The sequence below is a fragment of the Pseudomonas sp. NBRC 111123 genome, from assembly GCF_001320205.1.
Classification (GTDB): domain Bacteria; phylum Pseudomonadota; class Gammaproteobacteria; order Pseudomonadales; family Pseudomonadaceae; genus Aquipseudomonas; species Aquipseudomonas putida_J.
The window spans coordinates 1-56,958 of the sequence record NZ_BCAZ01000030.1 but is presented as its reverse complement, the minus strand read 5'-3'; the positions used below and the strand labels follow the sequence as shown (position 1 = coordinate 56,958).

Here is a 56,958-nt window from a genome sequence, read left to right as displayed (position 1 = left end):
GCAATCCGCGCTTAGCGCTTCATGTGCTCTGGCAGGTGCGGCTGGATAGCGGTCAATACGGCCTTGAAGCACTTGATGTTGCCTGCAACGATGTGGCCCTTGTCGAGGAAGTCATGGCCACCGTTGAAGTCGCTCACCAGGCCACCAGCTTCCTGGATCAGCAGTACGCCCGCAGCCATGTCCCACTCCGACAGGCCCGACTCCCAGAAAGCGTCGAAACGGCCGGCGGCCACGTAGGCCAGGTCCAGGCTGGCGGAGCCGGCGCGGCGGATGCCGGCGGTTTGGCCAGTCAGGGCGCGGAACATGCCCAGGTAGTTGTCCATGTCAGCCATCTGGTTGTCACGGAACGGGAAGCCGGTACCCAGCAGGGCGCCGTCCAGGCTGGTGCGCGAGCTGACGCGCAGGCGGCGGCCATTGAGCTGGGCGCCACGGCCACGGCTGGCGGTGAATTCTTCCTGGCGAACCGGGTCGACGATCACGGCGTGCTCGAGGCGGCCACGGTATTTGCAGGCGATGCTGACAGCGAAGTGCGGGATGCCACGCAGGAAGTTGGTGGTGCCGTCCAGCGGATCGATGATCCACAGGTAGTCCTTGCCTTCTTCGCCGGTGCCGGCGTGCAGGCCGGTTTCTTCACCTTGAATGGAGTGGTTCGGGTAGGCCTTGCGCAGGGCGTTGACGATGCTCTGCTCGGCGGCGCGATCCACTTCGGAGACGTAGTCCTTGGCCTCTTTCTCGTCGACCTTGATGCTATCCAGGCGTTCGATGGAGCGGAAAATCAGTTCACTGGCGCTGCGAGCGGCGCGCAGGGCGATATTCAGCATAGGCTGCATGGGCGGGTCACCTGGAGATGTTAAAGAAGAAAGCCGGACATTCTAGCAGAAAAGTTTGGCGGCAGAAGTGTCACATTTGCTTTCGTGGCGTTACGCTGGTCGGTTCTGTAAGATCGATTTCCCCCAAACCTGCATCTGTGAGCACAACACCTTGCTGCAAAATATTCGTGTTGTTCTGGTCAATACCAGCCACCCCGGCAACATCGGCGGCGCTGCGCGTGCCATGAAAAACATGGGCTTGTCGCGTCTGGTGCTGGTGCAGCCAAAAGAGTTCCCTTCCGGCGACGCCACCGCCCGCGCCTCGGGTGCCGACGACATCCTGGCCAGTGCCCAGGTGGTCGACAGCCTTGAAGAGGCGCTGGTCGGCTGCAACCTGGTCATGGGCACCAGTGCCCGTGAGCGCAGCATCCCTTGGCCGTTGATCGACCCGCGCGAGTGCGGGGCCAAGGCCGTGGAGCATGCCGGTGGCGGTGAAGAGATCGCCCTGGTGTTCGGGCGCGAACACGCCGGCCTGACCAACGAAGAACTGCAGCGATGTCACTTCCACGTGCACATTCCCTCGAACCCCGACTTCAGCTCGCTGAACCTTGCTGCTGCAGTCCAAGTGCTCTCCTATGAGGTGCGCATGGCCTGGCTGGCAGCCGAAGGTACGCCTTCGAAAGTCGAGAAGTTCGACGCCAACTCGCTGCGCAGCAACGAGCTGGCGACCATGGACGAAATGGAGCTGTTCTATGAACACCTGGAGAAAACCCTCGTGGACATCGGCTTCCTCGACCCTGAAAAGCCCAAGCACCTGATGCCGCGCCTGCGCCGGCTGTATGGGCGCAGCTCGGTCAATCGTTCGGAAATGAGCATTTTGCGCGGCATCCTCACCGAGACCCAGAAGGTCGTCCGGGGCGAGCCGCATAAAAGGAAGGACTGACAGATGTTCGAACGTCTGCGTGAAGATATCCAGAGCGTGTTCCATCGAGACCCGGCGGCGCGCAACGCCTTCGAGGTGCTGACCTGCTACCCCGGCATGCACGCCATCTGGTTGCACCGCCTGGGCAATGCCCTGTGGAGGCGCGATTTCAAGTGGCTGGCACGGTTGGTGTCGAACTTCGGTCGCTGGCTGACCGGTATCGAGATCCACCCCGGTGCGACCATTGGGCGGCGCTTCTTCATCGACCACGGCATGGGTATCGTCATCGGCGAGACCGCCGAGATCGGCGACGATGTCACCCTTTATCAGGGCGTGACCCTGGGTGGCACCAGCTGGAACAAAGGCAAGCGTCACCCGACTTTGGAAAACGGTGTAGTGGTAGGGGCGGGCGCCAAAGTGCTCGGCCCGTTCACTGTCGGTGCCGGGGCCAAGATTGGCTCCAATGCGGTGGTGACCAAGGCGGTACCGGCGGGTGCCACTGCAGTGGGTATCCCGGGGCGGATCATCGTCAAGAGCGAAGACAGCGAAGTCGAGGCCAAGCGCAAGGCCATGGCCGAAAAGATCGGCTTCGATGCCTACGGCGTCAGCGGCGACATGCCGGATCCGGTGGCTCGTGCCATCGGCCAGATGCTCGACCACCTGCAGGCTGTCGACGAGCGCCTGGAGGGCATGTGCGGAGCGCTGACCAAGATGGGCAGTGACTACTGTGCCAAGGAGCTGCCGAAGCTGCCGGAGGATGACTTCGCGGTCGAAACCCAGGCTGCCCAGCGCGACACTCAGTCGCATTGATTGCGCCGTGCTGAAGCCCTGCTGACATATGGGGCGTGTGCTCACGCCCCTTTGCTGCTACAATCGCGCCCGCCTCCCTGATGCAAACCCGACTAAAGCAGTAGGTCTAATAGTTGACTTAAATGCTCGGGAATCGCATACTCGCACACATCCCGTAACTCCCGTGGTACCCATTAGCCATGCGACTGACTACCAAAGGCCGATACGCCGTCACTGCCATGCTCGACCTGGCACTGCACGCGCAGCATGGGCCGGTGTCTTTGGCCGACATTTCCGAGCGCCAGGGCATTTCCCTCTCTTATCTGGAACAGCTGTTCGCCAAGCTGCGCCGCAGCAGTCTGGTCTCCAGCGTGCGCGGTCCGGGCGGTGGCTACCAGCTGTCGCGCGGCATGGAAACCATCCAGGTGGCCCAGGTCATCGACGCGGTCAACGAATCGGTCGATGCCACCCGTTGCCAGGGCCTCGGGGATTGCCATGCCGGTGACACCTGCCTGACTCACCACTTGTGGTGCGACCTCAGCCAGCAGATCCACGAATTCCTCAGCGGCATCAGCCTGGCTGACCTCGTCATGCGCCGTGAGGTGCAGGAAGTCGCCCAGCGCCAGGACCTGCGGCGTGTCGCAGGCCGTACCGCCCAGCTGGACAAGATTGAGACGTCCGCCGTCGACTGACCTTTTGCAGTGACGAGCGACGCCACCGCCTGATAGGAGATACCCATGAAGTTGCCGATCTACCTCGATTACTCCGCTACCACGCCGGTCGACCCTCGTGTCGCCCAGAAGATGGCCGACTGCCTGCTGGTCGACGGCAACTTCGGTAACCCGGCCTCGCGTTCCCACGTGTTCGGCTGGAAGGCCGAAGAAGCGGTCGAGAACGGCCGCCGCCAGGTTGCCGAGCTGATCAACGCCGACCCGCGCGAAATCGTCTGGACCAGCGGTGCCACCGAGTCCGACAACCTCGCCCTCAAAGGCGTGGCGCACTTCTATCAGACCAAGGGCAAGCACATCATCACCTCCAAGATCGAGCACAAGGCGGTCCTGGATACCGCTCGCCAGCTCGAGCGTGAAGGTTTCGAAGTCACCTACCTGGAACCGGGCGAGGACGGCATCGTCACCCCGGCCATGGTCGAAGCCGCCCTGCGTGACGACACCATCCTGGTCTCGCTGATGCACGTGAACAACGAAGTCGGCTCGATCAACGACATCGCCGCCATCGGTGAACTGACCCGTTCGCGCGGCGTACTGTTCCACGTCGACGCCGCCCAGTCGGCCGGCAAGGTCGAAATCGACCTGCAGAAGCTGAAAGTCGACCTGATGTCGTTCTCTGCGCACAAGGTCTACGGCCCTAAAGGTATCGGCGCGCTGTACGTCAGCCGCAAGCCGCGTGTGCGCCTGGAAGCCATCATTCACGGCGGTGGCCATGAGCGCGGCATGCGTTCGGGCACCCTGCCGACCCACCAGATCGTCGGCATGGGCGAAGCCTTCGCCATCGCCAAGCAGGAAATGGCCGCCGAGAACGTGCGCATCAAGGCACTGAGCGACCGCTTCTTCAAGCAGGTTTCGGACCTCGAAGAGCTGTACGTCAACGGCAGCAAGACTGCCCGCGTGCCACACAACCTGAACCTGAGCTTCAACTATGTCGAAGGCGAGTCGCTGCTGATGTCCCTGAAAGACATCGCCGTATCGTCCGGTTCGGCCTGTACCTCCGCTTCGCTCGAGCCGTCGTATGTACTGCGCGCTCTGGGCCGCAACGACGAGCTGGCGCACAGCTCGATCCGCTTCTCCTTCGGCCGCTTCACCACTGAAGAAGAAGTCGACTATGCCGCGCAGCAAGTCTGCATGGCCGTTAACAAACTGCGTGAGCTGTCGCCGCTGTGGGACATGTACAAAGACGGCGTTGACATCTCCAAGATCGAGTGGGCCGCCCACTAAGCAGTCGCCGGCAAGAGCGGCTCCCTGATGAGGAAGGAATTGCACCATGGCATACAGTGAAAAGGTCATCGACCACTACGAAAACCCACGCAACGTCGGCAAGATGAACGCCGAAGACCCGGATGTCGGTACCGGCATGGTCGGCGCCCCTGCGTGCGGTGACGTGATGCGTCTGCAGATCAAGGTCAACGAGCAAGGCATCATCGAAGACGCCAAGTTCAAGACCTACGGCTGCGGTTCGGCCATCGCCTCCAGCTCCCTCGCCACCGAGTGGATGAAGGGCAAGACCCTGGACGAAGCCGAAACCATCAAGAACACCCAGCTGGCGGAAGAACTGGCGTTGCCGCCAGTGAAAATCCACTGCTCGGTACTCGCCGAAGATGCCATCAAGGCAGCCGTTCGCGACTACAAGCAGAAGAAAGGCTTGATCTAAGCCGCCCGTTGCAAGGTAAGAGTCAAGGAGTTCCGATGGCTATCAGCATGACAGAAGCCGCCGCCAACCACATTCGCCGCTCCCTCGACGGGCGCGGCAAGGGTGAGGGCATTCGCCTGGGCGTGCGCACCACCGGCTGCTCGGGCCTGGCCTACGTGCTGGAGTTCGTCGACGAGCTGGCCGAAGAAGACGAGGTATTCGAGAACCATGGCGTCAAGGTGATCATCGATCCCAAGAGCCTGGTCTACCTCGATGGCACCGAGCTGGACTTCGTCAAGGAAGGGTTGAACGAAGGCTTCAAGTTCAACAACCCCAACGTGCGCGGTGAGTGTGGCTGCGGCGAAAGCTTCAACGTCTGAGGCTGGCCGTGGGTACTCCTTGTCATTTCGCTCTGTTTGACCTCCAGCCCTGTTTCCGCCTGGATCTCGATAAACTGGCCACTCGCTATCGCGAGCTGGCCCGTGAGGTCCATCCGGACCGCTTCGCTGACGCTTCCGAGCGCGAGCAGCGGGTAGCGCTGGAAAAGTCCGCGGCCCTCAACGACGCCTACCAGACCCTGCGCAGTGCGCCGCGCCGTGCCCGCTACCTGCTGGCAATCGGTGGCCACGAAGTGCCCCAGGAGGTCACGGTGCATGACCCTGACTTCCTGTTGCAGCAGATGCAGTGGCGCGAAGAGCTGGAAGAGCTGCAGGACGAAGCCGACCTCGATGGCGTGGCCGTGTTCAAGAGGCGCCTGAAGGCCGCTCAGGACACGCTGAACGAGGATTTCGCCGCCTGCTGGGATGTGCCTGCCGAGCGCGACAAGGCCGAGCGCCTGATGCGCCGCATGCAGTTCCTCGACAAGCTCGCCCAAGAAGTGCGCCAACTCGAAGAGCGCCTCGACGATTAACCCGGTGTCGCCCGTGATGACGCCTAAGGTATTCAGATAAGCATGGCCCTACTGCAGATCGCCGAACCCGGTCAAAGCCCTCAGCCGCACCAGCGTCGTCTGGCGGTGGGGATCGACCTGGGTACCACCAATTCTCTGGTCGCTGCCGTGCGCAGCGGTCGCAGCGAACCCCTGCCCGATGCGCAGGGCAACGTCATTCTGCCGTCGGCGGTGCGTTACCTGGCTGGCCACAACGAAGTCGGCCTGGCCGCGCGTGAAGCGGCCTCCAGCGACCCGCTGAACACCGTTCTTTCGGTCAAGCGCCTGATGGGGCGTGGCCTGGCAGACGTCAAGCAGCTCGGTGAGCAACTGCCGTACCGCTTCATCGGCGGCGAGTCGCACATGCCATTCATCGACACCATCCAAGGGCCGAAAAGCCCGGTGGAAGTGTCCGCCGACATCCTCAAGGTGCTGCGCGAGCGCGCCGAAGCCACCCTCGGTGGTGAATTGGTAGGCGCGGTAATCACCGTGCCGGCCTATTTCGACGACGCACAGCGTCAGGCCACCAAAGACGCCGCGCGCCTGGCCGGCCTGAGCGTGCTGCGCCTGCTCAACGAACCGACCGCCGCTGCCGTGGCTTATGGCCTGGATCAGAACGCTGAAGGCCTGGTGGCCATCTATGACCTGGGTGGCGGTACCTTCGACATTTCCATCCTGCGCCTGACCGCCGGTGTATTCGAAGTGTTGGCTACCGGTGGCGATACTGCCTTGGGCGGCGATGATTTCGACCACGCCATCGCGGGCTGGATCATCGAGCAGGCCGGCCTGTCCGCTGATCTCGACCCGGCCACCCAGCGCCAGTTGCTGCAGGCCGCCTGCGCCGCCAAAGAGGCCCTGACCGATGCTGATAGCGTCAGTGTCGGCCATGGCGCCTGGCAGGGCGAGCTGAGCCGCGCCGCTTTTGAGGCCATGATCGAGCCCTTGGTTGCCCGCAGCTTGAAAGCTTGCCGTCGCGCCGTGCGCGATAGCGGTGTCGAGCTGGAAGAGGTGGGGGCAGTCGTGATGGTCGGTGGTTCGACCCGCGTGCCTCGTGTGCGTGAAGCCGTAGGTGCGCTGTTTGGCCGCACCCCGCTGACCTCGATCGACCCGGACCAGGTCGTGGCCATTGGCGCTGCGATCCAGGCCGATACCTTGGCCGGCAACCGTCGCGAAGGTGGCGAATTGTTGCTGCTCGACGTCATCCCGCTGTCCTTGGGCCTTGAAACCATGGGCGGGCTGATGGAGAAGGTGATTCCGCGCAACACCACCATTCCGGTGGCTCGCGCCCAGGAGTTCACCACTTACAAAGATGGCCAGTCGGCCATGATGATCCACGTCCTGCAGGGTGAGCGCGAGCTGATCAGCGACTGCCGCTCCTTGGCGCGCTTTGAACTGCGCGGCATTCCTGCCATGGTTGCCGGCGCCGCCAAGATTCGCGTGACCTTCCAGGTCGATGCCGATGGCTTGCTCAGTGTTGCCGCCCGCGAGCTGGGTTCGGGCGTTGAAGCCAGCATCCAGGTCAAGCCATCCTACGGTCTGACCGATGGCGAGATCGCTCGCATGCTCAAGGATTCCTTCGAGCACGCAGGCTCCGACAAGCAGGCGCGCCAGCTACGTGAGCACCAGGTTGACGGTGAACGCCTGCTCGAAGCGGTGCAGGGTGCCCTTGACGCCGACGGTGAGCGCCTGCTCAGCGACGATGAGCGGGTGGCCATCGAGTACCAGATGCAAGAATTGCGTGATTTGCTTAGCGGCACCGATGGCGCGGCCATCGAGCAACAGACCAAGCGTCTGTCGCAGGTGACCGATGCTTTTGCCGCCCGTCGCCTTGATTCGACGGTCAAAGCCGCACTGGCCGGGCGCAACCTGAATGAGATCGAGGAGTAACCGATGCCCCAGGTGATTTTCCTGCCGCACGAGAAGTTCTGCCCGGACGGGCTGGTGGTAGAGGTGGAGCCAGGGACCAATATCCTGGAGCTGGCCCACGAGCACCACATCGAGATGGAAAGCGCGTGCGGTGGTGTGTGTGCCTGCACCACCTGCCACTGCATCGTGCGCGAAGGCTTCGACTCGCTCGAGGAAGCCGATGAGCTGGAAGAGGACATGCTGGACAAGGCCTGGGGCCTGGAGGCGCAATCGCGCCTGGCTTGCCAGGTGATCGTCGGTGAAGACGATCTCACCATCGAGCTGCCCAAATATACGCTCAACCACGCTGCCGAAGCGCCGCACTGAGGTTTGCCCGATGAGCCTGAAATGGATTGATGTACTTGAGATCGCCATCCAGCTTGCAGAAAGCAAGCCGGACGTCGATCCTAAATATGTGAATTTCGTCGATCTGCACCGTTGGGTGCTGGCCTTGCCAGAGTTCAGCGACGATCCGTCACGTGGCGGTGAGAAAGTGCTCGAGGCCATCCAGGCGGCCTGGATCGAAGAAGCCGACTAAGCGTGACGCTGCAGGTTAGGCAATCCCCTGGAACCCGCGTATAATTCGCGGGTTTAATTTTTCGTAACACTCAATATTCTGGAGTTTTCCATGGCTGTTCAACGTACTTTCTCGATCATCAAGCCTGACGCCGTTGCCAAGAACGTAATCGGCAAGATCACCACCCGCTTCGAAGAAGCTGGCCTGAAAATCGTTGCCTCGAAAATCAAGCAACTGTCCAAAGCCGAAGCTGAAGGCTTCTACGCCGAGCACAGCGCTCGTGGCTTCTTCGGTGACCTGGTTGCCTTCATGACTTCCGGCCCGGTCGTTGTTCAGGTTCTGGAAGGCGAAAACGCCATCGCTCTGAACCGTGAGCTGATGGGCGCTACCAACCCTAAAGAAGCTGCTCCAGGCACCATCCGCGCTGACTTCGCCGAGTCGATCGACGCCAACGCCGTTCACGGTTCGGACTCCGAAGCTGCTGCTGCTCGCGAAATCGCTTACTTCTTCGCTGCTACCGAGGTAACCACTCGCTAAGCGAAAGCTTAAGGGTGAAGGTGAATCCATGACGACATCTACCGGCAAAATCAACCTGTTGGGGCTGACCCTGCAGGAAATGGAACAGTTCTTCGACTCGATCGGGGAGAAGCGCTTTCGTGCTGGCCAGGTGATGAAGTGGATTCACCATTTTGGCGTCGACGATTTCGCTGCCATGACCAACGTCGGCAAAGTCTTGCGCGAGAAGCTCGAGGCCGTCGCCGAAATTCGGGGCCCGGAAGTGGTCAGTGAAGACATTTCCGCCGACGGTACCCGCAAGTGGGTGGTCCGCGTTGCCTCCGGCAGCTGCGTCGAGACCGTCTACATCCCCACCGACGACCGCGGCACGCTCTGCGTCTCGTCGCAAGCCGGCTGCGCCCTGGATTGCAGTTTCTGCTCCACCGGCAAGCAAGGCTTCAACAGCAACCTCACCGCCGCCGAAGTGATCGGCCAGGTGTGGCTTGCGAACAAATCCTTCGGGACTGTCCCTGCCAAGATCGACCGCGCGATTACCAACGTGGTGATGATGGGCATGGGCGAACCCCTGCTGAATTTCGACAATGTCATCGCCGCGATGAAGATCATGATGGAAGATCTTGGCTATGGCATTTCCAAGCGCCGCGTCACCCTGTCCACCTCGGGCGTGGTGCCGATGATCGACGAACTGGCCAAGCACATCGACGTGTCCCTGGCGCTGTCGCTGCATGCGCCGAACGACGAACTGCGCAACCAGCTGGTACCGATCAACAAGAAGTACCCGCTGAAGATGCTGCTCGAGTCGTGCATGGGTTACATGTCGACCCTCGGTGGCAAGCGTGTGCTGACCATCGAATACACCCTGCTCAAGGACGTCAACGACCAGCCTGAGCACGCGGCACAGATGATCGAACTGCTGCGCGACGTACCGTGCAAGATCAACCTGATCCCGTTCAACCCGTTCCCGCATTCGGGCTACGAGCGGCCGAGCAACAACGCGATCCGCCGCTTCCAGGACCTGCTGCACCACGGTGGTTTCAACGTCACCACCCGTACCACCCGTGGCGACGACATCGACGCCGCCTGTGGTCAGCTGGTCGGTCAGGTCAACGACCGTACCCGCCGCAGCGAGCGCTACATCGCCGTCCGCCAGCTGTCCGCTGACGCCGAGCTGCAAGACAGCGCCGTGCGCCACTGAGTCCGGCCTTGCCATGAGCCTGCGCGCCGCGCTGTCGATCCTTGCGCTTTCGCTGCTGGCCGGCTGCGTGTCGGGCGGCGCGAGCGACCCCCTGGCCAACCGCCAGGGGCGAACGGAGGCAGGGCGTGCCTACACGCAGCTTGGCCTGGGTTATTTGCAACAAGGTTTGACCCAACACGCCAAGGTCCCGTTGGGCAAGGCCCTGGCGCTGGATGCCGGGGATGCCGACGCCCACACGGCTCTGGCCCTGGTGTTCCAGGCCGAAGGTGAGCCTGCCCTTGCCGAGGCGCACTTCAAGAAAGCGCTGGCTTCCCGCCCGGGCGACACGCGAATTCGCAACAATTACGGCAGTTTCCTATATGCTCAGCAACGTTTTGCCGAAGCCGAGCAGATGTTTCGCCTTGCCAGTGCCGATACCCTGTATCCTGAACGTTCGCGGGTATACGAGAACCTTGGCCTGACCGCCCTGAGGCTCGACGACCGCGACCAGGCACAGGCGTACCTCACCAAGGCCTTGCAACTTGACCGGCGCCAGCCCAGAGCGTTGCTTGAAATGGCTGAGTTGTCCTACGAAAACAGGCATTATGTGCCGGCCCGTGACTACTACGATCGTTTCAGCCAGTTGAGCGATCACAACGCCCGTAGCCTTCTGTTGGGCAGCCGCCTTGCCCGGGTATTCGACGAGCAGGGCACCCTGGCCGATCTGGGCCAGCAATTACAACGACTTTATCCCGGTACGCCGGAATATCAGCAATACCTGTCGGAGCAACGATGAAAGCCGCGCATCCCGAAGTAGCAGCAGCGACTGGCCAGAACCCCGGTGAGCTGTTGCGCCAGGCCCGCGAGAAACGCGAGTGGTCGCAAGCCGAGGTGGCCCGCAAGCTCAACCTCACCGTAAGTTCGCTGAACCACGTGGAAACCGGCGCCTTCGACAAGCTGCCCGGGCACACTTTCGCTCGCGGGTATATCCGCGCCTACGCCAAATTGATGGACATGGACCAGGCACCGCTGGTCGAAGCCTTCGACCAGTACACCGGCACCCACGCCAAAGGTAGCGAAGTGCATTCGCTGGGGCGTATCGAAGAGCCGGTGCGGCTGTCGCACAACATCATGCGTGGTGTCACCCTGCTGCTGCTGGTCGCCGTCGTCGGTGGCAGCTTCATCTGGTGGCAGGACCAGGGCAGCATGAAAGGCAAGGACCTGGCCAAGATCGCCCTCGAGCATGTGGAAGTCGAAAGCGCCGATGGCACCACCCAGATCCACCCGCTGGACGAGCCTGAAGACCAGGCCGTAACGGCAGGCGAGCAGCCGGAAAGCGCGCCGCTGCCGCTGGAGCGGGCCCCCGCCGAGGCGGCTGCCGAAACCACCAGCGAAGCCGCTCCGGCCGCCACTGATCCTGCTCCTGCTCCGGTTCAGCAGGCACCGGCTCATGCTGCCGCGCCAGCCCCGGCCCCTGCCGCACCGGTAGCACCGGCTGCACCCGTTGCCAGCGTGCCGGCCGTTGCCGCCACCGAGCCTGCCGCCCCTGCGGCCGTGCCGGCTGGCAGCGCCAAGGTTGCAATCCAGTTCACCGCCGATTGCTGGACCCAGGTGTCCGATGGCAACGGCAAGGTGCTGTTCAGCGCCATCAAGCGCAAGGGGGACAACCTCGAGTTGACCGGCAAGCCGCCATTCGCGGTCCGTCTGGGCTTTGCCCGTGGCGCCCAGGTCAGCTACAACGGCCAGGCCGTCGATGTTGCCCCGTTCACCAGTGGCGAGACCGCTCGCCTGAAGTTGGGACAGTAAGTCATGCACGGCGAATCTCCGATCAAACGTCGCGAATCCCGCAAAATCTGGGTCGGCAATGTGCCGGTGGGGGGGGATGCCCCCATCGCTGTGCAGAGCATGACCAACACCGACACCAACGATGTGATGGCCACCGTGGCGCAGATCCAGCGCCTGGTCGATGCCGGCGTCGACATCGTGCGTGTCTCGGTACCAGACATGGACGCCGCCGAGGCGTTCGGCAAGATCAAGCAACTGGTCAGCGTGCCGCTGGTTGCCGATATCCATTTCGACTACAAGATCGCCCTGCGTGTGGCTGAGCTTGGCGTCGATTGCCTGCGCATCAACCCGGGCAACATCGGCCGTGAAGACCGTGTGCGCGCGGTGGTCGATGCGGCTCGCGACCGTGGTATCCCGATCCGCATCGGCGTCAACGCCGGCTCGCTGGAAAAGGACCTGCAGAAGAAGTACGGCGAGCCGACACCGGCCGCGCTGGTCGAATCGGCCCTGCGTCACGTCGAGCACCTCGACCGCCTGGACTTCCAGGACTTCAAGGTCAGCGTCAAGGCCTCCGACGTGTTCATGGCCGTCGAAGCCTACCGCCTGCTGGCCAAGCAGATCATCCAGCCGTTGCACCTGGGCATCACCGAAGCCGGTGGCCTGCGCTCGGGGACGGTGAAATCCGCGGTCGGCCTCGGTATGCTGCTGGCCGAAGGCATTGGCGATACCATCCGTATCTCGCTGGCGGCCGACCCGGTCGAGGAAGTGAAGGTCGGCTACGACATCCTCAAGTCACTGCACCTGCGTTCGCGTGGCATCAACTTCATCGCCTGCCCGAGCTGCTCGCGGCAGAACTTCGATGTGGTCAAGACCATGAACGAGCTGGAAGGGCGCCTGGAAGACCTGCTGGTGCCGCTGGACGTGGCGGTGATCGGTTGCGTGGTCAACGGCCCTGGTGAAGCCAAGGAGTCCCACGTGGGGCTTACCGGCGGCACGCCGAACCTGGTCTACATCGACGGCAAGCCGGCGCAGAAACTGACCAATGACAACCTGGTCGATGAGCTGGAAAAGCTCATCCGCCAGAAAGCGGCCGAAAAGGTCGAGGCTGACGCGGCGCTGATCGCCCGCAGCTGACACACAGATTCGTAAGGACTTTTCGTGAGCAAATCGCTGCAAGCCATCCGTGGCATGAACGACATCCTGCCAGAGCAGTCGCCGCTCTGGCGCTACTTCGAAGGCACCGTCGCCGGCCTGCTGGACACCTACGGGTACAGCCAGATCCGCACGCCGATCGTCGAGTTCACCGAGCTGTTCAAGCGCTCGATTGGTGAAGTCACCGACATCGTCGAAAAAGAGATGTACACCTTCGAGGACCGCAACGGCGATTCGCTCACCTTGCGCCCTGAAGGCACTGCTGCCTGCGTGCGCGCCGTGCTGGAACATGGCATCACTGGCAACGGCCAGGTGCAGAAACTCTGGTATATCGGCCAGATGTTCCGCCACGAACGCCCGCAGAAGGGCCGCTATCGCCAGTTCCACCAGATTGGCGTGGAAGTGTTCAACCTGGACGGTCCGGACATCGACGCCGAGCTGATCATGCTGACCTGGCGCCTGTGGGGCCTGCTGGGCATCCAGGACGCGGTCAAACTCGAGCTCAACAGCCTGGGCACCAGCGAAGCCCGTGCCCGCTACCGTGACGCGCTGGTCGAGTTCCTCTCGGCGCGCCTGGAGCAGCTCGACGAAGACAGTCAGCGCCGCCTCAAGAGCAACCCGCTGCGTATCCTCGACAGCAAGGACCAGGGCACCCAGGCGGTGCTGGTCGGCGCGCCGAAGCTGGAAGACTACCTGGACGAAGATTCCCGCGTGCACTTCGAGGGCCTCAAGGCTCGCCTCGACGCCGCCGGCATCCCGTTCGTGATCAACACCAAGCTGGTCCGTGGCCTGGATTACTACAGCAAGACCGTGTTCGAGTGGGTCACCGACAAGCTCGGCGCCCAGGGCACCGTCTGTGCCGGTGGCCGTTATGACGGCCTGGTCGAGCAGATGGGCGGCAAGCCGACCACTGGCGTCGGTTTCGCCATGGGTATCGAGCGCCTGATCCTGCTGCTGGAAACCCTCGGCAAGGTCCCCGAGTCGATCAACCGCACCATCGACGTCTACCTGTGCGCCTTTGGCGAGCAGGCAGAACTGGCCGGCCTGCGCCTGTCCGAAGGCCTGCGTGATCGCCTGCCGGGCCTGCGCCTGGCGGTCAACGCCGGTGGCGGCAGCTTCAAGAGCCAGTTCAAGAAAGCCGACAAGAGCGGCGCGCTGTTCGCCCTGATTCTTGGCGACGACGAACTGGCCAAGCAAGAGATCGGCGTGAAGCCCCTGCGTGGTCAGGGCGAACAACAGAACATTGCCTGGGATGCTCTGGCTGAGCACCTGGAAACCGTGATCGCTCAGGCGTAACGCGGTTCAACAAGCGAATAGGCGAAAAGGAGTATTGGGGTGTCGAGTACCGATGATGATGACCTGGCAGGGGTCAAGGACTGGTGGAACCGCAACGGCAAGCCGCTGCTGACTGGCGCGCTGCTGGCGGGCGTGGTGGTGCTGGGTTGGAACACCTGGCACAAGTACCAGAGCAACCAGTCGCAAGGTGCCTCGCAGCTGTATCAGGCTTTGCTTGAGACCAGCCTGACGCCGAGCGGCCAGCCAGACGCGACCAAGGTCGCGGAATTGGCCGGCAAGCTCAAGAGCGAGTTCGGCGGCACTGCGTACGCCCAGTACGGCAGCCTGTTCGTGGCCAAGGTCGCGGTCGAGAGCGGCAAGCTCGACGACGCCGCTGCCGAGCTGAAAAGCGTGCTGGACAAGCCGGCCGACGTCACCCTGGGCGAAATCTCGCGCCAGCGCCTGGCCCGCGTGCTCGCCGCCCAGAACAAGGCCGAAGAGGCCCTCAAACTGCTCGACGGCGACGCTGACAAGGCGTTCCTGGCCAGCCGTGAAGAATTGAAGGGCGACCTGCTGGTGCAACTGGGTCGCGGCGACGATGCCCACAGTGCCTACGAAAAAGCCAAGGCCGCGCTGTCTGATGAAGCAGCGGTCGGTGGCCTGCAACTGAAGCTGGATGACCTGGCCAAAGGGGACGCGTAAGTGATCGGTTGGAAACAAGCAGCAGTGCTGACCCTGGCCGTGCTGGCCGCAGGTTGCAGCAGCAACAGCAAGAAGGAACTGCCTCCGGCCGAGCTGACCAAGTTCACCGAAGAAGTAGTGCTGAAAAAGCAGTGGAGCCGTTCGATCGGTGACGGCCAGGGCGAAACCTACAACACCCTGGTTCCGGCGATCGAGAACGACCGTATCTACGCCTCCGACGTTAACGGCGAAGTCTTCGCCCTCGACCGCATCACCGGTGACGTGGTGTGGAAAAAGGACCTGGACAAGCCGGTTTCCGGCGCGGTCGGTGTCGGCTACGGCCTGGTCATGCTCGGCACTCTCAAGGGTGAAGTGATCGCCCTGGATTCCAGCACCGGTGAGGAGCGCTGGAAGGCGCGTGTCACCAGCGAAGTGCTGGCTCCGCCTGCCAACAACGGTGACGTTGTGGTGGTGCAGACCCAGGACGACCGCCTTATCGGCCTGGATGCCGCCACTGGCGACCGCCGCTGGATCTACGAAAACACCCCGGCCGTGCTGACCCTGCGTGGCACCGGCGCGCCGATCGCCACCAACCGCCTGGCTGTCGCCGGCCTGTCCACCGGCAAGGTGGTCGCGGTGGATATCAACAACGGCGTACCGGTGTGGGAGAGCCGCGTGGCCATCCCGCAGGGCCGTTCCGAGCTGGACCGCGTGGTCGATATCGACGGCGGCCTGCTGCTGTCCGGTGGTACCCTGTACGTCAGCACCTACCAGGGCCGCGTCGCGGGCCTGGACCTGGAAAGCGGTCGTGTGCTGTGGCAGCGTGATGCCTCCAGCTACGTGGGTGTCGCCCAGGGTTACGGCAACGTCTATGTCAGTGAAGCCACCGGTACCGTTGAAAGCGTCGACGAGCGCTCTTCCAGCGCCCTGTGGAGCAACGATTCGATGGCCCGCCGTCAGCTGACTGCACCTGAAGTGTTCTCCAGCTACGTGGCTGTAGGTGACTTCGAGGGTTACCTGCACCTGCTCAGCCAGGTCGATGGCCGCTTCGTCGGCCGTGAGCGTATCGACAGCGATGGCCTGCGTGCCCGCCCACTTGTGGTCGGCGACACCATCTACGTCTTTGGCAACAGCGGCAAGCTCGAGGCACTGACCATCCGCTGAAGCTATGCTTGAAGCCTTGGCGGCTTCAGGCCGCGGCGTAGGACACGCCGCCCGAACTCCGGCCGCTGCCTTGCAGCGGCCTTTGCATTTTCAAGAATTCAAGAGTGGAGAGCCGCATGGTTCCCGTAATCGCCCTGGTGGGCCGCCCGAACGTCGGCAAATCCACCATGTTCAACCGCCTGACCAAGACCCGCGATGCCATCGTCGGTGACTTGTCGGGTTTGACCCGTGACCGCCAGTATGGTGATGCCAGCTGGCAGGGTCGCTCCTTCATCCTCATCGACACCGGCGGTATCACCGGTGACGAGGTGGGCATGGACGAGAAGATGGCCGAGCAGTCGCTCATGGCCATCGAAGAAGCCGACTATGTGCTGTTCCTGGTCGACGCCCGCGCCGGCATGACCGCTGCCGACCAGATGATTGCCGAGCACCTGCGCAAACGCAACAAGTCGGCGATCCTGGTGGCCAACAAGATCGACAACATCGACGCCGACGTTGCTCGCGCCGAGTTCTCGCCGCTGGGCATGGGCAATGCCATTCCGGTGGCCGGTTCCCAGGGCCGTGGCATCAACGCGTTGATGGAGTCGGTACTCGGCCACATCCCGCGTGATCAGGTCGAGGAAGCGCTGGACGCCGAAGTCGCCGAAGGCGAGGAAGCGCTACGTATCCCAGGCCCGAGCGAGAAGGATGGCATCAAGATCGCCATCATCGGCCGCCCGAACGTGGGCAAGTCGACCCTGGTCAACCGCATGCTCGGCGAAGAGCGCGTGGTGGTGTACGACCAGCCGGGTACTACCCGTGACAGTATCTACATCCCGTTCGAGCGTGATGGCGAGAAGTACACCTTCATCGACACCGCCGGTGTGCGCAAGCGCGGCAAGATCCACGAGGAAGTCGAAAAGTTCTCGGTGGTGAAGACCCTGCAGGCGATCAAGGACGCCAACGTGGTGATCTTTGTCATGGACGCCCGCGAAGGTGTGGTCGACCACGACCTCAACCTGCTGGGCTTCGCCCTGGAAGCCGGCCGGGCCATCGTCATCGCCCTGAACAAGTGGGATGGCATGGAGCCGGGCGAGCGTGACTATGTGAAGACCGAGCTGGAGCGCCGGCTGTTCTTCGTCGACTTCGCCGACATCCACTTCATCTCCGCCCTGCACGGCACTGGCGTTGGCCACCTGTACAAGTCGGTACAGGCTGCGTTCACGTCGGCGGTCACCCGCTGGCCGACCAGCCGCCTGACGCAAATCCTCGAAGATGCCGTCAGCGAGCACCAGCCACCGCTGGTCAATGGCCGCCGTATCAAACTGCGCTATGCCCACCTCGGTGGTGCCAACCCACCGCTGATCGTGATCCATGGCAACCAGACCGAGAAGATTCCGAAATCTTATTCGCGTTACCTGGAGAACACCTACCGCCGTGTGCTGAAGCTGGTCGGTACACCGATCCGCATCGAGTACAAGGGCGGTGAGAACCCGTACGAGGGCAAGAAGAACACCCTCACCGATCGCCAGGTCAACAAGAAGCGCCGCCTGATGTCGCACCACAAGAAGGCCGAGAAGAAGCGCCGCGACAAGCGCTGATTCCGAGTCGACTTCTTCGCGGGTAAACCCGCTCCCACAGGGATAGCGCTGCTCCTGAGCTCAGTGCAGTACCTGTGGGCGCGGGTTTACCCGCGAATGGGCCTCTTGATCCAGCGCAATCCCCCTATTGTTTCAACCTTTTTCCTGACCGCTCGATCCGCTATGCTCGGACTCCACCCCGTGCCGGATACACCCCAGGAAAGAGGGCTCCATGATCCGCAGCAAACTGCCGAATGTCGGCACGACCATCTTCACCACCATGTCCCAGCTCGCCGTGCAGACCGGCGCGCTCAACCTGTCCCAGGGTTTCCCCGACTTCAACGGCCCACAGGCGCTGCTCGATGCCGTCGGCCGGCACGTGGCCGCCGGGCATAACCAGTACTCGCCGATGACCGGCCTGCCGGCCCTGCGCCAGCAGGTGGCAGCCAAGGTCGCAAGGCTGTATGGCGCCCAGGTCGATGCCGACCAGGAAGTGACCATCACCCCAGGCGCCACCGAAGCGATCTTCTGTGCCATTCAGGCGGTGATCCACCCCGGTGACGAGGTGATCGTCTTCGATCCGTGCTACGACAGTTACGAGCCCTCCGTGGAGCTGGCGGGCGGGCGCTGCGTGCATGTGCAACTGAGCGACGGTGACTTCCGCATCGACTGGCAGAAGTTCAGCGATGCCCTGAGCCCGCGCACGCGCATGGTCATTCTCAATTCACCGCACAACCCCAGTGGCGCGCTGATCACCCGTGAAGACCTCGAGCAGCTGGCCCGGCTGATCGCCGACCGCGAGATCTACCTGATCAGCGACGAAGTCTATGAGCACCTGGTCTATGACGGCGTGCGCCATGCCAGCGTGCTGGCCCATGAGCAGCTCTACCAGCGGGCGTTCGTCATCAGCTCGTTCGGCAAGACCTACCACGTCACCGGCTGGAAAACCGGCTACGTGATCGCCCCACCGGCCTTGAGCGCCGAACTGCGCAAGGTGCACCAGTACGTCAACTTCTGTGGCGTGACGCCCCTGCAGTGCGCATTGGCCGATTTCATGGCCGAGCACCCGGAGCACATCGATGAGCTGCCGGCGTTCTACCAGGCCAAGCGCGACCTGTTCTGCGACCTGCTGGAGGGCTCGCGTTTCAGCTTTACCCGCACGGCGGGTACCTATTTCCAGTTGGTGGACTACTCGCAGATCCGCCCGGACCTGAACGATGTCGACATGGCCCTGTGGCTCACCCGCGAGCACGGTGTGGCGACCATTCCGGTCTCGGTGTTCTACCAGCAACCCATCCCCGAGCAACGCCTGGTACGCCTGTGCTTTGCCAAACGTGAGGAGACGCTGCGTCAGGCAGCGGAAAAACTATGCGCGATCTGAGTGCACTGCCCAACCTGAAAGTCGCCTTGGTCCAGACCACCTTGGCGTGGCATGACCGTGAGGCCAACTACGCGCATTTCGAGGTGCTGCTTGACCAGGCCCGTGGCGCCGACCTGGTGGTCCTGCCGGAGATGTTCACCACGGGTTTTTCCATGCAGTCGGAAACCCTCTGCGAGCCCGAGAACGGCCCGACGTACAAATGGCTCAAGGCTCAGGCCAAGCGCATCGATGCCGTGATTACCGGCAGCGTGATCATCCAGGCCGCCGACGGCAGCCACCGCAACCGCTTGCTGTGGGCGCGGCCGGATGGCGAGATCCTGCATTACGACAAGCGTCACCTGTTCCGCATGGCCGGTGAGCACAAGCACTACACCCCGGGTGAGCGCCAGGTGCAGTTCGAGGTCAAGGGGTGGCGGGTGCGCCCGTTGATCTGCTACGACCTGCGCTTCCCGGTGTGGAGTTGTGATGCCCAGGATACCGACCTGCTGCTGTACACCGCCAACTGGCCAGCGGCACGCCGCCAGCACTGGAACCGGCTGCTGCCGGCGCGGGGTATCGAGAACCTGTGCTATGTGGCTGCAGTGAACCGGGTGGGCACCGATGGCAAGGGCTTTGCCTATTCCGGGGACAGCCAGGTGCTGGATTTTCAGGGTGAGAGCCTGCTCAGTGCAGGCGAGGCGGACGGGGTGTTTACTGCGGTGTTGAGTGCGGTGGAACTGGCGGCCTACCGGACCAAGTTCCCGGCCAACCTGGATGCCGACACCTTCGAGCTGCACTAAAGCAGGACCGGCCCTTTCGCCGGTAAACCCGCTCCCACAGGTGCTGCACAGTATTCGAAATCTGTGAAGACCTTGTGGGAGCGGGTTTACCCGCGAAGAGGCCGGAACTGTCTACATCATTTTCGAATCAGTACACATCCCGCCGATACCGCCCGTCCTCGATCAGCTGCTGCACAGCGTCTTCCCCCAGCATGCCGTTGAGCGCCGCATCCACCCCCGCAGCCATGCCTTGCAGGCTGCCGCAGACATACACACAAGCCCCGTCCGCCACCCAGCCCTTGAATGCCTCGGCGTGCTGCAGCAACACATCCTGCACATACACTTTCTCGGCCTGATCCCGCGAGAACGCCAGGTCCAGCCGCGCCAGGTCGCCGCTGTCGAGCCAGCCTTGCAGCTCGGCGCCACACAGCAGGTCATGTGCCCGGTTACGCTCGCCGAACAGCAACCAGTTGCGCTGCTCGCCCGCATTGATGCGGGCCCGGATCAGGCTGCGCAGGCCAGCCAGGCCGGTGCCATTGCCGATCAGGATCATCGGTGCGGCGGCCTCGGGCAGGTGGAAGCCACTGTTGCGGCGCACGCGCAGGTTCAAGGTGCCATTGAGCGGCAGGTACTCGGTCAACCAGCCGGACCCCAGGCCGAGGTTGCCATCGGCATGGCGCGCCTGGCGCACGATCAGTTCCAGTACGCCATCGCTGGCGATCGAGGCAATCGAGTATTCGCGGCTGCCGATGGGCACCAAAGCATCGACCAATGCCTGCGGCTGCAAGCCAAGCAGATGATCGCGACGGCTCGGCAGCTGGCGGCCAGCCAGTGCCTGGCTCAAGCTTTCCTGCAGGCCGTCGACGTGCACGCTGGCCTTGGCGTCCAGTGCCATGCCTTGGAGAAACGCATCAATCCGTGCCTGGCCATTGAGTGGCAGGATTTCCACCAGGTCACCGGCTTCCCAGCTGGCCGGTTGCTCAGGCCGCAGGCCCAGCAGGTAGACCGGTTGACCTTGGCTGCCTGGGTTGAGCAGCTCGCGTTGCACCAGCGTCCAGTTGCCGAAACGCGGCGGCTGCCAGGCGCTTACTGGTTGAGCGCCGGTCAGTTGCGCCAGCTCCTGCTGCCACTGCTGCAGTGCGGCCTGGTCGGCATTGTCCACTTCCACCGGGCTGAACGCGCTGCTGGCACCACGATCACCCAGCCAGGCCTGCAGGCGCCGGGCAAAACCACAGAAGTGCGGGTACTGGCGGTCGCCCAGGGCGAGCAGGGCGTAGCTGAGGTTGTTCAGCGCCCACGGCTGGCCGAGGACCTTGCGCTCGAAGCCACGGGCACTGTCCGGCGCCTCGCCGTCGCCGAAGGTGCTGACCACGAACAGGGCGCGGCGGGTCTGGCGCAAGGCTTCTTCATCCAGGTCGGCCAGGGCGCGTACTTGTACTGGCAAGCCGGCGGCCTGTAACTGCCCGGCGCTCTGCCAGGCCAGTTGTTCGGCAAGGCCGCTTTGGCTGGCGAAGCCGATCAGCCAGCTGTCGCCGCTGGCCTGGTTGCCGTCGACGTTGTTGCGTGCGGTGCGTACCTGCCGCTTCTTGCGCCGGCGGTCGAGGTACAGCAGCCAGCCGGTGACGAAGAACAGCGGCATGGTCAGGCTGGCGATGGTGACGATGATGCGCCCCGGCAGGCCGAAGTATTCGCCGACGTGCAGGGCGTAGACGCTCTGCAGCAACTGCGCCTTGAAAGACTTGTCGGTGTAGCGGTCCTGGCGCTTGACCTGGCCAGTGGCCGGGTCGAGCACCAGGGTGTTGAACGCGCGCGGGTGGGCTGCGTCTTCAAGCAGGTAGAACAGGTTGGCCGGCTGCCCGCCCGCCGGGGGCAGGCGCAGGTTGTACATGGCCAGGCCCGGGCCGGCAGCGTCCTTGAGGTTGGCCCAGATGGCGTCGTAGTCGACCACCAGCGGCGGTGCGTTCTTGTCGACCTTGGGTGGCCCATGGCGGCCACGGCCTTCACCGCGCTTCTGCTGCTGGCCGGCAGCAGGTTCGTCAGCCAGCAGTGTGTTCAGGCCCGAGCGGTACCATTCGTAGGACCAGAACAGCCCGGTCAGCGCGAACAGGAGGTAGAACAGCAGGCACCAGGTGCCGGCCACGGCGTGCAGGTCCCAGTTGAAGGCGCGGCCTTTCTTGGCCCAGTCGAGGGTCAGCCAGGTGCGCCAGTTCAGCGCCTTGCGCGGCCAGCGCAGGTACAGACCGGAGAGGCAGAAAAACACCAGCATCAGGGTACAGGCACCGGTGATCTGCCGGCCGGTGTCGCCCATGGCGAGGAAGCGGTGCAGGGTCAGCATCAGGTTGAAGAAGCCTTGGCCGGCTGCCTCGCCCTTGAGCTCGCCGGTGTAGGGGTCGGCATAGCGCAGCGCGCCGCGGCGCTCACCCGGTGGCGGGGTGAAGAACACCCGCGCGGCGTTGCCTTCGCGCACGTCCACCCACAGCATCGACACCTTGTCGCCTTGCTCGGCCTCGACCCGACGCACCAGCTCGGCCGGTGGCAGCACGCCCTCGGCGCGGACCTCGACCTTGAGCACATCGGCGTTGAAGGCGCGCAGCAGCTCTTCCTGGAACGAGTAGAGCGCGCCGGTAATGCCCATCAAGGCCAGCACCAGGCCGGCGGTGATGCCAAAGAACCAGTGCAATTGAAACAGTGTCTTCTTCACCACATCGATCACCTTGTCTTGCTGCCGCAACCTGCGCGGCGTGCATTATGCCTTGATACGCAAAAGCCCCGCTCACTGGAATGAACGGGGCTTGGGGGTGCTGCTTTAGAAGTGGACGCTGGTGGTCAGCAATGCGGTCCGGCCCGCCGCCTGGTTGGCGAAATGGGTGGAGAACGCCTTGTCGTAGTACACCTCGTTGGTCAGGTTCTGCACGTTCAGCTGCAGGTCGACGTTCTTGGTCAGCTTGTAGGCGGCCATGGCGTCGTAGCGTACGTAGCTGTCGACCATGGTGGTGTTGGCCACGCTGCCGTACACGTCATCCACATAGAAGGCGCCGCCACCGACGGTCAGCTTCGGCGTGATCGAGTAGGTTGTCCACAGGCTGGCGCTGTTGTTCGGCGTGTTCGGCAGCTGGTTGCCATCGTTGGCCTTGCCCAGCGGGCCGCCGTCGATCTGGCGCGCTTCCATGTAGGTGTAGCCGGCAAATACCTGCCACTTGTCGGTGATCTTGCCGCTGGCCGACAGCTCGATGCCCTGCACGCGGGTTTCGCCGACGTTTTCGTAGGTGGTGGTGTTCACCTGGACGCGGGCATTTTCCTTCTCGGTGCGGAACAGCGCGGCGGCCAGGGACAGGCGCTCGTCGAGCAGGTCCCACTTGGTGCCGATTTCGTAGTTGGTGGTTTCTTCTGGCTCCAGGTCGCTGCTCAGCAAGTTGCCGCTGCGATCGGTGGTGTTGCCCAGCGGGTTGCCTTCAGTGCCTTCACCGAGCAGCGCACCGGGTGGGGTTGCGGAGGTGGCGTAGGACACGTAGATGCTGCCGTTGTCGGCCGGCTTCCATACCAGGCCCAGCTGGCCGGTGACGAACTCACTGGTGTCTTTGCCCTTGGAGACGATGCCCTTGGTACTTACCGCAGTGCTGCCGTTGGCGTTGTAGCCACGGTACTGTGTGTCGAAGTGGTCGTAACGCAGGCCCATGTTCAGCAGCCACTGTGGCGACAGTTCGAGGGTATCGAACACGTAGATGGCCCGCGTGTTGCTCTTGGTGTTGGTGCCAGCGTAGTTGCGCGAGATCGCACCGTTCCATGGGTCGTCAGGGTTCGGGTTGCTCAGCGAGGTGCAGTTGTAGCCGCTGGTGGCGCCGATCATGCCTGGGGTGCAGTTGGTGTTCGCTGCGCCGCCGGGGACGGTATCGGTGTCGACGTTGTAGGTTTCGCGGTCGCTTTCTTCACGGCTCAATTCGATACCGGTGGAGAAGCTGTTCTTCATGCCACCCAGGTAGAACTCACCAAACAGGTCGGTCTGGTTGGTGGTGGTGGAGGTGTTGCCCACACGCGTGTTGGCACGGCGCCAGACGCTGCCATTGTTGACGTTACCCTTGCTGTCGTCGGGCTGGGTCAGGATGTAGTCCTGCATGCTGTTGCCGTGACGGAAGGTGTTCTTGATGGTCAGCGCGTCGGTCAGGTCGTGCTCGATGGCGAAGGTGGCGATATCGACGCGGCTCTTGCGGAAGTCGCGGTCGGTCAGGCCGTAGAAGTTTTCGCTGTCGCCACCGTCGTTTGGCTTGCTCGGGTGAGCAGAGGTGCGCGCTGCGCTACCTGCGGTCGGGATGGTGTACGGAATGCCCGAATCTGGCAGGTCGTCACTTTCCAGGTGGTAGTAGTCGAGGTTGACGCGGGTCGCGGTGCCCAGGCCGAAAGCCAGCGATGGGGCGATACCCCAGCGGTCGTAGTTGACCTTGTCGCGGCCAGCGACGTTGCTTTCGTGGGTCATCAGGTTCAGGCGGCCGGCAACGGTGTCGCTGAACTGGTAGTTACCGTCGAAGGTGTAGCGCTGGGTCTGGTCGCTGCCCCAGGTCCAGGCGCCGTCGAGCGAGTTGCCCAGGTGTGCACGCTTGCTCACCAGGTTGATGGTACCGCCGGCGGCGCCACGGCCACCGATGGCCGAGTTCGGGCCTTTGGCCACTTCAACGGATTCGATGGCGAAGATTTCGCGGGTCTGGGCGCCGGTGTCGCGCACGCCGTCCAGGTAGGTGTCACCCTGGGCGTCGAAGCCGCGGATGAATGGGCGGTCGCCTTGCGGGTTGCCGCCTTCACCGGCACCGAAGGTGATGCCCGGTACGGTGCGCAGGGCGTCCTGCAGGGTCAGGGCATTGGTGTCCTTGATCACTTGCTGCGGGATTACGGTGACCGAACGCGGGGTGTCTACCAACGGGGCGGTGTACTTCTGCGAGGAGGCCTTCTCGACCTTGTAATCGGTGCTGGCCTGCTCTGCCTTGCCATTGACGCTGGTGGCGTCGAGGGTAACGGCATTGCGGGTGGCCGGGTCGGCGGCGTAGGCGCCGGTAGCGCTCAGGGCGACCCCGATGGCCGAGACGATCAGGCGTGGTGAGCTCACTGCAGATGGTACGTGACGCATTGTTGTAGGCCTTCCCCAAGGGTGTTAAGGCCGCGGATGTTAATGTAAGGGTTTGTAAGGCACAATTGAGACTCGTTACCATTCGCTAAGAATTTACAATCTTTACAAATTCTCTTTACGTTTTACTGACGCTGAATCGTCTAAGGCACAACCAGGGCTTGTGTAGCGTAAAAGGGAATCAATATCATTGACGCCTTTACAGATCTTAACGGTGCCGCCGCCATGCTGCTTCATATTCCAGGGTTGTTCGACGCCGATGAGCTGGCCCGTATCCGCGAAGCGCTGGAGCAGGCCGACTGGGCCGACGGCAAGGTCACTGCCGGTTACCAGTCGGCGAAGGCCAAGCACAACCTGCAGCTGCCGGAAGGGCACCCGCTGGCCAAGGAAATTGGCAGCGCGTTGATCGACCGCTTGTGGCAAACCCCGCGGTTCATGTCGGCGGCTTTGCCGCACAAGGTGTTCCCGCCGCTGATCAACTGCTACCGCGAGGGCGGCAATTTCGGTTTCCACATCGACAATGCCCTGCGCCAGCCCAAGGGCAGTGCGGAGCGGGTGCGCACCGACCTGTCTTCGACGCTGTTCCTCAGCGACCCGGATAGCTACGACGGCGGCGAGCTGGTGATCCAGGACACCTACGGGGTGCAACAGGTCAAGCTGGCAGCCGGTGACCTGGTGCTGTACCCCGGCACCAGCCTGCACAAGGTCAACCCGGTGACCCGTGGCGTGCGTTACGCCGCGTTCTTCTGGACCCAGAGCCTGGTGCGCGAGGACAGCCAGCGGGCGCTGCTGTTCGAAATGGACAATGCCATCCAGCAACTCACTGCCGACGTGCCGGACCATCCGTCGTTGCTGCAACTGACCGGTACCTACCATAACCTGCTGCGCCGCTGGGCCGAGGTCTGAGCCATGTCTTATCAACTGCGTCGTGAAGAAGTGGTGGATGCTGCCGGCCTGCAGGCAATGCTGGAACACAGCCCCGGCAAGGCGGCCCAGGCGATTCTGGCGGCCGCGGGGGAGGGCATGGTCGAGGCGCAGTTGCTGCTCGGGCAGATTTTGCTCGATGGCCGTGGCATCGAGCAGGATGCCGGTGTTGCCCGGCGCTGGTTCGGTATTGCCGCACAGGGCGGCAGTGCCATGGCGCACAACATGCTCGGTCGTTGCCTGGAGCATGGCTGGGGTGGCGAGGTGAACCTGGCGCAGTCGGCCATTCATTATGCTCGGGCAGCTGATGCCGGGCTGGATTGGGGGCTGTACAACCTGGGCAACCTGCTGGCCACCGGGCGCGGGCTGCCGGCCAATCAGGCGCAGGCGCTGACCTGTTACGAGAAGGCCGCGCAAATGGGCCATGCCAAGTCGATGAACCTGTATGGGCGTTACCTGGAGCATGGCATCGCCACCGCGCCGAGCCCAGTGCGGGCGGTACGTTGGTATAGGCGTTCGGCCGAGGCGGGGGATTTTCGCGGGATGTTCAGCCTGGCGATGGTATTGACCGAGCGAGGCGAGATGCTGGAGGCCGGGACCTGGCTGGAGAAAGCCAAGGTCGAGGGCAACCTGAACTTCCTGCGCAGTGCTTTGGTGACCTTGCAGGGGGGCGGGCCGGTGTTGATGGCCTTTGCCGGAAGCTATGCTGAAGAGCTGGCTCGGCGCGAAGATTGATGTCGCCTGTGCCGGCCTCTTCGCGGGTAAACCCGCTCCCACAGGTCCTGCACAGGCCTTGAGAACTGTGGGGGGGCTTGTGGGAGCGGGTTTACCCGCGAAGAGGCCGGCACAGGAAAGCACAAACGAAAACGGGGCCTTTCGGCCCCGTTTTGCGTTACAGGTAGTAAGCCTTCAGCGGCGGGAAGCCGTTGAATTCCACTGCGCTGTAGCTGGTGGTGTAGGCGCCGGTAGACAGCCAGTACAGGCGGTCACCGATGGCCAGGTTCAGCGGCAGGCCGTACTTGTAGTTCTCGTACATGATGTCGGCGCTGTCACAGGTCGGGCCGGCGATGACCACTTCTTCGGCTTCGCCTTTCTTCTCGGTCCAGATCGGGAACTTGATGGCTTCGTCCATGGTTTCGATCAGGCCGGAGAACTTGCCCACGTCGGTGTAGATCCAGCGCTCGACAGCGGTGCGCGACTTGCGCGCGACCAGTACCACTTCACTGACCAGGATACCGGCGTTGGCGATCAGCGAACGGCCTGGTTCGAGGATGATTTCCGGCAGGTCGTCACCGAAGTCTTCCTTGAGGAAGCGGATGATCTCTTCGGCGTAGGTCTCGAGGCTGTTGGTGCGGGTGATGTAGTTGGCCGGGAAGCCACCACCCATGTTGATCAGCTTCAGTTCGATGCCGTCTTCTTCTTTCAGGCGCTCGAAGATCACCTTGACCTTGGCGATGGCCGCGTCCCATACGCTGATGTCGCGCTGCTGGGAGCCAACGTGGAAGGAGATGCCGTAAGGCACCAGGCCCAGGTCACGGGCAAGGATCAGCAGGTCCATGGCCATGTCGGTCTGGCAACCGAACTTGCGCGACAGGGGCCAGTCGGCAGTGGTCGAGCCTTCGGTGAGGATACGCACGTAGACCTTCGAGCCCGGCGCGGCCTTGGCGATGTTGCGCAGGTCGGCTTCCGAGTCGGTGGCATACAGGCGCACGCCCTTCTCGTAGAAGTAGCGGATGTCCTTGGACTTCTTGATGGTGTTGCCGTAGCTGATGCGGTCGGCGCTGACACCACGACCCAGGACCTTGTCCAGTTCGTAGATCGAGGCGATGTCGAAGCTCGAACCTTTCTCTTTGAGCAGGTCGATGATCTCGACGGCCGGGTTGGCCTTGACCGCGTAGTACACCTTGGCGAACTCGAAACCAGCGCGCAGGTCGTCATAGGCCTGGCTGATCATCTGGGTGTCGATAAGTACGAACGGGGTTTCCTGCTTGTCGGCGAACGCCTTCATTTTCTGGAAGGTGTCACGCGCGAAATAGTCTTCGAGCTGGATCGACATGCTCAGGGACTCCATGGGCAAACTGAAAGATTAAGTGGCTGCAAACTGAACGTCCTCCGTATCCCCACTTTGGTTCGCCTACTCAGTACTTGAGCCGGATGGATCGTTTCCAGCATGGACGTTCGGCGCGCACTTTAGGGCGTGAAGAATGCAGAATCAACAGGCAATCCGGGTGCGATCGTCGTGGATCGGCACCCTACCCGTTGAATAACCGACTCACGTGACCACCTGATGTTCCCCGCAGTGTTTCAAGCGTAAAAAATTGTGGAATGGAGCGTTTTGACCGCTTGGCAGGCGAGCCCCTTTTTACAGGCATCGCACGATCGCTGTGGAAGCGGGCTTGGCCGCGAAAGGGGCTGTGGTGTTCATATTTATGGCCACATTTCCTTGGCACTGGCGTACATGAAAATGACAATAAATTTTTTGTTACCGACTGGCGGATTTGCTGGTTTTGATGAGAAACATTACTATTCGCACCCTCATCCGCCTCCCTGACGACCCCGAACGTGTCCGGACACAAAGGCTTCCTCGACCACTACCATGAGCTGATCGGCACCTGGACGCGCAAGTTGCGCAGTCGTCAGCAGGCCGAGGACCTCACCCACGATGCCTTTGTAAGGGTGCTGGAAAACCCGCGCGAGCAGGTCGAGCAGCCACGCGCCTACCTTCACCAGACCGCCCGTAACATCGCCGTGGACGGTTTCCGCCGCGAGGACCGGCGCCAGGCGCTGGCGCTGCAAGCCTTCGACGAAGGCGTGGCCGCCAGCGACGATCCGGAAGCCTACGTGCATGCCCTGGAGCTGGCCGACAGCGTCGAGCGGGCGCTGGCCGAGTTGCCGCTGAACTGCCGCCGGGTGTTCATCTGGCAGAAGCTCGAAGGGCTGAGCCAGGCCGAGATCGCCGAGCGCATGGGTTTGACCAAGAACATGGTCGAAAAGTATATGATTCGCACGCTCCGGCATCTGCGTGAGCACCTGGATGTGTCGGCATGATGAGTCAGGAGACCTTTTCCATGAAACAGCACGGTTCCGAGACCGTCCGCGAGCAGGCGGCCGCATGGTTCGTCCGCCTGCAGGACGCGCCGCGCGATGCCGCGCTGCAAAAGCAGTTACGTCTGTGGCTTGCCGCCGACCCCAGCCATCGTGCCGAGTACGATGCCCTGGCCACGGTGTGGAGTGCGGCAGAGTTGATCCCGCGCCAGCGCCTCGAAGCGCTGTGCGAGCCGGACCCGGTGCGCCAGTTGCCGCGGCGGCGCCTGCTGCGCCAGGCGCTGGCGGCTTGTGTGGCGCTGGTGGCGCTGGGGCTGGGCTGGACGGGCTGGCACTACCAGCAACTCAATCACCAGGGCAGCCTGCAGACTGCCCTCGGCGAGCGTCGCCAGGTCGAGCTGCCAGATGGTTCGCACCTTGAGCTCAATGGGGCCACCCAGCTGCAAGTCGATTTCAGCCCAGGCCACCGACACATTCAGTTGAACGCAGGTGAGGCGATGTTCATCGTCGCCCACGACAGCAGCCGCCCGTTCGTGGTCCAGACCGCCCAAGGCAACGTGACCGTGACCGGCACCCGCTTCGATGTGCGCCTGGACCCGGCCGCTACCCGGGTGGCGGTCGAGCAGGGATCGGTGCGCGTTCAGGGCAGCAATGCTTCATTGGCACAGCTGGGCGCAGGCCAGGGCGCTTACATTGATGCACACGGCCAGGTTGCCGCACCTTATGCGGTCGACGCCGCCACACTGACTGCCTGGCGCCAGGGCAAGCTGGTGTTCGACAACGCCAGCCTTGCCGACGTAGTGGCCGAAGTGTCGCGCTACCGCGCCCAGCCACTGCGCGTGGCACCTGGCAAGGTTGCCCAGATGCGCCTGTCCAGCACCTTCAGCATCGACGACACAGACGCTCTGCTGCGCGCCTTGCCGAGCATCCTGCCGGTGGCGATCAAAGCCCACGAAGACGGCTCCCGCGAAATAATCGCGAAATAGATTCAGGTTTTTTTCCGCTCGTTCGTCTTCCCCGCCAGCTGCAACTGCCAAGCATTTCGATTTGCATGCAGTTGGCGTTTACTCCTTCTTCAGGATGTTTCGACGACGTGAACAACAACAAACCCTTTCCACGCCTGAGCGCCCTGGCGCTGGCCCTGGCGGTCAGCACCGCAGCCGTCAACGCCCAGGCCGAGCAGGCCGGCCGTGCGATCCAGATCCAGGCGCAACCACTGGCCTCGGCGCTGAGCCAACTGGGCCAGCAGACCAATCTGCAACTGTTCTTCAGCCCTGAACAGGTAGCCGGCAAGCAGGCCCCGGCCGTGTCCGGCAACTTGGCCCCCGAGCAGGCCCTGCAGCAATTGCTGCAGGGCAGCGGGCTGACCTATGAGAAGTCCGAAGACACGGTGGTGGTGAAGCCGGCCCAGCCGGCCGGCACGCTCACCCCCGGCAGCCTGGAGCTGGCGCCCACCGACGTGAAGGTGGTCGGTGACTGGCTTGGCGATGCCGACCAGGCCGTGGTGCAGAACCACCCTGGCGCGCGCACCGTGGTGCGCCGCGAAGCGATGGTGGAGAAGGGGGCGATGAACGTGCGCGACGTGCTGCGCGGTATCCCTGGCGTGCAGGTGCAGGACAGCAACGGTACCGGTGGCAGTGACCTGTCGCTGAACGTTGGCGTGCGTGGCCTGACCTCGCGCCTGTCGCCGCGCTCGACCGTGCTGATCGACGGCATTCCGGCGGCCTTTGCGCCCTATGGCCAGCCGCAGCTGTCGATGGCACCGATTTCCTCGGGTAACCTCGACAGCATCGACGTGGTGCGCGGTGCCGGCTCGGTGCGCTATGGCCCGCAGAACGTCGGCGGGGTGATCAACTTCGTCACCCGCGCGATCCCCGAAAAAGCTTCGGCTGAACTGTCCACCACGCTGGAAACCTCCCAGCACGGCGGCTGGAAACACACCGAGTCTGCCTTCGTCGGCGGTACTGCCGACAACGGCATGGGCGTGGCCTTGCTGTACACCGGCGTGAATGGCAATGGCTACCGGGAAAGCAACAACGGCAACGACATCGACGACGTCATCCTCAAGACTCACTGGTCGCCGACCGACGTTGATGAGTTCTGGCTCAATTTCCATTACTACGATGGCCGTGCCGACATGCCCGGCGGCCTGACCCAGGCCCAGTACGACAGCAACCCGTACCAGTCGGTGCGCGACTACGACTACTTCGCCGGCCGGCGCAAGGACGTGTCTTTCAAGTGGCAGCGCCAGCTCGACGATGCCACCCAGTTCGAAGTGCTGACCTATTACACCGACAGCTTCCGTGGCAGCGCCATCGCCGCCCGTGACATGAAGACCCTGTCGACTTACCCGCGCAACTACCACACCTTCGCCATCGAGCCACGGGTGTCGCGGATCTTCTTCGCCGGCCCCACCACCCAGGAAGTCAGCGTCGGTTATCGCTACCTGAAAGAAGCCATGCGCGAGCAGTCGACCCGCCTGGCGCTGATCGACAACGTACCGACGCCCACGCCGACTTCCGACGGCCACGTGTTCCAGGACCGCAGCGGCGGCACCGAAGCCAGCGCCTACTACCTCGACGACAAGATCGATGTCGGCAACTGGACCATCACCCCGGGCATTCGCTTCGAGCACATCAATACCGACTGGCGCGACCGCCCGGTGCTTGGCACCAATGGCCAGCCGGTACCGGAAAAGAACCGCAGCATCACCAGCAACGAGCCGCTGCCGGCGCTGAGCGTGATGTACCACATCTCCGATGCCTGGAAAGTGTTCGCCAACTATGAGACCTCGTTCGGCAGCCTGCAGTACTTCCAGCTGGGCCAGGGCGGCACCGGCAACAGCACGGCCAACGGCCTTGAGCCGGAGAAGGCCAAGACCTACGAGCTGGGTACGCGCTATGACAACGGCGGTTTCGCAGGTGAACTGACGGCGTTCTACATCGACTTCGATGACGAGTTGCAGTACATCAGCAACGATGTGGGCTGGACCAACCTCGGTGCGACCCAGCACCAAGGTATCGAGGCCTCCGTGCGTTATGACCTGGCCGGGCTGGACCCGCGCCTGGAGGGGCTGTCGGTGAGCGGTGGCTATACCTACACCCGCGCGACGTATGAAGGGGATATCCCGGGTTTCAAGGGCCGTGACCTGCCGTTCTATTCGCGCCAGGTGGCCACCGCCGGGGTGCGCTATGCGATCAACCGCTGGACCTGGAATCTGGATGCTTACGCCCAGTCCAAGCAGCGTGCGCCAGGGACCGGGATCAATGCCGATGGCAGTTTCAACGGCGATTACATCACCGAGCCGAGTGCTGATGGGCAGTATGGCGACATTCCGGGCTACGTGACCTGGCATGCCCGTGGCGGGTATGCGTTTGGGGCGGACATGTCCAACCTGAAGCTGGCGGCGGGGGTGAAGAACCTGTTCGACAAGCAGTACTTCACGCGCTCCAGCGATAACAATGCCGGCCTCTATGTGGGTGAGCCGCGGACCTTCTATGTACAGGCCAGCGTAGGGTTCTGACTGGAGATTGTTGCGGCCGCTTTGCGGCCCATCGCGACGCAAGGCCGCTCCTACAGGGGATCGCGTTTCTTTGTAGGAGCGGCCTTGTGTCGCGAAAGGGGCGCAAAGCGCCCCCAGCTTTCTAGGAGGCCACCGCCTCAGCCGGCGAAACAATGCTGGTCTTGGCCCCGCGCGAACGCCCCGAGCTCAGGTAGGCCGCAATCGACTCCTGGGTGACCTCGCCCAGGAACACCTGCTCGGCATCCAGCACCGGCAACCACGCCCGGTTGAACTCGTACATCCGCGACAGCAGGATGCGCAGATGCTCATCATGCGACGCCGTGGCATTGAACGGCCGCAGGAAGTCGCCGCAGGTGCCTTGCTGGCGGTGCATGTCGCGCCGGCGCACATAACCCAGCGCCTTGTTCTGCCCGTCGGTCACCACCACATAGCGGCGGTCGTGCTCATCGAGCAGCTCCAGTGCATCGCTCACCGGCGTCTCGGGGCTCACCGACGGCGCGTTGTCCGCCGCATCCTCGGCGCGCACCAGCAGCAGGCGCTTGAGCGTGCTGTCCTGGCCGACGAAGTTGCTCACGAAGTCATCCACCGGGTGCGCCAGCAAGGTATCCGGGTGGTCCAGCTGCAGCAGCTTGCCAGCGCGGAAGATGGCGATCTTGTCGCCCAGCTTGATCGCCTCGTCGATGTCGTGGCTGACCATGATCACGGTCTTGTTCAGCGCCCGCTGCATCTCGAAGAACTCGTTCTGGATCATCTCGCGGTTGATCGGGTCGACCGCGCCGAACGGCTCGTCCATCAGCAGCACCGGTGCTTCCGCCGCCAGCGCGCGGATCACCCCGATGCGTTGTTGCTGGCCACCGGACAGTTCGCGCGGGTAGCGCTGCAGGTACTGCTTGGGTTCGAGCTTGATCATGTGCATCAGCTCACGGGCGCGCTCGTGGCACTTCTGCTTGTCCCAGCCGAGCAGGCGCGGGACCACGGTGATGTTCTCTTCGATGGTCATGTTGGGGAACAGGCCGATCTGCTGGATCACGTAGCCGATGTGCCGGCGCAGGGTCACTTCGTCCAGCGCGCTGGTGTCTTCGCCATTGATGAACACCTGGCCGGAGGTAGGCGTGATCAGGCGGTTGATCATCTTCAGCGTGGTGCTCTTGCCGCAGCCCGATGGGCCGAGAAACACGCAGATTTCACCTTCATTGACGGTGAGGCTTACCGAGTCGACGGCTTTGACGTCCTTGCCGTTGACGTTGAAGGTTTTGCTGAGGTTCTTCAATTCGATCATGAGCGCAGTCCTTCTGGAGTCAGGGCACGTTGCAGGGTTTGCAGGAGCAGGTCGGCGATGATCGCCAGCAGGCTGACCAGTACGGCGCCGACCAGCAGCATCGACATGTCGCTGCGGCTGATGGAGGTGAGGATGAGCACGCCCAGGCCGCCAGCGCCGATGGTGGCGGCAATGGTCATGACGCCGATGTTCATCACCACGGCGGTACGCACGCCGGCAAGGATCACCGGCACTGCAATGGGCAGCTCGACCATGCGCAGGCGCTGGCCGAACGTCATGCCGATGCCGCGCGCCGCTTCACGGATGCCGGGCTCGACGTTGGTCAGGGCCAGGTAGGTGTTGCGCAGGATCGGCAGCAGTGAATAAAGGAACACGGCGGTGATGGCCGGCAGCGGGCCGAGGCCCTGGCCGAACTTGGAGTAGAACGGCAGCAGCAGGCCGAACAGGGCGATGGAAGGGATGGTCAGCAGTACCGTGGCGCTGGCCTGCAATGGGCCTGCGACGGCCGGGAAGCGGGTCATCAGGATGCCCAGCGGCACGCCGACGATGATCGCCAGGCTCACGGCCACGCCGACCAGCATGATGTGCTGCCAGGTCAGCTGCAGCACCTGGGCCCAGTCGAGGTGGGCGAATGTGTCGAGCAGGCTCATGGCTGTACCTCGCTAGGCATTGGGTGCTCACGCAGGAAGGCGGCGGCCACCGTGGTCGGGTTCTGGTGTTCGACGTCGACCTTGGCATTGAGCTGGCGCATGGTTTCGTCATCGAGCTGCTCGGCCAGTGGCTTGAGCAGGCCGACCAGTTTCGGGTGGGCGTCGAGCACCTGCTTGCGCACCACCGGGGCGGCGGTGTAGTCGGGGAAGTAGTGCTTGTCGTCTTCCAGCAGCTTGAGGTTGAACGCGCTCAGGCGGCCGTCAGTGGTGTACACAAGGCCCGCGAACACCTGGTTGTTGTGCATGGCGGTGTAGACCAGTCCGGCGTCCATCTGGCGGATGTTGGCGCGCCCCACTTGCAGGTCGTACATCTCCTTCAGGCCGACCAGGCCATCCGGGCGGTTGGCGAACTCGGTGTCCAGTGCCACCAGGTGGTTGCGCTGGCTTTCGTCACGCAGCACCTGGTTGAGGTCGCTGATCGTATTGATCTGTGGATAAGCTTCGGCGACCTGCTTGGGCAGGCCAAGCGCGTAGGTGTTGCTGAATTTCGACGGGGTCAGCCAGATCAGGCCCTTCTTCGCGTCCAGCTCCTTGACCTTGGCGTAGGTAGCTTCGGCACTGGGCATGCGTTCGTCGATATGGTTGTACGACACCAACGACACGCCGGTGTATTCCCACATCAGGTCGAGCTGCCCGGTTTCCTGGGCCTGGCGCGCGATGCTGCTGCCAAGGCCGCTGGTGACGCGCACGTCGAAGCCATTGGCACGCAGGTATTGCGCGGTGATTTCGGCGAGCACGGTCTGTTCGGTGAACACCCGCGCGCCGATGCGGATCAGCGGTTTTTCCGCTGCCTGGGCAAATCCTGCGAACAGCAGGGCCGCGCCCAGCAGCAAGGCAAATCTCTTGTTCATACGTTCCCTCTCGTTATCCAGCCAGGCCGCGTTCCAGCCAGCGCTTGCTGGAGAAACTCACCGCCGCGTCGAGTACCAGCGCCAGCAGGGCGGTGCAGGCGGCACCGAGCAGCAGCTGTGGCTGGTTGTTCAGGGCGATGCCGGGGAAGATCAGGCTGCCCAGGCTGTTGGCGCCGATCAGGAAGGCCAGCGGTGCGGTGCCGACGTTAAGCGCCAGGGCCACGCGCACACCGCCGACGATGATCGGCACGGCGTTGGGCAACTCCACCTGCCAGAGTTGCTGGCGCGGGGTCATGCCGATGCCGGTGGCGGCTTCCTTGAGCGAGGCGGGGACGTTTTTCAGGCCCTCGTAGGTGTTGCGCACGATGGGCAGGAGGGAGGCGAGGAACAGCGCGAAGATCGCAGGCCCGGCGCCGATGCCCAGGATACTCAGGGCGATGGCCAGAACGGCCAGGGGGGGAATGGTGTTGCCAACGTTGAAGAACTGCATGAAGCGCTCGGCTTTGTCGACCCGGTGCGGTCGACTCAAGGCAATGCCGGCGGGGATGCCCACGGCCAGCGCCGCCGCCATCGAAGCCAGCACCAGCACCAGGTGCGCTTGCAGGTAGAACCCAAGATCGTCGCGATAACGCGCGATCGTGTCGATGCCGATCCAGTGGATCAGCAGGGCCAGGATGACGAGCACGGTGGCGCATCCCAACAGCCCTTTTCCGTAGCGTGTAGCCACAGGCGGACTCCTTGTGTTGTCGGCGAGCACACTTCTTGGTAGCCGGCCAATCCTGGCGGCGGGTGGTGTGTTCGCGAGTAGCGGCGTGAGGCAGCTGAAGGCTGCGTTCAGGCCATGAGCCGAACCCCGTCGGGCCCGAAAATGCTGATGAAACCAGTCCCCAACCGAAGCGGGTTGCAGGGGAGTGGACGTCTCCGTGGGCGTAAAGGTTCCCATCTGATGCGGCATTTGGCCAGTGTTAATCACTGGCTGAGTTGAAACATGGCGACAAAAAACAGCGGGTAAATGCGCTGCAGGCGTTGAAATAACTGCCCTGTGGCCTTTTGTCGTGATAAAGCGATTGTCTGCCGAAAATGTTTGCCTGTGCTGGCCTCTTCGCGGGTAAACCCGCTCCCACGGTTACTGCACAAGGCTGGAGAGGCAGTCCATCGTGTGGGAGCGGGTGTACCCGCGAAGAGGCCGCCACAGGCACCACTCATTCCTCCAGTTTTGGTCCAGGCCCAACTTCAGGTATGATATCGCCCCTTTTTGAATCCCCCAGTCAGGCGATTTCCCATGACCAACCAGGCCGCCGAAGTCGCGAAGCGCCGCACTTTCGCAATCATTTCCCACCCCGACGCCGGTAAGACCACCATCACCGAGAAGCTCCTGCTGATGGGCAAGGCCATTGCCGTCGCCGGTACCGTGAAGTCGCGCAAGTCCGACCGCCACGCCACCTCCGACTGGATGGAAATGGAGAAGCAGCGCGGCATCTCCATCACCACCTCGGTGATGCAGTTCCCGTACCGCGAGCACATGATCAACCTGCTCGACACCCCCGGCCACGAAGACTTCTCGGAAGACACCTACCGCACCCTGACCGCGGTGGACTCGGCGCTGATGGTGCTCGACGGCGGTAAAGGTGTAGAGCCACGGACCATCGCCCTGATGGACGTGTGCCGCCTGCGCGACACGCCGATCGTCAGCTTCATCAACAAACTCGACCGTGACATCCGCGACCCTATCGAACTGCTCGACGAGATCGAAGCGGTGCTGAAGATCAAGGCCGCGCCGATCACTTGGCCAATCGGTTGCTACCGCGACTTCAAGGGTGTGTATCACCTGACCGGCGACTACATCATCGTCTACACCCCGGGCCACGGCCACGAGCGCACCGAAGCCAAGATCATCCAGAAGCTGGACTCCGATGAGGCCCGCGCGCACCTCGGCGACCAGTACGACTCGTTCGTCGAGCAGCTGGAGCTGGTGCAGGGCGCTTGCCACGAGTTCGATCAGGACGAGTTCATCAATGGCCAGCTGACCCCAGTGTTCTTCGGTACCGCGCTGGGCAATTTTGGTGTCGATCACGTGCTCGATGCTGTCGTCGACTGGGCACCTCGCCCGCTGAGCCGCGTGGCCCACGAGCGGACCGTCGAGCCTGTGGAAGAGAAGTTCAGCGGTTTCGTGTTCAAGATCCAGGCGAACATGGACCCTAAACACCGTGACCGCATCGCCTTCATGCGTATCTGCTCGGGCAAGTACGAGAAGGGCATGAAGATGCGCCACGTACGCCTGAACAAGGACCTGCGCATCGGCGATGCGCTGACCTTCTTCTCCTCCGAGCGCGAGCAGCTGGAAGAGGCCTATGCCGGCGACATCATCGGTCTGCACAACCACGGCACCATCCAGATCGGCGACACCTTCACCGAAGGCGAGGCGCTGGGCTTCACCGGTATCCCGCACTTCGCTCCGGAGCTGTTCCGCCGCGTGCGCCTCAAGGACCCGCTGAAGTCCAAGCAGCTGCGTCAGGGCCTGCAGCAGCTGGCCGAAGAAGGCGCGACCCAGGTGTTCTTCCCGGAGCGCAGCAACGACATCATCCTCGGTGCGGTCGGTGTGCTGCAGTTCGACGTGGTCGCCAGCCGCCTGAAGGAAGAGTACAAGGTGGAGTGCGCCTACGAGCCGATCACCGTGTGGTCGGCCCGCTGGATCGCTTGCGACGACAAGAAGAAGCTCGAGGAATTCCAGAACAAGGCCATGGAAAACCTTGCCATCGACGGTGGCGGTCACCTGACCTACCTGGCGCCGACCCGGGTCAACCTGGCGCTGATGGAAGAGCGCTGGCCGGACATCAAGTTCCGCGCCACCCGCGAGCATCACTGATTCGGAAAGCTTGCATCTGACCCCTGTGGGAGCGGGTTTACCCGCGAATGCGATGTTGAATTCACCGACGCATTCGCGGGTGAACCCGCTCCCACAGTGACCGCGTTACGGCGGCACTCAGTTTCCTGCCTTGATACTGGTCCAGATCCGCGTACGAATGCGGTCGATCTTGGCCGGCATCGCCTCCAGCGCATACAACTTGCCCATCACCTCGTCACTGGGGTAGATCATCGTATTGCCCTTCATCGCAGGGTCCACCAGTGCGTCCGCCTTGAGGTTGCCGTTGGCGTACTGCACATGGTTGCTGATGTTGGCCATCACCTCCGGCTGCAGCAGGTAGTTCATGTAGGCATACCCGGCCTTTTCGTCCGGCGCATCGGCTGGCATGGCTACCATGTCGAACCACATCGGCGCGCCTTCCTTGGGGATCGAATACCCCACCTTCACCCCATTCTTCGCTTCATCGGCACGGTTCTTCGCCTGCAAGACGTCACCCGAGAAGCCGACCACCACGCAGATATCGCCATTGGCCAGGTCTCCTGTGTACTTGGACGAATGGAAGTAGCTGATATATGGCCGCACCTTCATCAACAAGTCCTTGGCCTTTTCGTAGTCCTTCGGGTCTTGGCTGTGGTGCGGCAGGCCCAGGTAGTGCAGTGCAATCGGCAGCAGTTCGGGGCCGTTGTCCAGCACCGCCACGCCGCAGCTCTTGAGCTTGCTCATGTATTCGGGCTTGAAGATCAGGTCCCAGGAGTCCACCGGCGCATTGTCGCCGAGCACTGCCTTGACCTTGTCGATGTTGTAGCCGATGCCGGTGCTGCCCCACAGGTACGGGAAGCCGTACTGGTTGCCGGGGTCGTTGACCTCCAGCGCTTTCATCAGCACTGGGTTGAGGTTGTGCCAGTTGGGCAGCTGTGACTTGTCCAGCGGCTTCAGGGCTTTGCCCTGGATCTGCCGGGCCATGAAGTGGTTGGACGGGAACACCACGTCGTAGCCGGAGTTGCCGGTCATCAGCTTGCCGTCGAGGGTCTCGTTGCTGTCGTACACGTCATAGGTCGGCACGATGCCGCTGGCCTGCTGGAAGTTCTTCAGCGTGTCGGGCGCGACGTAGCTGGACCAGTTGTAGATCTTCACCGTTTCGGCGGCGCTGGCGAAGCTTGCGGCCAGCATCAGGGGAGCGAGAAGGCGCGTGCGCATGTCGGGTTTACCTTGCGTTGTCTGTTGTTATCGAAGGCAGGCGATCAGCGGATCAGAAGATCAGAACGTAGGTCTTGCGCACGGTCTCCTGGATGTCCCAGGTGCCGGTGCTGTTGGCCGGTAGCATCAGTGCGTCTCCGGCTTCTATGACCAGGGTCTCGCCACCGTCGGGGGTGAAGGTGCAGCGGCCCTTGATGAAATGGCAGAACTCCTGCTGCACGATCTGCCGCCGCCAGCGCCCGGGGGTGCACTCCCAGATGCCGGTTTCGACGCCATCGCTGCGCTCCACGCAGGTGACCGAAGTGACTGCCACGGGTTCGCCAAGTGGCACCGCGACCGGGTTGCAGCTGTCGAGCACGGCGGTGCCTGTGTGTTTGAACTGGGTGATGCTCATGACCGGTGGATCCTGTGTCGGTGAAAGGGAAGTCAGTGCATGAAGCCTTCCATGAAGTCCGCAAGGGAGCTGGCCAGGCGCCGCCTCCAAGGCGCGCTGGCGGGGTTGGCGAGGGTCCGGTCCTCGTGGACGAAGCTCTTGATGATCGCGTTGTAGCCGAGCCAGCGGCACGGCTCGGGCGGCCAGCTGGCCAGGCTTGAAACCGGGCGGTTGTCCAGTACCCAAGGTTGCGCGGTCAGTTCGTTGTGCTGGTTGAGGATCAGCGCCGCCAGGGTTCGGCCACCCAGGTTGGTTGCGCCGACACCTTCGCCGCCGTAGCCGCCGGCCAGGGCGATGCCACGCTGGCGGTCGCACAGCATGTGCGGGCGGAAGCGCCGCGCCATGCCCAGGTTGCCGCCCCAGGAATGCGTGATGCGCACGTGCTTGAGCTGCGGGAACAGTTCGCTGAACAGGTAGCGACGCAGCTCGATTTCGTGCTCGTCGAGGTTGAAGTTTTCGCGCAGGCGCCCGCCGAAGCGGTAGCCACCTCGGGCGCCGAAAACCAGGCGGTTGTCGGCGGTGCGCTGGCCATAGGTGACCTGACGGCTGCTTTCGCTGAAGGCCTGGCCTTGGGTGAGGCCGATCTGCTCCCAGGTGGATTCGGGTAATGGTTCGGTGGCCACCAGCAGGCTCTGCACCGGCAGCTGGTGCTTGCCCAGCGGCGGCAGGCTGGCGGCGTACCCTTCAACTGCAGGTACCGTCCACTGGCAGCGGATGCGCGCCAGGGGCGAACGGACTTCGCCGGGTTGCCAGTCGATGGCCGGGGTGTTCTCGTAGATCGTCACCCCCAGCGCTTCCACCGCTCGGGCCAGGCCGCGAGCCAGCTTGGCCGGGTGGATGGTCGCGGTGTGCGGGCTGTAGATGGCGCCGTAGGCATTGCTGACCCGCAGTTGCGCGTCCAGCTGCTCTGGGCGCAGCCAGCGGTAATCGTCTTCGGTCATGCCTTGGCGGTACAGGTCATCGAGGTAGGCACGCAGGCTGCGTTCCTGCTCCGGGTAGCGTGCGGCGCAATACAGCACGCCGCCTTTGCGGTAGTCGCAGTCGATACCTTCGCGTTGCAGCACGCTGTGCACTTCATCGGGGATGCCGTGCAGCAGGTCGATGCTGGCGCGGCGCTGCTGCGGCGACAGGGTGGCGAGCAGGCGGTCTTCGCCGAGCAGGTTGCCCATCAGCCAGCCGCCATTGCGCCCCGAGGCGCCGAAGCCGGCGATGTTGGCCTCGACCACCGCGATGTTCAGTTGCGGCGCCTGGCGCTTGAGGTAGTAGGCGGTCCACAGGCCGGTGTAGCCGGCGCCGATGATGCACACGTCGACTTCCAGGTCCTGGCGCAGGGCTGGGCGCGCGCACAGTGGCTCGTCGAGCTGGTCCATCCACAGGCTGAGCGTGCGCAGGGGTTGCATCGGGTTTTGCTCCACATCCGTCAAGGTCTGTGGGCGATGCTAGTGGTGTCGGCCAGTGCCTGTCTTACGTGCGTGCACGCAGGGAAATTTGCTTCAGATAGGCCTTGGGGGTGAGGCCGGTGTGCTCGCGGAAACACTTGTAGAACGCCGAGAGCGAGTTGAAACCGGCGTTGAACGCCAGGTCGTCGATCGGCGCCTCGACGCTGGCGTCGTCGAGGCTGGCCATCAGGTGCTGCAGGCGCGCCTGGTTGACGTAGCGATAGAAGCTTTGCCCAAGCACCTGGTTGAGCAGGTAGGAGATCTGGTTACGGCTGTAGCCGCTGGCATCGGCCACCTGCTGCAGGTCCAGCTCCGGGTCGAGATAGGGGCGCTGGCGCTGGAAATAATGCTCCAGGTCCTGGGCCATGGTCGACAGTTGCCGTGGCGACAGGCCCAGGCGGCTGGTGGCCGGGCGCGGGCCACTGCTGGCCTGGCCCCGGCCGTTCTGCCGCACCAGGGTGGCGTATTCGTTGACTTGCCAGATCAGGCCGTCCTTGACGGTGATCGCTTCACTGGACTGGAACGCTACCAGGCCGTCGCCGCCTTGCACCGTGACCTGGTACTGAATGAAGGCGGTGCAACCGTCGACGCGGATGCGGTCGCTATGAACGATGTCTTCGCCAGCTTCATGGGGCAGGCAGGCGCGCACGTAGTCGCGCAGCTCGGCGTAGCCGAGTACGCGGTTCTGGAAGAAGTCGTGATACTGGATATCGGGGTGGTACAGCGCGATCACGCCGTCGAGGTCGCGGTGCTTCCAGCACAGGTGGTAGCGCAGCACCGTATCGGCAGTGATGGGCGTCTGGTTAGGGCCATCGTCGAGAGTCATCGGCAGATCATGCCTGGCCTGTCTAAAGCTCACAATATTGCAGAACACCTGATGCCAGGCGCCCACTCGCGCAATTTGCACGGTGGATAAGTTGAAGAGATTTCTAACTTATTGATTTTTCTGAATGTAATTTTTTGAAACGGCTGGCACAGGGCCTGCAATGTTTACTGCGCGAATGGAATTCTCGCTAACAACACACATAGGCGACCCTATCATGATCCCCTCTGCCGACTACCCCGTAATCGATACTCAAAGCCGCTCAGGTGTTTCCTGGGCGGCCATTTTCGCTGGTGCGGCTGCAGCTGCTGCCTTGTCCGTGATCCTGGTGGTATTAGGCGCGGGCTTGGGTTTTGCCGCCACCTCACCTTGGGCTAACGAGGGCGCGAGTGCCAAAGCCCTCGGCGTCTCGACGATTATCTGGTTGCTTCTGACCCAGATCATCGCCTCTGGCCTGGGTGGCTACCTCGCCGGCCGGTTGCGTGTGAAGTGGGCCAACCTGCATGGCGATGAGGTGTACTTCCGCGATACGGCCCATGGCTTCCTGTCGTGGGCCGTGTCGACGCTGGTGGCGGCCATGCTGGTGCTGGGCACGGCCGGTAACCTGGTCGGTGCCGGGGCCAGTGCGGCCACACAAACGGTGGGCATGACCGTCGCCGCAGGCGGCGCAGCCGCTGCCAATGCTGATAAGAATTCGATGGGATATTTCGTCGACAGCCTGTTCCGTGGTGACGGCCCGGCGCCAGTGAGCGATGACGCTGCCAATGGTGTAGCCGCCCGTATCCTGGCCAAAGGCCTGGCCGGCGACGGTACCCTTGCGCCTGAAGACCGTACCTACCTCGCACAACTGGTGGCGCAACGTACCCGCCTGACCCAGGCGGAAGCCGAAGCTCGGGTGGATCAAGTCATCGCTCAGGTGCAACAGCTCAAGCTGCAGGCCAAGCAAGCCGCTGATACCGCTGCCAAGGTTGCGGCCTGGACGGCGCTGTGGACCTTCGTCGCGCTGCTGTGTGGCGCCTTCTTCGCCAGCCTGGCGGCGCTCTATGGCGGTCGTCGCCGTGATCACGTGCAGTGGGTGGAAGGCGAATACGTCGCTCATCGCACTGTTCAACGATAAGCAAGGAGAACTGACATGCGCTCAATACTGCTGTGGATGCTTGGGGTTCCGATTCCTGTGATCATCCTGATCGCGATATTCATGCATTGACTGACTGGGCCGCGTTGCGGCCCTTCGCGGGCAAGCCCGCTCTCACAGGGATAATCGCACTTTCCCTGCGGGAGCGGGCTTGCCCGCGAAGATGCTCACACAGACCTAGAGGAACTGCTCGGCATAATGGCAGGCCACCTGCCGGGTGCTCACCTGCCGCAACGCCGGCACTTCCTTGGCACAGCGCTCGGTCGCATACGGGCAACGCTTGTGGAATGCGCAACCATCCGGTGGATTCAGCGGGTTGGGCAGCTCCCCTGCAATGCGAATCTTCGGCTTCAGCGGGTCTGGGTGGATCGCCGGTGTCGCCGACAGCAGCGCCTGGGTGTACGGGTGCAACGGCTTCTCGTAGATATCCTCCTTAGGCCCCATTTCAGCCGGCCGCCCCAGGTACATCACCAGTACCTGATCGGCCACATGCCGCACCACGGCCAGGTTGTGCGAGATGAACACGTAGGCAGTGTTGAACTCCTTCTGCAAGTCCATGAACAGGTTCAGCACCTGCGCCTGGATCGACACGTCCAGCGCCGAAGTCGGCTCATCGGCCACCAGTACCTTCGGTTGCAGCATCATCGCCCGAGCCAGGGCAATGCGCTGGCGCTGACCGCCAGAGAACATGTGCGGGTAGCGCTGGTAATGCTCGGGGCGCAAGCCGACCTGCTCCATCATCTTCTGCACTTTCTCGCGCCGCTCAGCCTTGCTCAGCGAGGTGTTGATCAGCAGCGGTTCGGCCAGTTGATCACCGATCTTCTGCCGTGGGTTCAGCGAGGCGTAGGGGCTCTGGAACACCATCTGCACATCGCGACGCAGTTGCTTGCGCTCGGACTTGCTGGCGCCCTTCACCTCGGTGCCATCGATCTGCAGCGAGCCGGAGGAGGGTTCTTCGATCAGTGTCAGGGCGCGGGCCAGGGTCGACTTGCCACAGCCGGACTCACCGACCACCGCCAGGGTCTTGCCGGCCTCCAGTTCGAACGACACGCCATTGAGCGCGCGCACCAGGGCGTGGCCCTTGAACAGCCCGCGGGAGACTTCGTAATGCCGGGTCAGCTCCCGGGCAGTGAGAACGACGGCCATCACGCCACCTCCTGGTTCAGCGGATAGAAGCAGCGCACCAGGCTGTGTGCCTGCGGGTCGAGGGGCGGGCGCTGGTGCCGGCAGTTGTCCTGAACGTACGGGCAGCGCGGCGACAGCAGGCAGCCGGCCGGGCGGTCGTAGCGGCCAGGGACGATGCCGGGCAGGGTAGCCAGGCGCTCAGCGCCGATGCTGTGTTCCGGGATCGCCGCCAGCAGCGCCTCGCTGTAGGGGTGCGCCGGCACGTCGAACAGCTCCGGTACCTGGCCTACTTCCACGGCCTGGCCGGCGTACATCACGCACACGCGCCTGGCGGTTTCGGCAACCACGGCCAGGTCATGGGTGATCAGGATGAGCGCCATGTTGCGCTCCTTCTGCAGGTTGACCAGCAGCTCCATGATCTGTGCCTGGATGGTCACGTCCAACGCGGTGGTCGGTTCGTCGGCGATCAGCAGCTTGGGTTCGCCAGCGATGGCCATGGCGATCGCCACGCGCTGGCTCATGCCGCCGGACAGCTGGTGCGGATAGGCGTCCAGGCGGCTTTCCGCAGCCGGGATTTCGACTTTTTTCAGCAGCGCCAGGGCACGCTGGCGTGCAGCCTTGCCCTTCAGGCCCAGGTGCTGACGCAGCACTTCCTCGATCTGGTAGCCCACGGTGTAGCTGGGGTTGAGCGCGGTCATCGGGTCCTGGAAGACCATGGCGATGTCCTTGCCCACCACCTTGCGCCGTTGTCGGCCGCTGAGCTTGAGCATGTCGGTGCCGTCGAAGGTGAGCGCGTCGGCGGTGATCCGACCGGGGGCGTCGATCAGGCCCATCAGGGCCATCATGGTCACGGATTTGCCCGAACCGGATTCGCCGACGATGGCCAGGATCTCACCGGCATCTACCGCGAGGTCCAGGCCGTCGACCACGGGGACTGCATTGGCGTCGCCGAAGCGCACGTTCAGGTTGTTGATCTGCAACAGTGACATGGCGTTCTCCTCAGGCGGCGTTCTTGAGTTTCGGGTCCAGCGCATCGCGCAGGCCGTCGCCCATCAGGTTGATTGCCAGCACACTGAGCAAAATGGTCAGGCCGGGCAGGCTCACCACCCACCAGGCACGCTCGATGTAGTCACGGGCCGAGGCCAGCATGGTGCCCCACTCGGGGGTTGGTGGTTGCACGCCGAGGCCGAGGAAGCCCAGGGCGGCGGCGTCGAGAATCGCCGAGGAGAAGCTCAAGGTTGCCTGCACGATCAGCGGCGCCATGCAGTTGGGCAACACGGTGACGAACATCAGCCGTGGCAGCCCGGCACCGGCCAGGCGTGCGGCGGTGACGTAGTCGCGGTTGAGCTCGCCCATCACCGCGGCGCGGGTCAGGCGCACGTAAGACGGCAAGGAGACGATGGCGATGGCGATCACCGTGTTGATCAGGCCTGGGCCGAGAATGGCGACGATGGCCACGGCCAGCAGCAGTGACGGCAGGGCCAGCATCACGTCCATCAGGCGCATGATCGAGGGGCCGAGCACCTGCGGGAAGAAGCCGGCCAGCAGGCCCAGCAGGACCCCCGGGATCAGCGACATCACCACCGACGACAGGCCGATCAGCAGCGACAGCCGCGCGCCCTGGATCAAGCGCGACAGCAGGTCGCGGCCAAGTTCGTCGGTGCCGAGGATGAACTGCCAGTTGCCGCCTTCGAGCCACACCGGCGGGGTCAGCAGGAAGTCGCGGTATTGCTCGCTCGGGTCATGCGGGGCGACCCACGGCGCGAACAACGCGCAGAATACCACCAGGCACATGAAGGCCAGGCCCATTACCGCGCCCTTGTTGCGCGAGAAGGCGTGCCAGAATTCTTTGTACGGTGATGGGTAGAGCAGGCTCTGGTCCACCGGGTTGGCCGGTGTGACGGATTTCGGAATCGGGCTAGTCATGGCGAAGGCCTCAGCGCTGATGACGGATGCGTGGGTTGGCCAGGCCGTAGAGGATATCCACGACGAAGTTGACCAGGATCACCAGGCAGGCGATCAACAGGATGCCGTTCTGGACCACGGGGTAGTCACGGGCGCCGATGGCTTCGATCAGCCATTTGCCGATGCCCGGCCAGGAGAAGATGGTTTCGGTCAGCACGGCGCCGGCCAGCAGTGTGCCGACCTGCAGGCCGAACACCGTCAGCACCGGGATCAGCGCGTTGCGCAGGCCGTGCACGAACACCACGCGGGCTGGTGACAGGCCTTTGGCGCGGGCGGTGCGGATGTAGTCCTCGCGCAGCACTTCGAGCATCGACGAACGGGTCATGCGGGCGATCACCGCCAGCGGGATGGTACCGAGCACGATGGCCGGCAGGATCAGGTGCATCACCGCGTCCTTGAACGCGCCTTCCTCGTCGCTGAGCAGGGTGTCGATGAGCATGAAACCGGTTTTCGGCTCGATGTCATAAAGCAGGTCGATGCGCCCGGACACCGGGGTCCAGCCCAGGCTGACCGAGAAGAACATGATCAGGATCAGGCCCCACCAGAAGATCGGCATGGAATAGCCGGCCAGGGATATCCCCATCACCCCGTGGTCGAACAGCGAACCGCGCTTGAGCGCGGCGATCACCCCGGCCAGCAGGCCGACGACGCCAGCGAACAGCAAGGCGGCGAGGGCCAGCTCCAGGGTGGCGGGGAACAGGGTGAGGAACTCGGTCCACACGCTCTCGCGGGTGCGCAGCGATTCACCGAGGTCACCGTGGGCCAGCTTGCCGACGTAGTCCAGGTACTGGACTGGCAGTGGCTTGTTCAGGCCCAGGCGCTCCATGGCCTGGGCGTGCATCTCGGGGTCGACCCTGCGCTCACCCATCATCACTTCCACCGGGTCGCCGGGGATCAGGCGTATGAGCGCGAAGGTCAGCAAGGTGATACCGAAGAAGGTCGGTATCAGCAGGCCCAGGCGCCGGGCAATAAAACTCAACATTGTCGGGGTTACCTCATCAGCCGGTCAGGGCAGTGCCGCCGGTGCCCGTGTGGGGTCCCGGCGATCGTTGTTGTTCTACTTCACCTTGGTGGTGGCGAAGTTGTTGTTGGTCAGAGGGTTGATCACGTAGCCCTCCACGTTGTCACGCATGGCAGTGAACATCTTCGGATGGGCCATGCTGATCCAGGGTTGATCGTCATCGTACACCTTCAAAGCCTCGGCATAGAGCCTGGCGCGTTCGTCGTTGTCGATCACTTCGCGGGCGCGGGTGATCAGCTCCTGGAAGTTAGGGTTGCACCAGCGTGCATAGTTCTCGCCGGTTTTTGCGGCATCGCAACTGAGCAGCGGGCTGAGGAAGTTGTCTGGGTCGCCGTTGTCGCCGGCCCAGCCGGTGGACACCAGGTCGGCCTCGCCGTTCTTGGCGCGGCGCAGCATTTCGGCCCACTCCATCACGCGGATATCCAGCTTCAGGCCGATCTGCTTGAGGTCGGACTGGAGCATTTCGGCGGACAGGCGTGGATTGGGGTTGGTCGCGCCGCCGCCGTTGCGGGTGAACAGGGTGATCACCGTACCTTCGGGTACGCCGGCTTCCTTGAGCAGTTCCCGGGCCTTGGCCAGGTCGCGGGGTGGGTTTCTGTTCTCGGTGTTGTAGCCGATCATGGTCGGCGGGTAGGGGTTCACGCCCACCAGCGCGTTGCCTTTGCCGAACAGCTGGTCGACGTGGGTCTGGCGGTCGAAGGCCATGTTGATGGCTTTGCGCACGCGAACGTCGCTCAGGTACTTGTGCTGGGTGTTCATCGCGATGTAGCCGGTCACCAGCGCTTCGATTTCGTCGACCTTGAGCGTCGGATCTTTTTTGATCAGCGGGACGTCATCGGGTTTGGGGTACAGCGCCACCTGGCATTCGTTGGCGCGCAGTTTCTGCAGGCGCACGTTGCTGTCGGTGGCGATGGCGAACACCAGCGTGTCGGCGGGTGGCTTGCCGCGGAAGTAGTCCGGGTTGGCCTTGAAGCGGACCTGGGCATCCTTGTTGTAGCGCTGGAAGATGAAGGCGCCGGTACCGATCGGCTTGCTGTTGAGATCACCGGTCTTGCCGGCCTTGAGCAGCTGGTCACCGTATTCGGCGGAGTAGATCGAGGTGAAGCCCATGGCCATGTCCCGAAGGAAAGGGGCTTCCGGGCGGGTGAGGGTTATGACCACGGTGTGGTCATCGGTTTTCTCCACCGACTTGAGCAAGTCCTTGAAGGCCATGCTTTCGAAGTACGGGTAACCCACGCTGGTCTTGTCGTGCCACGGGTGGTTCGGGTCGAGCTGGCGATTGAGGCTCCACAGCACATCGTCGGCGTTGAAGTCGCGGGTCGGCGTGAAGTAGTCGGTGGTGTGGAACTTCACGCCTTGGCGCAGGTGGAAGGTGTAGGTCAGTCCATCAGGCGAAATCTCCCAACGTTCGGCCAGGGCCGGCTGGATGTCGGTGGTGCCGGGCTTGAAGTCGACCAGGCGGTTGAACACCGTTTCGGCCGAGGCGTCGAAGGTAACCGCGGTCGTGTACTGGACCACGTCGAAGCCTTCCGGGCTGGCTTCGGTGCACACCACCAGCGGCTTGGCCGCAAGGTTGCCGGCGGCGCCCAGGATGACCGCTGCCAGGGCAGCGCGGAGCGGTAGCGATGTCATGGAAACTCCCTGCTTGCATTGATTCCAGCGTAGCCGCCACGGCCCGGGTTGAAGCGGGCCGTGGCGCCAGCGGTCAGAGAATGTTGAATGGAATGGTGGTGACCACGCGCAACTCGTCCAGGCTGCCATCGGCCTGGGCCTTGCTGGCGCGGTGCGCGGTGTAGGTGGCGCGGATGCTGGTGTCTTTCAGCGGCCCGCTCTGCACGGCATAGCTGGTGCCGATGCCCCACTCGTAGTGGGTCTCGCCGTCCATGCCGTTGACGTCATAGGCGGTGCCACGGTAGTGGGTACCGTCGATGCCCCAGCCGCGGGCGTTGTACAGGTTGAACTTGAGGCCCGGCACGCCGTACGGCGCCATGTTCAGCACGTAGGAAATCTGCAGGGATTTCTCGTTGGGACCGTTGAAGTCCGAAAGCAGCGAGTTGGCCAGGTAGATGCCGTTGGTTTCGTGCAGGTAGTCGAAGTATTCGTTGCCGTTGACCTGCTGCCACGACGCGGTGAGGGTGTGCGCCTGATGAGTCAGGCCCAGCGACAGGCTGTAGGTGTCGTTGTCGATCTCACCCATCTTCTTGCTGCCGGTGTCCACGGTCTTGTAGTAATTCAGGCCGGTGGTCAGGGCGAGCACGGCGTTGTCGCCGAGCACGTGGTTGGCGCCGAAGTAGTACTGGTTCCAGAAGTCGTCGACCTTGGTGGCGTACAGGCTGGTGGTCAGGCTCTTGAACGGCTGGTAATTGACCCCGGCGGTGCTGGCGCGGTCGGTCTCGACGCCAGTGGCGCTGTATTCGCTGCGGAACTTGCTCAGGCTCTGTTCGGTACGTGGCGAAACGCGGTCGAAGGTGCCCAGGTCGATCGACAGGTTGTCGAACTCGGCACTGTGCAGGAAGGCGCCCTGGAAGCTCGATGGCAACGCACGGTTGCCAATGTAGGCGATCATCGGGGTGTCCACCGACTGGCGGCCGACGGTGAGGGTGGTGTTGGACATGCGCGCTTTGACGTTACCCAGGCCCAACTTGCTCCACTGGCCGACCGGGTCGCCGTCGCTATGGGTCAGCGTCCGGTTGTTCGGCCCGGCGATCGCGGCACGGCCCTGCTCCAGGGCGATGGCGTTGTAGCCGGCGGCCTCGACGGCAAAGCCGACAGTGCCTTGGGTAAAGCCTGAGCTGTAGTTGAGGATGCTGCCTTGCACCCAGTTGTCGCGGCTGTGGGTGTCGTGGCGGCTGCCATCGCTCTTGTAGTACTTCCACAGTGGCGCGCGCGTGGCGCGTTCGCGGGCGTACCAGTTGCGGGTGCTGCCGGACAGGCTCTGGCCGTCGATGAAGCCCTTGGCTTCGTCCTGTTCACTGCTGGATTTCAGGCTGAACGGGACGTAGTCCTGGCTCTGGGTATCGGCCTGGGCCTCGGCGCAAAAGGTGCCGATGGATAAGGCCAAAGCGGTCAAGGTGAATAGTCTCAAGGTTAAAGCTCCCTTTCTGTTCTTTTAGTTATCACCTGGCCTTGTGGGCCGGGTTGCTTGCTGCGGTGTTGCCAGGGTTGCCCGGGGTCGCCGGGCAAAAATGGGGGGCGTTGTGTTGGCTGTCCGGGCCTCATCGCTGGCAAGCCGGCTCCCGCAGGTACGGCGCAGATGCCGAAACCTCAGGTGATCCTGTGGGCGCTGGCTTGCTGGCGATGAGGCCGGCATTGGCTATCGCTTAATCAACACTCACACCGGAAAAATCATTGCGCCCGAACGGGCTTACCTTGAAGTCGGCCACCTTGATGCTCAGCGGCTGGTTGACCGTGGAGTGCGCCACCGGCGTGATCGGCACCTGTTGCTTCAGGCGCTGCTGGGCCTGCTGGTACAGCGCTGTTCGCTGTTCGCGGTCGGTGACCTGTTTGGCCTGCTTGACCAGGCTGTCGTATTGCGGGTCGCACCACAGCGAGTAGTTGTTGCTGCCGATGGCGTCGCAGTTGTAGAGGGTGCCAAGCCAGTTGTCCGGGTCGCCGTTGTCGCCGGTCCAGCCGATCAGGGCGATGTCGTGCTCGCCGTTTTTCATGCGCTTGAGGTATTCGCCCCATTCGTAGCTGACGATGCGCACTTTGAAGCCGAGTTTGTTCCAGTCGGCCTGGAGCATTTCAGCCATCAGCTTGGCATTGGGGTTGTAGGGGCGCTGCACGGGCATGGCCCACAGGGTGATCTCGGTGCCCGGCTTGACCCCGGCTTGCTGGAGCAGCTGCTTGGCCTTTTCCGGGTCGAATGGGGCGTCCTTGAGGCTGTTGTCATAGGACCACTGGGTCGGCGGCATGGCATTGACCGCCAGCTGGCCGGAGTCCTGATATACCGCCTGGAGGATGGCCTGCTTGTTCACTGCCATGTCCATGGCCTGGCGCACGTCCAGGCGGTCGAACGGTGGGTGCTGGGTGTTGTAGGCGATGTAGCCGAGGTTGAAACCGGGCTGCTGCATGACCTGCAGCTTGCCATCGGCCTTGAGCGCCGGCAGGTCAGCCGGGCGCGGGTGCAAGGTGACCTGGCATTCGTTGCGGCGCAGCTTCTGGATGCGTACCGAGGGGTCGGTGTTGATCGAGAACACCAGGTTGTCGATTTTCACTTCTTCCGGGGCCCAGTAATCCTTGTTGCCCTTGAAGCGGATCTGCGAGTCCTTCTGATACCGCTGGAACACAAACGGCCCGGTGCCGATCGGTTGCTGGTTGATGTCGCTGGGGCGACCGCTGGCCAGCAGTTGCTCGGCGTATTCAGCAGACAGTATCGAGGCAAAGCTCATCGCCAGGTTCTGGATGAATGCGGCATCGACCTTGTTCAGGGTGAACACCACAGTCAGCGGGCCGGACTTCTCGACCTGGGCGATGTTCTTGTCCAGGCCCATGCTGACGAAGTACGGGAATTCGGTGGGGTAGGCCTTTCGGAATGGCTGGTGCTTGTCGAGCATGCGGTTGAACGTGAAGAGCACGTCGTCGGCGTTGAAATCACGGCTCGGCGTGAAGGCCTTGTTGGCGTGGAACTTTACCCCCGGGCGCAAGTGGAAGGTGTAGCGCAGGCCATCGTCGGAGACCTCCCATTTCGTTGCCAGCGCCGGGTGCACCGCCGTGCCGCCGCGTTCGAACTCCACCAGGCGGTTGTAGATCGGCTCGGCGGCGTCGTTGTCGGTGGCGCTGGTGTACTGGGCGGTGTCGAAACCGGCCGGGCTGCCTTCGGAGCAGAACACCAGGTTCTTGGCCTGGAGGGCAGGGGCCTGGCTCAGCAGGCCGAGGGCGAGCAGGGTCGAAAGGGCGGTGACGTGGCGCATGGCGGTTCCTTTTCCGGCTGTTTACGCCGCCTCGCGGTACGAATGGCGGCAACAGTCTGCCGACTCCGTCGCGGGTAGCGTCGGAGTGGGCTCGAGAGGCTTGCTAGTGGTGAGGTGGCACCCGCCGCCGATTGGCGAGTGCCGGGACCTGGCCTACTTGTCTACGCTGACGCCATAGAAGGCGTTCAATGCAAACGGGCTGATCTTGAAGTCCTTCACCTTGGCACTCATCGGCTGGTACACCGTGGAGTGGGCGATCGGGGTGATCGGCACCTGTTCCTTGAGGATGTGCTGGGCCTTCTGGTAGAGCTCGGTGCGCTTGGCCTGGTCGGAGGTGGCCTTGGCCTGCTTGATCAGGTCGTCGTAGGGCTTGTAGCACCACTTGGAGAAGTTGTTGCCATCGATGGCGTCGCAGCCGTAGAGGGTGCCGAGCCAGTTGTCCGGGTCACCGTTGTCGCCGCTCCAGCCGATCAACATGGCGCCCTGTTCGCCGGCTTTGGAACGTTTGATGTACTCGCCCCATTCATAGCTGACGATCTTGGCCTTGATGCCGATCTTGGCCCAGTCGGACTGCAGCATCTCGGCCATCAGCTTGGCGTTGGGGTTGTACGGGCGCTGCACGGGCATGGCCCAGAGGGTGATCTCGGTGCCTTCCTTGATGCCGGCTTCCTTGAGCAGTTGCTTGGCCTTTTCGGGGTCGTACTTGGCATCCTTGATGGTGGTGTCGTAGGACCACTGGGTGGGCGGCATGGCGTTGACCGCCAGCTGGCCGGCGCCCTGGTAGACCGATTCGATGATCTTCTTCTTGTCCACGGCCATGTCCAGCGCTTCGCGGACCTTCAGCTGGGCCATCGGGTTGGGCTCGTTGCTGCCCTTGATCTTGTCCATCACGTTGTAGGCGATGTAGCCGAGGTTGAAGCCGGCCTGCTGCGGCATCTGCAGGTTCTTGTCGGCCTTCAGCGGCTCGATGTCGGCCGGCCGCGGGAACAGGGTGACCTGGCACTCGTTCTTCTTCAGCTTCTGCATGCGCACCGAGGCGTCGGTGGTGATGGCGAAGATCAGGTTGTCGATCTTCACGTCCTCAGGCTTCCAGTAGTCCTTGTTGCCCTTGAAGCGGATCTGCGCGTCTTTCTGGTACTTGCTGAACACGAACGGACCGGTACCGATCGGCTTCTGGTTGATGTCGGCGGCCTTGCCGTCCTTGAGCAACTGGTCGGCGTATTCGGCGGACTGGATGGAGGCGAAGCTCATGGCCAGGTTCTGGATGAATGCGGCGTCCACTTCATTCAGGGTGAACTTCACGGTGTGATCGTCAAGCTTCTCCACCTTGGCGATGTTCTTGTCCATGCCCATGTCGGTGAAGTAGGGGAATTCGGTGGGGTAGGCCTTACGGAAGGGGTGGTTCTTGTCGAGCATGCGGTTGAAGGTGAACAGCACGTCGTCGGCGTCGAATTCGCGGGTCGGCTTGAAGTAGTCGGTGGTGTGGAACTTGACCCCTTCGCGCAGGTGGAAGGTGTAGGCCTTGCCGTCTTCGGCCACGTCCCATTTGGTTGCCAGGCCGGGGATGACCGCGGTGCCCCCGCGCTCGAACTGGGTCAGGCGGTTGAACACGGTCTCGGCCGAGGCGTCGAAGTCGGTTCCGGTGGTGTATTGCCCCGGGTCGAAGCCGGCCGGGCTGCCCTCGGAGCAGAACACCAGGTTGGACGCGGCGTTGGCCAGCGGAGCGCCAGCGAGCAAACCTGCACCTAGCAGGAACGGAATGACTGCGTGTTTGAGCATGGTGGCCTCATTGTTGTCATTTTTGGTTCGAGGTGGCCTCGTGAGCCGACCTGAGGATACTTATGCAGGGGCTATTCCCAATGCAACAGGCATAAGGATAGTTGGCGTCAGAAAAGTAGTACGAGCGTACATGGATGTCGCATTCGTATAACTTTCGGCGAAGTTGAACGTTTGCGCAGGTGAAATGATGGCTTTTTGCTGGATGTTTCGGGGCAGGAGAGTGTGTGGGATGCACCTCTATAGTGCGTAGGAAATATCTGATTTTGGTAAATAGGGCTGCATTGCAGCCCTGTCGCGACACAAGGCCGCTCCTACAAGGGACCGCATATTCCTGTAGGAGCGGCCTTGTGTCGCGAAAGGGGCGAAAAGCGCCCCCAGCGATCTTTAGGGCATCTGCACTTCGATCAGGCCATCAGCATTCATGCTGACTTCACTGGTACCCGCCTCGATATCCGGCGCCGGTGCCGCCTCATCGGCCGCCATGGCTTTCATCGCCATTGGCGCGCTGCGCAGGTAAGGGCGCGGGTACCCGGAGCTGTTCAGGTTCAGGCTGACCACTTTATAGCCCTTGCCCCCCAGCGCCTCGGTGGCCAGTTGCGCACGGGCCTTGAACGCAGTTACCGCATCCTTGAGCAGCTCATCCTCGCTGGCCTTGCGCGTGGCCGGGGCAATGGAGAAGTCCATGCCGCCCATTTTCAGGTCCTGCAGCAGGTCGGCGGTGAGCTGGGACAGGGCGGGGAAGTCGGCACCTTCCAGGCGCAGCTCGGCGCGTTCGCGCCAGCCGGTGATCTTCTGGCCCTTGCTGTCGTACACCGGGTAGCTGTTGCGGCTGCCTTGGCTGATCTTCACGTCCTTGACCTGGCGTGCCTGCTGCACGGCCTTGTTCATGGTTTCGGTGATCTGCTTGGCGAGCTTGCCCGGGTCGGTATTCTGCGCTTCGCTGTAGAGGGTCACGACCATCAGGTCGCGTGCCACTTCCTTGCTGACTTCGGCGCGCAGCGATACCTGGTTGTAGCGCGGCTCGTCGGCCGCCAGTGCCGGCAGGCTGGCAAGCAGGCCGCAGGACAGGATCAGGGCCGCGCCGCGACGTGGGATGTGCATGTATTACTCCTTGGCAATAGTGGGCGTGGGGTCTGGCCATCCATTCCACGCATGGCCCATCAGACCCGAAGCAGTGTAGTGGGTTCAAAAGTGCCACTATGAACGTGTGACAAAGTGTGGCGCTTTGCCGCATCGCTGCAGCGGGGGGCCTGGCTTCGGTATACTCCAGCCGATTTTCCTGGAGCACTCATCGGGAGAGCGCATGCTCGCCGCCGCACAACCGTTGTCCGCAACACGCCAGAACCTCTGGCGCCTGACCGTCATTCGCGTTCTGGTCCTGGCCGCCCAGGCAGGCTCCGTGGGCGTCGCCTATTGGACCGACCTGCTGCCGCTGCCGTGGCTGTCGTTGGCCGCGACCTTGGCTTTGTCGTCGCTACTTTGCGCGTTCACCGCCCTGCGCCTGCGCCTGTCGCTGCCGGTCACCGAGACTGAATATGCCTTGCAGCTGGCTTGCGACCTGCTGATTCACAGCGCCTTGCTGTACTACTCGGGGGGCTCGACCAACCCGTTCGTTTCCTATTACCTGGTGCCGCTGGCAATCGCCGCGGTGACCTTGCCGTGGCTGTATTCGCTGATCCTCTCGGGGATCGCCCTGACCGCCTACAGCTTGTTGCTGGTGCAGTTCTACCCGCTCGAAGGGCTGCCGATGGCACGGGACAAGATGCAGGTCTACGGCATGTGGCTGAGTATCGCCCTGGCCGCTGCAGTGATCACCTTCTTCGCTGCGCGCATGGCCGAAGAGCTTCGCCGCCAAGAGCAGCTGCGCTCCGAGCGCCGCGAAGAAAGCCTGCGTGATGAGCAGCTGCTGGCCGTCGCCACTCAGGCCGCTGGTGCGGCTCACGAACTGGGCACACCCTTGGCGACCATGAGCGTGCTGCTCAACGAAATGCGCCAGGACCACACCGACCCGCTTTTGCAGGAAGACCTGCAGATCCTTCAGGACCAGGTCAAGCTGTGCAAGGAAACCCTGCAGCAACTGGTGCGCGCCGCTGAGGCCAACCGCCGCCTGGCAGTGGTCGAACAGGACGTCACCGCCTGGCTCGACGAGGCGCTGAACCGCTGGCACCTGATGCGCCCGGAGGCCAGCTATCGCTTCCAGCGCCTGCGTGACGGCCAGGTGCCGCGCCTGACGCCGCCACCGGACCTGACCCAGGCGCTGCTGAACCTGCTGAACAATGCAGCCGATGCCTGCCCCGATGACCTGCAGGTGACCCTTGACTGGGACGCCCAGGATATTCTGATCAGTATCCGCGACCATGGCCCTGGGGTGCCGCCGGCCATCGCCGAAGCGATTGGCAAACCCTTCATTACTACCAAAGGCAAAGGCTTCGGCCTGGGCCTGTTCTTGAGCAAAGCCAGCGTGACCCGTGCGGGCGGTTCGGTGAAACTCTATAGTCATGAACAGGGTGGCACCCTGACCGAATTGCGCCTGCCCCATGGCAAGCGAGGAGATGAATGATGAGCGAAGAAAACCAGGTCGAAGGCGAAGAGCTGCCGCACCTGCTGCTGGTGGACGATGACGCCACCTTTACCCGGGTCATGGCCCGAGCCATGAGCCGCCGCGGTTTCCGCGTGAGCACTGCCGGTTCCGCCGAGGAAGGCCTGCTCCTGGCCCAGCAGGACCTGCCGGACTACGCCACGCTCGACCTGAAGATGGAAGGCGACTCGGGCCTGGTGCTGCTGCCCAAGCTGCTGGAGCTGGACCCAGAGATGCGCGTGGTGATCCTGACCGGTTACTCGAGCATCGCGACCGCCGTCGAGGCGGTCAAGCGTGGTGCCTGCAACTACCTGTGCAAGCCGGCTGACGCCGACGACGTGCTGGCGGCGCTGCTCTCGGAGCATGCCGACCTGGACTCCCTGGTGCCGGAAAACCCGATGTCGGTGGACCGCCTGCAGTGGGAACACATCCAGCGTGTGCTGAACGAGCACGAGGGCAATATCTCCGCCACCGCGCGGGCGCTGGGCATGCACCGCCGGACCTTGCAGCGCAAATTGCAGAAGCGCCCCGTTCGCCGCTGACTCAGCGTGGGCTTCTTC

General features: G+C 63.0%; 51 protein-coding genes. 30 read left to right on the top strand and 21 right to left on the bottom strand.

The features are described from left to right. Positions 1–11: 11 nt before the first annotated feature. On the bottom strand, positions 12–830 hold the full coding sequence (gene suhB / locus APH27_RS16240; protein WP_016393981.1) for an inositol-phosphate phosphatase: 819 nt from the start codon (positions 828–830) through the stop codon (positions 12–14). A gap of 151 nt (positions 831–981) precedes the next feature. On the opposite strand from suhB, the gene trmJ reads away from it, so the two are divergent. The 21 genes from trmJ to APH27_RS16135 all read left to right on the top strand — a co-directional run bounded on the left by trmJ (position 982) and on the right by APH27_RS16135 (position 19,700). Next, complete coding sequence (gene trmJ, locus APH27_RS16235; protein ID WP_027920284.1) at positions 982–1,752, top strand: tRNA (cytosine(32)/uridine(32)-2'-O)-methyltransferase TrmJ; 771 nt, start codon at positions 982–984, stop codon at positions 1,750–1,752. A gap of 3 nt (positions 1,753–1,755) precedes the next feature. After that, on the top strand, positions 1,756–2,541 hold the full coding sequence (cysE, locus tag APH27_RS16230) for a serine O-acetyltransferase (protein ID WP_060485344.1): 786 nt from the start codon (positions 1,756–1,758) through the stop codon (positions 2,539–2,541). Between the two features lie 179 nt (positions 2,542–2,720). After that, entirely contained in the window at positions 2,721–3,212 is a 492-nt protein-coding gene (gene iscR, locus APH27_RS16225) for a Fe-S cluster assembly transcriptional regulator IscR (RefSeq protein ID WP_008092572.1), read from the top strand. A 45-nt stretch (positions 3,213–3,257) separates the two neighbouring features. Next, on the top strand, positions 3,258–4,472 hold the full coding sequence (locus APH27_RS16220; protein ID WP_027920282.1) for an IscS subfamily cysteine desulfurase: 1,215 nt from the start codon (positions 3,258–3,260) through the stop codon (positions 4,470–4,472). A 46-nt stretch (positions 4,473–4,518) separates the two neighbouring features. Then, positions 4,519–4,905 carry a Fe-S cluster assembly scaffold IscU gene (gene iscU / locus APH27_RS16215; protein WP_007929523.1) on the top strand — a complete coding sequence of 129 codons (387 nt, stop codon included), beginning with the start codon at positions 4,519–4,521 and terminating at the stop codon, positions 4,903–4,905. 35 nt (positions 4,906–4,940) lie between these two features. Beyond that, complete coding sequence (gene iscA, locus APH27_RS16210; RefSeq protein WP_027920281.1) at positions 4,941–5,264, top strand: iron-sulfur cluster assembly protein IscA; 324 nt, start codon at positions 4,941–4,943, stop codon at positions 5,262–5,264. A gap of 8 nt (positions 5,265–5,272) precedes the next feature. Further along, the gene (gene hscB / locus APH27_RS16205; RefSeq protein WP_060485343.1) at positions 5,273–5,794 is read left to right on the top strand and encodes a co-chaperone HscB; all 522 of its coding nucleotides are present in this window, start codon (positions 5,273–5,275) and stop codon (positions 5,792–5,794) included. A 42-nt stretch (positions 5,795–5,836) separates the two neighbouring features. Continuing rightward, the gene (hscA, locus tag APH27_RS16200; RefSeq protein ID WP_060485342.1) at positions 5,837–7,699 is read left to right on the top strand and encodes a Fe-S protein assembly chaperone HscA; all 1,863 of its coding nucleotides are present in this window, start codon (positions 5,837–5,839) and stop codon (positions 7,697–7,699) included. Positions 7,700–7,702: 3 nt separating this feature from the next. Next, positions 7,703–8,044 carry an ISC system 2Fe-2S type ferredoxin gene (gene fdx / locus APH27_RS16195; RefSeq protein WP_027920278.1) on the top strand — a complete coding sequence of 114 codons (342 nt, stop codon included), beginning with the start codon at positions 7,703–7,705 and terminating at the stop codon, positions 8,042–8,044. A gap of 10 nt (positions 8,045–8,054) precedes the next feature. Beyond that, positions 8,055–8,255 carry a Fe-S cluster assembly protein IscX gene (gene iscX, locus APH27_RS16190; RefSeq protein WP_027920277.1) on the top strand — a complete coding sequence of 67 codons (201 nt, stop codon included), beginning with the start codon at positions 8,055–8,057 and terminating at the stop codon, positions 8,253–8,255. Between the two features lie 90 nt (positions 8,256–8,345). Beyond that, positions 8,346–8,771 carry a nucleoside-diphosphate kinase gene (gene ndk / locus APH27_RS16185; protein ID WP_011532343.1) on the top strand — a complete coding sequence of 142 codons (426 nt, stop codon included), beginning with the start codon at positions 8,346–8,348 and terminating at the stop codon, positions 8,769–8,771. Between the two features lie 28 nt (positions 8,772–8,799). Next, the gene (rlmN, locus tag APH27_RS16180; protein WP_027920276.1) at positions 8,800–9,945 is read left to right on the top strand and encodes a 23S rRNA (adenine(2503)-C(2))-methyltransferase RlmN; all 1,146 of its coding nucleotides are present in this window, start codon (positions 8,800–8,802) and stop codon (positions 9,943–9,945) included. 13 nt (positions 9,946–9,958) lie between these two features. Beyond that, the gene (gene pilW, locus APH27_RS16175) at positions 9,959–10,720 is read left to right on the top strand and encodes a type IV pilus biogenesis/stability protein PilW (protein ID WP_027920275.1); all 762 of its coding nucleotides are present in this window, start codon (positions 9,959–9,961) and stop codon (positions 10,718–10,720) included. Then, positions 10,717–11,730 carry a RodZ domain-containing protein gene (locus APH27_RS16170; RefSeq protein WP_060485341.1) on the top strand — a complete coding sequence of 338 codons (1,014 nt, stop codon included), beginning with the start codon at positions 10,717–10,719 and terminating at the stop codon, positions 11,728–11,730. The genes pilW and APH27_RS16170 overlap by 4 nt, the downstream gene beginning before the upstream one ends. A gap of 3 nt (positions 11,731–11,733) precedes the next feature. Then, positions 11,734–12,843: a flavodoxin-dependent (E)-4-hydroxy-3-methylbut-2-enyl-diphosphate synthase gene (ispG, locus tag APH27_RS16165; RefSeq protein WP_027920273.1), complete on the top strand. Its 1,110-nt coding sequence runs from the start codon at positions 11,734–11,736 to the stop codon at positions 12,841–12,843. Between the two features lie 24 nt (positions 12,844–12,867). Continuing rightward, a complete protein-coding gene (gene hisS, locus APH27_RS16160; RefSeq protein ID WP_060485340.1) occupies positions 12,868–14,157 on the top strand; it encodes a histidine--tRNA ligase in 1,290 nt (429 codons plus the stop codon). Between the two features lie 39 nt (positions 14,158–14,196). Continuing rightward, complete coding sequence (locus APH27_RS16155; protein WP_027920271.1) at positions 14,197–14,838, top strand: tetratricopeptide repeat protein; 642 nt, start codon at positions 14,197–14,199, stop codon at positions 14,836–14,838. After that, the gene (gene bamB / locus APH27_RS16150) at positions 14,839–15,981 is read left to right on the top strand and encodes an outer membrane protein assembly factor BamB (RefSeq protein WP_027920270.1); all 1,143 of its coding nucleotides are present in this window, start codon (positions 14,839–14,841) and stop codon (positions 15,979–15,981) included. A 116-nt stretch (positions 15,982–16,097) separates the two neighbouring features. Further along, positions 16,098–17,561, top strand: coding sequence for a ribosome biogenesis GTPase Der (gene der, locus APH27_RS16145; protein WP_027920269.1), 1,464 nt, complete (start codon positions 16,098–16,100; stop codon positions 17,559–17,561). 211 nt (positions 17,562–17,772) lie between these two features. Next, positions 17,773–18,921, top strand: coding sequence for a pyridoxal phosphate-dependent aminotransferase (locus APH27_RS16140; protein WP_027920268.1), 1,149 nt, complete (start codon positions 17,773–17,775; stop codon positions 18,919–18,921). Continuing rightward, positions 18,909–19,700 carry an amidohydrolase gene (locus APH27_RS16135; RefSeq protein ID WP_027920267.1) on the top strand — a complete coding sequence of 264 codons (792 nt, stop codon included), beginning with the start codon at positions 18,909–18,911 and terminating at the stop codon, positions 19,698–19,700. The genes APH27_RS16140 and APH27_RS16135 overlap by 13 nt, the downstream gene beginning before the upstream one ends. Before the next feature lie 127 nt (positions 19,701–19,827). On the opposite strand, the gene APH27_RS16130 is transcribed toward APH27_RS16135, so the two are convergent. Both APH27_RS16130 and APH27_RS16125 read right to left on the bottom strand, forming a co-directional pair. Next, complete coding sequence (locus tag APH27_RS16130; RefSeq protein WP_060485353.1) at positions 19,828–22,383, bottom strand: sulfite reductase flavoprotein subunit alpha; 2,556 nt, start codon at positions 22,381–22,383, stop codon at positions 19,828–19,830. 102 nt (positions 22,384–22,485) lie between these two features. Further along, positions 22,486–24,795, bottom strand: coding sequence for a TonB-dependent siderophore receptor (locus tag APH27_RS16125; protein ID WP_060485339.1), 2,310 nt, complete (start codon positions 24,793–24,795; stop codon positions 22,486–22,488). Positions 24,796–25,017: 222 nt separating this feature from the next. On the opposite strand from APH27_RS16125, the gene APH27_RS16120 reads away from it, so the two are divergent. Both APH27_RS16120 and APH27_RS16115 read left to right on the top strand, forming a co-directional pair. Further along, positions 25,018–25,698, top strand: a complete 681-nt coding sequence (locus tag APH27_RS16120; RefSeq protein WP_027920264.1) for a Fe2+-dependent dioxygenase — start codon at positions 25,018–25,020, stop codon at positions 25,696–25,698. Between the two features lie 3 nt (positions 25,699–25,701). Further along, entirely contained in the window at positions 25,702–26,451 is a 750-nt protein-coding gene (locus tag APH27_RS16115) for a tetratricopeptide repeat protein (RefSeq protein ID WP_027920263.1), read from the top strand. Between the two features lie 157 nt (positions 26,452–26,608). Here the strand turns inward: APH27_RS16115 and APH27_RS16110 are convergent, their stop codons facing one another. Further along, entirely contained in the window at positions 26,609–27,772 is a 1,164-nt protein-coding gene (locus APH27_RS16110; RefSeq protein WP_060485338.1) for a type III PLP-dependent enzyme, read from the bottom strand. A 506-nt stretch (positions 27,773–28,278) separates the two neighbouring features. On the opposite strand from APH27_RS16110, the gene APH27_RS16105 reads away from it, so the two are divergent. From APH27_RS16105 to APH27_RS16095, 3 genes are all read left to right on the top strand, one after another. Then, positions 28,279–28,764 (top strand): sigma-70 family RNA polymerase sigma factor, encoded by a 486-nt coding sequence (locus APH27_RS16105; RefSeq protein WP_060485337.1) that lies wholly within the window; start codon positions 28,279–28,281, stop codon positions 28,762–28,764. 20 nt (positions 28,765–28,784) lie between these two features. Beyond that, on the top strand, positions 28,785–29,747 hold the full coding sequence (locus APH27_RS16100; RefSeq protein WP_060485336.1) for a FecR family protein: 963 nt from the start codon (positions 28,785–28,787) through the stop codon (positions 29,745–29,747). 107 nt (positions 29,748–29,854) lie between these two features. Then, positions 29,855–32,284, top strand: a complete 2,430-nt coding sequence (locus APH27_RS16095; RefSeq protein WP_060485335.1) for a TonB-dependent receptor — start codon at positions 29,855–29,857, stop codon at positions 32,282–32,284. A 121-nt stretch (positions 32,285–32,405) separates the two neighbouring features. Here the strand turns inward: APH27_RS16095 and APH27_RS16090 are convergent, their stop codons facing one another. The 4 genes from APH27_RS16090 to APH27_RS16075 are packed head-to-tail and all read right to left on the bottom strand — an operon-like array spanning position 32,406 to position 35,851. Then, complete coding sequence (locus tag APH27_RS16090; protein WP_027920259.1) at positions 32,406–33,563, bottom strand: betaine/proline/choline family ABC transporter ATP-binding protein; 1,158 nt, start codon at positions 33,561–33,563, stop codon at positions 32,406–32,408. After that, on the bottom strand, positions 33,560–34,213 hold the full coding sequence (locus APH27_RS16085) for an ABC transporter permease (RefSeq protein ID WP_027920258.1): 654 nt from the start codon (positions 34,211–34,213) through the stop codon (positions 33,560–33,562). The genes APH27_RS16090 and APH27_RS16085 overlap by 4 nt, the downstream gene beginning before the upstream one ends. Then, positions 34,210–35,124 (bottom strand): glycine betaine ABC transporter substrate-binding protein, encoded by a 915-nt coding sequence (locus tag APH27_RS16080; RefSeq protein WP_060485334.1) that lies wholly within the window; start codon positions 35,122–35,124, stop codon positions 34,210–34,212. Before APH27_RS16080 ends, APH27_RS16085 begins: the two co-directional genes overlap by 4 nt. A gap of 13 nt (positions 35,125–35,137) precedes the next feature. Next, positions 35,138–35,851 (bottom strand): ABC transporter permease, encoded by a 714-nt coding sequence (locus APH27_RS16075; protein WP_060485333.1) that lies wholly within the window; start codon positions 35,849–35,851, stop codon positions 35,138–35,140. A 555-nt stretch (positions 35,852–36,406) separates the two neighbouring features. On the opposite strand from APH27_RS16075, the gene APH27_RS16070 reads away from it, so the two are divergent. Further along, on the top strand, positions 36,407–37,990 hold the full coding sequence (locus tag APH27_RS16070) for a peptide chain release factor 3 (RefSeq protein WP_027920255.1): 1,584 nt from the start codon (positions 36,407–36,409) through the stop codon (positions 37,988–37,990). Between the two features lie 117 nt (positions 37,991–38,107). Here the strand turns inward: APH27_RS16070 and APH27_RS16065 are convergent, their stop codons facing one another. The 4 genes from APH27_RS16065 to APH27_RS16050 form a co-directional block, all read right to left on the bottom strand. Further along, on the bottom strand, positions 38,108–39,187 hold the full coding sequence (locus APH27_RS16065; protein ID WP_027920254.1) for a polyamine ABC transporter substrate-binding protein: 1,080 nt from the start codon (positions 39,185–39,187) through the stop codon (positions 38,108–38,110). 52 nt (positions 39,188–39,239) lie between these two features. Then, on the bottom strand, positions 39,240–39,581 hold the full coding sequence (locus APH27_RS16060) for a cupin domain-containing protein (protein WP_060485332.1): 342 nt from the start codon (positions 39,579–39,581) through the stop codon (positions 39,240–39,242). 32 nt (positions 39,582–39,613) lie between these two features. After that, a complete protein-coding gene (locus APH27_RS16055) occupies positions 39,614–41,020 on the bottom strand; it encodes an FAD-binding oxidoreductase (RefSeq protein ID WP_027920253.1) in 1,407 nt (468 codons plus the stop codon). A gap of 64 nt (positions 41,021–41,084) precedes the next feature. Beyond that, a complete protein-coding gene (locus APH27_RS16050) occupies positions 41,085–41,885 on the bottom strand; it encodes a nuclear transport factor 2 family protein (RefSeq protein ID WP_027920252.1) in 801 nt (266 codons plus the stop codon). Between the two features lie 214 nt (positions 41,886–42,099). Here APH27_RS16050 and APH27_RS16045 point away from each other — a divergent pair, with 214 nt between their 5' ends. Further along, complete coding sequence (locus APH27_RS16045) at positions 42,100–42,999, top strand: hypothetical protein (protein ID WP_060485331.1); 900 nt, start codon at positions 42,100–42,102, stop codon at positions 42,997–42,999. 195 nt (positions 43,000–43,194) lie between these two features. Here APH27_RS16045 and APH27_RS16040 read toward each other — a convergent pair whose 3' ends face one another. From APH27_RS16040 to APH27_RS16000, 9 genes are all read right to left on the bottom strand, one after another. Further along, positions 43,195–44,163, bottom strand: coding sequence for a peptide ABC transporter ATP-binding protein (locus APH27_RS16040; RefSeq protein ID WP_027920250.1), 969 nt, complete (start codon positions 44,161–44,163; stop codon positions 43,195–43,197). Continuing rightward, positions 44,163–45,131, bottom strand: a complete 969-nt coding sequence (locus APH27_RS16035) for an ABC transporter ATP-binding protein (protein ID WP_027920249.1) — start codon at positions 45,129–45,131, stop codon at positions 44,163–44,165. Before APH27_RS16035 ends, APH27_RS16040 begins: the two co-directional genes overlap by 1 nt. A gap of 10 nt (positions 45,132–45,141) precedes the next feature. Continuing rightward, positions 45,142–46,068, bottom strand: a complete 927-nt coding sequence (locus APH27_RS16030; protein ID WP_027920248.1) for an ABC transporter permease subunit — start codon at positions 46,066–46,068, stop codon at positions 45,142–45,144. A 10-nt stretch (positions 46,069–46,078) separates the two neighbouring features. Then, entirely contained in the window at positions 46,079–47,089 is a 1,011-nt protein-coding gene (locus tag APH27_RS16025) for an ABC transporter permease subunit (protein WP_027920247.1), read from the bottom strand. Positions 47,090–47,164: 75 nt separating this feature from the next. Beyond that, positions 47,165–48,760: an ABC transporter substrate-binding protein gene (locus APH27_RS16020; protein WP_060485330.1), complete on the bottom strand. Its 1,596-nt coding sequence runs from the start codon at positions 48,758–48,760 to the stop codon at positions 47,165–47,167. A 73-nt stretch (positions 48,761–48,833) separates the two neighbouring features. Further along, a complete protein-coding gene (locus APH27_RS16015; protein ID WP_060485329.1) occupies positions 48,834–50,213 on the bottom strand; it encodes an OprD family porin in 1,380 nt (459 codons plus the stop codon). Between the two features lie 235 nt (positions 50,214–50,448). After that, complete coding sequence (locus tag APH27_RS16010) at positions 50,449–52,041, bottom strand: ABC transporter substrate-binding protein (protein WP_060485328.1); 1,593 nt, start codon at positions 52,039–52,041, stop codon at positions 50,449–50,451. 153 nt (positions 52,042–52,194) lie between these two features. Further along, positions 52,195–53,820 carry an ABC transporter substrate-binding protein gene (locus APH27_RS16005; RefSeq protein ID WP_060485327.1) on the bottom strand — a complete coding sequence of 542 codons (1,626 nt, stop codon included), beginning with the start codon at positions 53,818–53,820 and terminating at the stop codon, positions 52,195–52,197. A 384-nt stretch (positions 53,821–54,204) separates the two neighbouring features. After that, positions 54,205–54,921: an SIMPL domain-containing protein gene (locus APH27_RS16000; RefSeq protein ID WP_060485326.1), complete on the bottom strand. Its 717-nt coding sequence runs from the start codon at positions 54,919–54,921 to the stop codon at positions 54,205–54,207. Positions 54,922–55,123: 202 nt separating this feature from the next. On the opposite strand from APH27_RS16000, the gene APH27_RS15995 reads away from it, so the two are divergent. After that, positions 55,124–56,380 (top strand): ATP-binding protein, encoded by a 1,257-nt coding sequence (locus APH27_RS15995; protein ID WP_027920241.1) that lies wholly within the window; start codon positions 55,124–55,126, stop codon positions 56,378–56,380. After that, entirely contained in the window at positions 56,380–56,940 is a 561-nt protein-coding gene (locus APH27_RS15990) for a response regulator transcription factor (protein ID WP_027920240.1), read from the top strand. Before APH27_RS15995 ends, APH27_RS15990 begins: the two co-directional genes overlap by 1 nt. Positions 56,941–56,958: the final 18 nt, after the last annotated feature.

Excerpts from the sequence above, each read along its gene's own strand:
- APH27_RS16040 (WP_027920250.1), bottom strand. The coding sequence starts at position 44,163 with ATGGCCGTCGTTCTCACTGCCCGGGAGCTGACCCGGCATTACGAAGTC.
- der (WP_027920269.1), top strand. The coding sequence starts at position 16,098 with ATGGTTCCCGTAATCGCCCTGGTGGGCCGCCCGAACGTCGGCAAATCC.
- APH27_RS16030 (WP_027920248.1), bottom strand. The coding sequence starts at position 46,068 with ATGACTAGCCCGATTCCGAAATCCGTCACACCGGCCAACCCGGTGGAC.
- iscR (WP_008092572.1), top strand. The coding sequence starts at position 2,721 with ATGCGACTGACTACCAAAGGCCGATACGCCGTCACTGCCATGCTCGAC.
- APH27_RS16090 (WP_027920259.1), bottom strand. The coding sequence starts at position 33,563 with ATGATCGAATTGAAGAACCTCAGCAAAACCTTCAACGTCAACGGCAAG.
- APH27_RS16000 (WP_060485326.1), bottom strand. The coding sequence starts at position 54,921 with ATGCACATCCCACGTCGCGGCGCGGCCCTGATCCTGTCCTGCGGCCTG.
- APH27_RS16135 (WP_027920267.1), top strand. The coding sequence starts at position 18,909 with ATGCGCGATCTGAGTGCACTGCCCAACCTGAAAGTCGCCTTGGTCCAG.
- APH27_RS16060 (WP_060485332.1), bottom strand. The coding sequence starts at position 39,581 with ATGAGCATCACCCAGTTCAAACACACAGGCACCGCCGTGCTCGACAGC.
- APH27_RS16020 (WP_060485330.1), bottom strand. The coding sequence starts at position 48,760 with ATGACATCGCTACCGCTCCGCGCTGCCCTGGCAGCGGTCATCCTGGGC.
- APH27_RS16170 (WP_060485341.1), top strand. The coding sequence starts at position 10,717 with ATGAAAGCCGCGCATCCCGAAGTAGCAGCAGCGACTGGCCAGAACCCC.
- iscX (WP_027920277.1), top strand. The coding sequence starts at position 8,055 with ATGAGCCTGAAATGGATTGATGTACTTGAGATCGCCATCCAGCTTGCA.
- iscU (WP_007929523.1), top strand. The coding sequence starts at position 4,519 with ATGGCATACAGTGAAAAGGTCATCGACCACTACGAAAACCCACGCAAC.
- fdx (WP_027920278.1), top strand. The coding sequence starts at position 7,703 with ATGCCCCAGGTGATTTTCCTGCCGCACGAGAAGTTCTGCCCGGACGGG.
- APH27_RS16055 (WP_027920253.1), bottom strand. The coding sequence starts at position 41,020 with ATGCAACCCCTGCGCACGCTCAGCCTGTGGATGGACCAGCTCGACGAG.
- APH27_RS16080 (WP_060485334.1), bottom strand. The coding sequence starts at position 35,124 with ATGAACAAGAGATTTGCCTTGCTGCTGGGCGCGGCCCTGCTGTTCGCA.
- APH27_RS16110 (WP_060485338.1), bottom strand. The coding sequence starts at position 27,772 with ATGTCGATCCAGCTCGAAGACTATTTCGCGCGTGACACCTTCCAGAAA.
- APH27_RS16120 (WP_027920264.1), top strand. The coding sequence starts at position 25,018 with ATGCTGCTTCATATTCCAGGGTTGTTCGACGCCGATGAGCTGGCCCGT.
- APH27_RS16010 (WP_060485328.1), bottom strand. The coding sequence starts at position 52,041 with ATGCGCCACGTCACCGCCCTTTCGACCCTGCTCGCCCTCGGCCTGCTG.
- hscA (WP_060485342.1), top strand. The coding sequence starts at position 5,837 with ATGGCCCTACTGCAGATCGCCGAACCCGGTCAAAGCCCTCAGCCGCAC.
- APH27_RS16220 (WP_027920282.1), top strand. The coding sequence starts at position 3,258 with ATGAAGTTGCCGATCTACCTCGATTACTCCGCTACCACGCCGGTCGAC.
- APH27_RS16035 (WP_027920249.1), bottom strand. The coding sequence starts at position 45,131 with ATGTCACTGTTGCAGATCAACAACCTGAACGTGCGCTTCGGCGACGCC.
- APH27_RS16050 (WP_027920252.1), bottom strand. The coding sequence starts at position 41,885 with ATGACTCTCGACGATGGCCCTAACCAGACGCCCATCACTGCCGATACG.
- APH27_RS16070 (WP_027920255.1), top strand. The coding sequence starts at position 36,407 with ATGACCAACCAGGCCGCCGAAGTCGCGAAGCGCCGCACTTTCGCAATC.
- pilW (WP_027920275.1), top strand. The coding sequence starts at position 9,959 with ATGAGCCTGCGCGCCGCGCTGTCGATCCTTGCGCTTTCGCTGCTGGCC.
- iscA (WP_027920281.1), top strand. The coding sequence starts at position 4,941 with ATGGCTATCAGCATGACAGAAGCCGCCGCCAACCACATTCGCCGCTCC.
- APH27_RS16140 (WP_027920268.1), top strand. The coding sequence starts at position 17,773 with ATGATCCGCAGCAAACTGCCGAATGTCGGCACGACCATCTTCACCACC.
- APH27_RS16005 (WP_060485327.1), bottom strand. The coding sequence starts at position 53,820 with ATGCTCAAACACGCAGTCATTCCGTTCCTGCTAGGTGCAGGTTTGCTC.
- APH27_RS15990 (WP_027920240.1), top strand. The coding sequence starts at position 56,380 with ATGAGCGAAGAAAACCAGGTCGAAGGCGAAGAGCTGCCGCACCTGCTG.
- APH27_RS16125 (WP_060485339.1), bottom strand. The coding sequence starts at position 24,795 with ATGCGTCACGTACCATCTGCAGTGAGCTCACCACGCCTGATCGTCTCG.
- APH27_RS16085 (WP_027920258.1), bottom strand. The coding sequence starts at position 34,213 with ATGAGCCTGCTCGACACATTCGCCCACCTCGACTGGGCCCAGGTGCTG.
- APH27_RS16115 (WP_027920263.1), top strand. The coding sequence starts at position 25,702 with ATGTCTTATCAACTGCGTCGTGAAGAAGTGGTGGATGCTGCCGGCCTG.
- APH27_RS16045 (WP_060485331.1), top strand. The coding sequence starts at position 42,100 with ATGATCCCCTCTGCCGACTACCCCGTAATCGATACTCAAAGCCGCTCA.
- ispG (WP_027920273.1), top strand. The coding sequence starts at position 11,734 with ATGCACGGCGAATCTCCGATCAAACGTCGCGAATCCCGCAAAATCTGG.
- rlmN (WP_027920276.1), top strand. The coding sequence starts at position 8,800 with ATGACGACATCTACCGGCAAAATCAACCTGTTGGGGCTGACCCTGCAG.
- APH27_RS16065 (WP_027920254.1), bottom strand. The coding sequence starts at position 39,187 with ATGCGCACGCGCCTTCTCGCTCCCCTGATGCTGGCCGCAAGCTTCGCC.
- APH27_RS15995 (WP_027920241.1), top strand. The coding sequence starts at position 55,124 with ATGCTCGCCGCCGCACAACCGTTGTCCGCAACACGCCAGAACCTCTGG.
- cysE (WP_060485344.1), top strand. The coding sequence starts at position 1,756 with ATGTTCGAACGTCTGCGTGAAGATATCCAGAGCGTGTTCCATCGAGAC.
- suhB (WP_016393981.1), bottom strand. The coding sequence starts at position 830 with ATGCAGCCTATGCTGAATATCGCCCTGCGCGCCGCTCGCAGCGCCAGT.
- APH27_RS16025 (WP_027920247.1), bottom strand. The coding sequence starts at position 47,089 with ATGTTGAGTTTTATTGCCCGGCGCCTGGGCCTGCTGATACCGACCTTC.
- ndk (WP_011532343.1), top strand. The coding sequence starts at position 8,346 with ATGGCTGTTCAACGTACTTTCTCGATCATCAAGCCTGACGCCGTTGCC.
- APH27_RS16100 (WP_060485336.1), top strand. The coding sequence starts at position 28,785 with ATGAAACAGCACGGTTCCGAGACCGTCCGCGAGCAGGCGGCCGCATGG.